The following is a 55,977-nucleotide window of genomic DNA, read 5'->3' as shown; positions in this document are numbered from 1 at the left end:
TGCGAAGGAACGGGCCCCGGCCGCTGTCCGAAAGATGCGCGCGCAGTGCCTCTTCCGTCTCTTCCGGCTTCCCCCAGTAACCCTGCGCCACGCCCGGTCCGGCCACCCAGATCTCACCGACCTCGTCGGGCCCGCACGGCCGCCGGGTCTCGGGGTTGACGATGATGACCTCCTGGCCACCCTGGGGCCGGCCGCAGCCGACCAACGTCAACGCGCTCGGCTCTTCCGTCGCGATCTCGACGACCCGCCGCTCGCCCAGCGCCGCGCGGTCTATGTGCAGAACCACCGGGACCGGGGAGTCCGACCCACCGGACACCAGCAGCGTCGCCTCCGCCAGCCCGTAGACCGGTTCGAACGCCTCCGGCCGAAAGCCCGCCGGGGCGAACGCCTCGGCGAAGCCCTGCATGGTCGACGGACGCACCGGCTCGGCGCCGCACATGGCCGTCGCCCAGTTGGACAGATCGAGCGCGGCACGCTCCTCAGGGGTACTGAGTTCGATGCACAGGTCGTAGGCGAAGTTCGGGGCGGCGGTGATCATGGCGCGGTGCCGGGATATCGCCTCGAGCCACCGCATCGGACGCTTGATGAACGCGTTCGGCGGCATGAGGATCGAGTTACCGCCGACATAAATGGTCTCCAGGACGCCGCCGATGAGACCCATGTCGTGGTAGGGCGGCAGCCAGAACACACCGCATGCGTCCCGGTCGAATCCCGACTTCCACGACTGGCGGATGGTCTCCAGGTTGTGAACGAGGTTGCCGTGAGACAGCACAACACCTTTCGGTGCGGCCGTGGAACCCGAGGTGTACTGGATCATCGCGATTGTGCCGCCGTCGATGTCGGGCGGAACCCACTGCGCCTCGTCGCCCCCCGTGTCGGTGACGAACCAGCGCAACGGCCGCCCCTTGACCAGACCGTCCACCGTCGCCTTGATTCGCGCTTGCATCTCTGAGTTCGACAGAGCGAAGCGCGGTTTGGCATCCGCGACGATGGAGGCGACGCGTGGGACCAGGTGCTCGCGCGCCGGCGGGTGCACCGGAACGGCGATCGCCCCCGCGTAGAGGCACCCGAACAAGCCGGCGATGAAATCCAGGCCCGGCGGGCAGAGGACCAGGACGCGCTCGCCCGCGGCGCCCTGGCGCTGCAGGTTGGCCGCGATCCGCTTTGCCCTGCTGTCCAGTTCGCGATAGGTCAGCTTGGTGACGTCGGTTTCCTCGCCGTCGCGAGAGTAGGTGAACGCAACCTTGTCCCCATAGCGTTCGGCCCGGTGCCGCAGTTGTCCGACCAGCGTCGGCGCCATGAGCGACGACACGTCATCCGGTGTTTCTGCGTGCTCGGCGTGGGGCCTGTCGGCGGTGCTCATCTCGTTCCCTCTGTCGGCCCCGGAGCGGCGACTTGTTCGCCGAACCGTGACATGTGCGTCACCCCATCGAGGAGTGAGTGGTTGTGGTTGGTATTTCCGTGTCCCGCGGTGCTTTTAGGTCGCGTCAGGATGCCTTCGGTGTAGCTCTCGAGCAGTACGCGGAATTGCTCGACGGTGTAGCCGGTGACGACCGCGTCGGTGCGTGCCCGTACCGTCGCCGAACGGGCCATCCGGAACAACGGCCCGAGCTCCCCGACGTACTCGCCGGGGGTGGCGACCTTGACCAGTTCCTTTGTCCCGTCGCCCGATTCGCGCACGACTTCCAGTTCGCCCTCGGCGACGACGTAGATGAGGTCACCCATGCTGCCCTGCTCGAACAACACCGAACCGCTTGCCAGGCGCAGCATTTCGGGCTCGGATTCGGTCGTGGGCCCATCCGGCATCAGCCTGACCACGCGGTCGGCGAACGGCAGGATCCGGGTGTCATGGGTGGCGACCACGACGATGCGCTCACCGCTGGCCAACTCCCTGAGCAGCCGCAGCACCCCTTCCGCGCGGGCATAGTCGAGGTGGGCCGTGGGTTCGTCGGCCAAGATCAGCGGGGGGTCCAACGCGATCGCGCGGGCCACCGCCACCCGTTCGCGCTCGCCGCCGCTGAGGTCAGCGGGCCGGTGCGTCATGCGGTCCTGCAGCCCGGCGCGGGCCAGCAATTCCTTGGCGCGTTTGCGCGCCGCCCGCCGTGACCAGCCCGCCGCCCAGAGTGGCACCGCAACGTTCTCCACCGCGGAAAGGCTTGCCACCAGGTTGAACGACTGGAAGACGATGCCCACGGTGCGGCGCCGGTAGGTGGTCAGCCTGCGGCGGTCCAGCGTGGTGACGTCGGTGTCGCCGACCTGGACGCGCCCGCTGGTCGGGCTGAGGATACCGCCAATGCACGACAGCAAGGTGGTCTTCCCGCATCCGCTGGGGCCCAACAGGATTACCAGTGATCCCGCCGCGACCTCCAGGTTCAGCCCGTCGATGACGCGGTTCGGCTCGCCGCCGTTGGAGTATTCGACGACGAGATCCTTGATGCGCAAGTCGCCCATGACTATCCGGCCCCGAACGCCATTACCGGGTCGATCGCGACCGCGCGCCGCAATCCCGCCAGGCTCGCCAGCAGGCCGACCCCCACCGCGGTCCCCACCAGCGACAGGAAGGCCGAGGGGGTCACCACCACGAGCATCGGAAACAGCGGGCCGAGCAGCACGGCCAGCAGTCCGCCCAGCATCGCCGCGACCACCGCTACGAGCACCGCCTGGAGCATGAGCCCGGCGAGCACCGACTGGGTGGCGACACCGAGGGCCTTGAACACCGCGAAGTCCCGGGTGCGTTCCAGCGCGGACAGGTAGATCAGCGATCCCACGATCGACGCGGCCACCGCCCACAGCAGGATCACCAGGTACGACATCGCCAGCCGGGCCATGTGCAGCGGGCGGATCATGTCATCGATCGCGGCGCCGCGATCCACGACGCGATAGCCGGCGGGCACCTGTGCGGGCACGCCGCGCAAGCCGATTGCCGAGATCACGTGCTGGGCGGAAAACATCAACCGCTGCGCCGTCGCGACGGTCACAAACGCATTGGGCTGGCCCGCGAGCGTGGTGGACTTGTTGACCAGCCCGACGATCCGCAGCACCTGCGATCCCACCTCGACGTTGTCGCCGATGGATCGCTTCAGCGTGGTCGACATGGCGACCTCGTCGGGGCTCGACGGTGCCCGCCCCGCCGCTATCGGTGGCATCTCCTGCTCGGGCAGGCCGTAGACGTTCAGGTTTTCCGGTAGGCGCCGGTCTTGCAGGATCGTGTTGCCGTAGACCACCGGGATCGCCGATTGGACGCCGGGAAGCTGGGCGACGTCTTCGGCTTCCGCCTGCGGGAACCTCGATGAACCGATGAAGGGTCCGACCGCGCCCGCCTTGATGAGGTAGTGGTCGATGCCGATCGAGTCGACCAGGCGCTCGGCCTCCACCCGGGTACCGATCATCAGCCCGGTGATGATGAGCGTCATCGCGAATACCATCCCGGTGCCGACGGCCGCGATGATGAACCGCCGCCGCCGCCATTGCACGTCGCGAATGGCGGTAATCAACATCGGCGTCCGCAGCCGCTCTTGCAAGCCATCAATAGCCCACACGGCTTGACCTCCGATCTACTTTTCCCAGCAAGCTTCGCCCGGGAGCCGGCGCACCGCGTAGAGCCGAAGGGCCTTGATCGGACGGACCTACGCCCCGCTTTTCCGGCAGGCCGGATTCGCCTTCGCCGCGCCGTTCCCGCAGGTCAGACGGTGCTTAGGCACCAATTCGGCACGGCGCGCGATCGGGGGAAATGCGGCTATAAGCGCAATGACCTAATACGGTGCGTGCAATTAGCCGCGCGCCTAATAAGGCACGGTGGGGACGCACAGATATCCACGACCTCATTGGCCGTCGGGAACCAGCCACTTCTCGAACGCGATCGGGACGAACGGCCCCCAGGACGGCAGCGGGTCGGCGGGCACCCGGGTGTACCCGGTCGCGTCGTACAGCGCCTCGGCCTCGGGTTGCCGGTTGCCGGTGATCAGGTAGAGCCTGCGGTACCCGCGCGCGGCCGTCTCCGCCTCCAGCGCCGCCAACAGCACCCGCGCGTACCCGCGGCGCCGATGGGCGCGGTCGGTCCAGATCCGCTTCAGCTCGGCGGTTTCGGCGTCATAGCGCCGGAATGCCCCGCCGGTGACGGGCACGCCGTCCAGCACGCCGATCAGCAATCCGCCGTCTGGCGGGGCCAACTCGGCCTCGGGCACGGGCAACCAGGACAGGTGAGTGCTGGGCGTGCCGCCGTAGCGCTGCGCGTACTCGTCGGCCAGCTCGGCCAGCAGTGGCCGCGCCAGCGGTTCGTCGTGGGTCGCCGACACGAACCGCAGCTGGTGACTCGCGGCCGGCGGGCTTGATTGGTACGCCACGTGATCATCCAACGCCTCTGACCGCGACACATTCCCTTCGGGCGTCCTCCCGCCGGCGGAGCCGTGCCAGCGATGCGGGCGCCCACCAGTTCAGGCCGCCGCAGACGTGCATGAAGGCCGGAACGAGCAGCACGCGCACCAACGTTGCGTCGACCAACACGGCGAGAGTCAGACCGACGCCGAACATCCGCATGAACGAAACCTCCGCGGAAGTGAGCGCGGCGAACGAGATCGACATCAACAGCGCTGCCGCCGTGATGATCCGGCCCGTTCGCGCGACGCCCAGCGCGATGCTCTCGTCGTTGTCGACTCGCGTGCGGTTCGACGCCAGCCAGTACTCGCGGATGCGGGACAGCAGGAACACCTCATAGTCCATGGACAATCCGAACGCGATGCAGAACATCAACACCGGGATGTTGGCCACCAGCGTGCCGGTTGGGGTGGTGCCCAACGCGCCCAGATGCCCGTCCTGGAAGATCCACACCAGCGCGCCGAATCCCGCCGTCAACGAAAGCACGTTGAGCAGCACCGCTTTGACGGGCAGCACCACGCTGCCGGTGAGCAGGAAAAGCAACACCAACATGACGCAAGCGACGAAACCGAACAGCAAGGGCAATCGCGACGTAATCGCTTCGACGGAGTCGCGATTCATCTGGGCCATCCCGGCCAGCTCGACTCGGCGGCCATCGGCCAATGGGACCGCATGCAGGCGATCCAGCTGCGCGGCGGAGGCCGGCGAATACAGCGGCGCGCTGCTGGCCACCGTCAAATAGGCGCTGCCGTCCGCCATTCCGGCGGGTGCCGACGGCGGCCCTGTGCGCTCACCGGCGAGAAAGGTTCCGGTCGGTGCCGACACCGCCGAGACGTCGGGCACGCGTGACAGCCCGGCGGCGTACTCGTCAAGCTCTCGCGTCGTCAGGCCGTCGGCGCGGGGGATGACGACCCGCACCCTGGTTTCCGACTCGGCACCGAAGTCATGCCGGACCCGGTCGCTCACGGCCCGCGCCGACGACGACGCCGGCAGCACCCGATCGTCGGGATAGCCCCATTTGATGCCGAGGAATGGCGCGCCCAACGCGAGCAGGAGGGCGATGATCGCCAGGCCGATCGGGACCGCGCGACGCATGGCCAGCTTGGCCGTTCGGTACCAAAAGGTGTGCTCGATGGTCGCCGGGGGTGCTTGCGGACGGCGAAAGATCTTGCGGCCCAAGTCCCAAACGTTGAGTGCGTCGAGCCGGTCGCCCAGTAAGACGATCACCGCGGGTGCGACCACCATCGCGGCCAGGGCCGCGAAAGCCACCACCGCGACGCCGGCGTAGGCGAATGACCTCAGGAAGTACATCGGGAATATCACCAGGGCGGCCAGTGCGAGGGCCACCGTCAGGGCGGAGAACAGCACGGTGCGTCCGGCCGTGGCCATGGTGCGCGGGAGGGCTTCGGCGGGGGGCAGCCCGTCGGCCAGTTCGTCGCGGTAACGGCTGATGATCAGCAGCGTGTAGTCGATGCCCAGCGCCAGCGCCAACGCCACCGCCACGTTCACCGCGAAGATGGACACGTCGGCGACCAGCGCGACCGCGCGCAGCACCGCGAGCGAACCCAGGATCGCGAAGCCGCCGACGAGGATCGGCAGCGCCGCGGCCAGCAAGCCACCGAACACCCACACCAGCGCGGCGAAACTCAACGGGATCGCAACGGATTCCATTCGCAGCAGGTCATTTTGGGTCTGCCGGTTGAGCTCTTCGTAGGTGATCGCCATGCCTCCGGCTTGCACGGTCACGCCGTCGCGATCGCGCACCAGCCGGTCCGCGAGCTCCCGGGCATGCCTGGGTGCGCTGCCTTCCCCACCGTTGAGGGCGGCGACAATCAGCGCGGACTTGCCGTCGCCGCTGACCAACCCCGGCTGGGGCGCATCCCACGGCGACGCCACCTGCGCGACGAACGGCGACTGGGCCAGTTGCCGGACGATGTCCACGCCGACCGTCCGGGCGAGTCCTTGGGTGACGCCGCTCTGCGAGCGGACCAGCAGTGTCATCTCCATGTCGCCCTGATGGAACTTCTCAGCCAGAACCGCTGTGGCACGAGCGGATTCGGCCGTCTGGTCGAGAAATCCGCCGCCGGGCAGGGTGGCTGCGGCCGGGATACCGAAGACGGCGGCAAGAACCGCCAGGAACATCGCGCTTGCGATCACGCGTCGCGGAGCGGCGATGGCGATCAGGGCCAGTCGCGATAGCATGCGCATCCTCCGGGATGATTAGCTGTCGATCCCCCCGATCGGTCTGGGTCAAATCCTCTTTCCCCCCTTATCGCGCTTCATAAAGCGGGTACGACGTCAGGGCGGATCGGGTTCAAGGATTCGGCCGACAAATTTAAGTTAATTAAACGTTAATGGATTTAAAAAACGCCCGAGCTGTGGTTATGCCCGCGTGGCGGTGAGGTATTCGGGCACGAACTCCGTGTCGCCGGGGCGATGGCGCCTCCTGACCGGCAGTCCCACCGCCCCGAGCAGCTCGGTGACGTTGCGCTGCACCGTCGTCCAACCGCGGGCGGTCAGATACTCCGGCACGTAATGGTATTGCCCCGGATGGGTCAGGCTGGCCAGGTCGACGTCCACCCCGTTCTGGCGCAAGCCATCCACAAACGACCGCTCCGCCTCCAGCTGCAACGGCGTCCAGATGGGCATGTGGTCGGCGGCGAACCGGCTGCCCGCGGCGCTCATCGCGGTGACGCCCTGCAGCACGTGGTCCTGCACGGCCGGAGTCAGATACCCGATCAGCAGCTGCTCGGCGATCCACGCCGCGGGCGCGGTGGCGTCGAAGCCGACCCGCCGCAGGGCGGCCGGCCAATCCTGGTGCAGGGCGACGCCAACGGCCCGCCGGCTCGCCGTCAGCTCGGCGCCCAGTTCGCGCAGCGCATCGGATTTGAAGTCGAGCACCTCGGGCCGGTCGATCTCGTAAACGGTTGTCCCCGGCGGCCACCACAGCCGGTACGGCCGGGTGTCCAGGCCCGACGCCAGGATCACCACCTGGCGAAGGCCCGCCCTGCCCGCGTCGGCGACGAACTCGTCGACGAACCGGGTGTGCGCCGCGCAGAAGTCCGGGAACCGCGGCCCGTCGGCGTCATCCGCGCCGAACCGGTCGTCGTCGATCATCCGCACGAAGTGGTCGACCCCGGCGGCCCGCACCAACGGTTCGGCGAACGGATCGTCCAGCGTCCCCTTGTTGGTGGCGATGGCCCGCGCGGCGGCCGCGAATGCCGCGGTCACCGCCACGCCCGTCGTCGCTGCCATGGGCGCTACACGCCGGACCGGCGCCGCAGGGCCAGGCCGGCGACCGCCCGCCAGCCGAGCAACAACAACGCGGTGACCGAGGCCGCCACCACCACGAAACTGGCCGCGACGCCGGCGGAACTGGCCTTGCGCAACACCATGCCGACGACGACGGTGCACAGCCAGACGACCACCCCGGTCGGCGCCACCTCGGTGGGGCGCCGCCAGGCGCGGGATGCCAGCCAACCCGCGACGGTTCCGGTGAGAAACGGCCACGCGGTCGCCGCGACGCCGGCGAGGTCGAGCCCTTCGTCGTGGCTGCGACGCCCGGCGGCGCAGAACACCAGCACACCGATGACATCCATGGCCAGCCACAGGAGCCGTCGCATGCAGCGAGAGTACCGGGCGCAACGCCGGGCTTGACCCTGCCGCCGGGCTGAACCTAGGTTCGTCGGCAATGAACGCACATTCACAAGGCCGCCTGGCCGTGGTGACCGGCGCCGGTTCGGGCATCGGCAAGGCGATCGCGCTGGCGTTCGCCGCACAGGGCGACCGGGTGATCGCCGCCGACCTCGACGAGGCCGCCGGCGCGGCCACCGCTCGGGAGCACCCCGGTCTGATCACCGCGCTGCCGGTGGACGTCGCCGACCCGGCCCAGGTCGATGCCCTGCGGGACGCGACGCACGGCGATGCCGGCGTGCCCGACATCGTCGTCAACGCCGCGGGATGGGATCGCACCGATCAATTCCTCAATGCCACACCGGAATTCGCCGCCAAGGTGGTGGCGATCAACTACCTGGGGCCGGTGCACATCTGCGCCGCGTTCCTGCCGGGAATGATCGAGACACACGCCGGCGGGCGCGTCGTCAACGTCGCCAGCGACGCGGGCCGGGTGGGAAGCGCCGGGGAATCCATCTACGCCGGCGCCAAGGGCGGGGTGATCGCGCTGACGAAGTCGCTGGCCCGGGAGATGGCCCGCCATCAGATCACGGTCAACTGCGTGTGCCCGGGCCCGACCGACACGCCGCTGTTCCACGCCCAGCCCGAGAAGCTGAAAGAAGCGCTGGTCAAAGCCATTCCGTTTCGCCGCCTGGCACGACCCGAGGAGGTCGCCGCGGCCGTGCAGTTCTTCGCGTCGCCCGCGGCGTCGTTCATCACCGGACAGGTGATCAGCGTCAGCGGTGGCCTGACGATGGCCGGTTAGTGGCAGGGTGGGTTCATGACTAACAAGAAGCCGCCGGCCTTCGACCGCGACGATCCGCTGGGCCTGGACGCCTCGCTGTCCGACGACGAGCTCGCGGTGCGCGCCACCGTCAGGGAGTTCTGTGCCGAGCACGTCCTGCCCTACGTCGCGGAGTGGTTCGAGATCGGCGACCTGCCGGTGCGCGAACTCGCCAAAGGATTCGGCCAGCTCGGCCTGCTGGGGATGCACCTGGAGGGGTACGGGTGCGGCGGGGCCTCCGCGGTGCACTACGGCCTGGCGTGCGTGGAGCTCGAGGCCGCCGACTCCGGACTGCGGTCGATGGTCTCCGTGCAGGGATCGCTGGCGATGTTCGCGATCTGGAACTTCGGGTCCGAGGAGCAAAAGCAGGAGTGGCTGCCCGGTATGGCGACCGGCGAACTGCTGGGGTGTTTCGGGCTGACCGAACCCGATGTGGGATCCGATCCCGCCGCGATGAAAACCCGTGCGCGACGCGACGGTTCCGATTGGGTCCTCAACGGCCGGAAGCTGTGGATCACCAACGGCTCGGTCGCCGACGTCGCGGTCGTGTGGGCCGCCACCGACGAGGGGATCCGCGGCTTCCTGGTGCCCACCAGGACACCGGGATTCACCGCCAACACCATCCACCACAAGCTGTCGCTGCGGGCCTCGATCACCAGCGAGCTGGTGCTCGACGACGTGCGGGTGCCCGCCGAGGCGATGCTGCCCGAGGCGAAGGGCCTGCGGGGGCCGCTGTCCTGTCTGTCCGAGGCGCGCTACGGAATCATCTGGGGTGCCATGGGCGCGGCGCGGTCGGCCTGGCAGGCCGCGCTCGACTACGCCACCCAGCGCACCCAGTTCGGGCGCCCGATCGCCGGATTCCAGTTGACCCAGGCAAAGCTTGTCGACATGGCGGTCGAGTTGCACAAGGGCCAGCTGCTCTCGCTGCAACTGGGCCGCCTCAAGGACAGCGTCGGGCTGCGTCCCGAGCAGGTCAGCTTCGGCAAGCTGAACAACACCCGGGAGGCCATCAAGATCTGCCGGACGGCTCGAACCATCCTGGGCGGCAACGGCATATCGCTCGAGTACCCGGTCATCCGGCACATGGTCAACCTGGAGTCGGTGCTCACCTACGAAGGCACCCCCGAGATGCATCAGCTCGTCCTGGGCCAGGCGTTCACCGGTAGCGACGCCTTCCGGTAACGGGGAAGACATGGCCGCACGGCTGGAGTACGCCGAAGAGCACCGGCAGTTCCGGGCGCTCGTCCGCGAGTTCGTGCAGCGGGTGGTGGTCCCGGCGCACGAGCGGGCCGAAACCCGCGGGCAGTGGGACCGCTCGCTGTTCCTCGAGGCGGGAAAGCTTGGGCTGCTCGGCTTTTCGGTGCCCGAGCAGCTCGGCGGCCCGGGGGTCAACGACTTTCGCTACAACGCGATCGTCATCGACGAACTGCAGCGGGCCGGCGCGGCGGCAGAGGCCATCGCGTTCACGCTGCAAAACGACGTGGTACTGCCCTATCTCACCGAGCTGACCACGCCCGAGCAACGACGGCGGTGGCTGCCCGGCGTGGTGACCGGCGAGACGGTGCTGGGCATCGCCATGACCGAACCCGGCACCGGCAGCGACCTCGCCGGGATCCGCACCGCGGCGGTCCGGGACGGCGACCACTACGTCGTCAACGGCGGCAAGACGTTCATCTCCAACGGCCAATGCGGCGACCTGTTCGTCGTCGCGGTGCGGACGTCACCCGATCGCCACAAAGGCCTGTCGCTGCTGGTGGTGGACGCCGACACCCCGGGCTTCTCCCGGGGCCGCAACCTGGACAAGATCGGCCTGCACGCCCAGGACACCAGCGAGCTGACGTTCACCGACATGCGGGTGCCGGTCGCCAATCTGCTCGGGGAAGAGGGCGCCGGCTTCTACCAACTGATGCAGAACCTGCCCCAGGAGCGCCTTGCGCTGGGGGTGGGGGCGGTGGCCGCCGCCGAGGCCATCCTGGGCGAGACGCTGGAGTACGTGCGCGGACGCCGGGCGTTCGGCACGCCGATCGCCGGCTTCCAGCACAGCCAATTCGTTCTCGCCGAGGTGGCGACCGAAATCGACGTCGCCCGAACCTATCTCGACGACTGCCTGGCCCAGCACCTCGCCGGCGAGCTGACCGCGGCGCGGGCCGCCCGGCTGAAATGGTGGACCACCGACCTGCAGGTGCGAACCGCCGACCGCTGCCTGCAGCTGCACGGCGGCTACGGCTACATGCGCGAGTACGCCGTGGCGCGCGCGTTCGTCGACGCCCGCATCCAGACGATCTACGGCGGGACCAACGAGATCATGAAGACGATCGTCGCCAAGGACCTGGGCATCTGATGGCCGTTGACTATGGCGCCCTGCCCGTCGAGGAGGCCGTCCGCGCGGCCCGGGCCAGCGCGCGGCGCCGCCAGGTGCTCGACGCCGCGGTCAAGGTGATGGGAAGGCACGGCTTCCACCAGATGTCCATGCAGGATCTGGCCGCCGAGGCCAAGGTCAGCGTCGGCCTAATCTACACCTACTTCGGCGGCAAGGAGGACCTGCTGCTGGCCACGATCGTGCGGATCCTCGACGTGTTCCGCGACCAGCTGGCGCCCGTGATGGCCGCCGCCGGCGACGACGTCGTCGACCAACTGGCCGCAGGCATCGGCCGCTACATCCAGATCGTGGACGAGAACCTCGACGGCGTGGTGCTGACCTATCGGGAGAGCCGGACACTGGCGCCGGCCGACCGGGCCAGGATCAAGGAACTCGAAATCGCTACCGCGGCACCCCTGCGCGCGGTCATCGAAGCCGGTATCGCCGCGGGCGTCTTCCGCGATGTCGACGTCGACGTCACCGTGTTCGACATCATGCTGCTCGCCCACGGCTGGGCGCTCAAGCACTGGCATTTCGGCCCGGCCTACACCCGCGACGAGTACATCCGGCTGCAGACCCGCCACCTGCTGCACGCATTGGTGCGCGACGACCGTCGCGCCGACTACGCACACGTGCTGGAATGAAGCCATGAGACTCACCGCGCTCCGTAACATGGCCGCCGCGTTCGCGCTGGGCGCCGTCGTCGTGGCGCCGGCCGCCGGTGCCGACCCCACCGTCGCTCTGCCCCCGATGACATCCAGCGGTGGTGGCCCGATCATCGGTGGCGGCACCAATGCCGGGATCGCGCAGCAGCTGTTCAGCTTCGGCACTCCCAACGTGCAGGAGGCCGACGGCTCGGACGCGGCGCAATTCATCACGGCCGCCGCCGCGAGCGCCAATCCCCAACTGGCCGCTCCCTTCTCGCTGATGCGCCGGGCGCTGGCATGCCAGACCAACAACGCTGGGTTCGGGGCGCGCGCCTACCGGCGCAGCGATGGGCAATGGGGTGGCGCGATGGTGGTCGCGGCCAAGAGCGCGACGCCCAACATGGACGGGCTGTCGGCCTGCGCCAAGACGAATTGGCGCAGGGCCACGGCCGGCGCGCAGAACTCGCTCTGCAACAGCGGCTGGAGCACGCCCAACACCTTCGAGAGCCGCCGCGGCGAGACGTATTACGTCCTGCTCGCCGGCACCTCCGACGACTTCTGCACAGCGGTCAACGGCAAGTTCAAGGACAACTCCAACGGGTGGCCGTTCTAGCCGCAACCCCGAAATGGGCTGCGCGAGTGGCTGTTCCGGATGTGGGCAGCGCCGAAGGGGTGCGCCTGCATCCATTGCGGCCGGCCGACCCCGGCCAGACTAAGGGTAGGATTACCATTCTCGAATATCTCCGCGGCCACCATTGATCCGCCGGAAACTTCCATCCGATTGAATTCAATACATGTCACGCGGACACGCAACTTCCGGCGATGAGTTCGGCGCGCCGGTTTTCGAAATCCACTGTGGCAACGGAAAAGACGCCGTAGACTCCCGCCATCGGGTAATCGGGCGATCGGGCAAACAAGGGAAATTTCCATCCATGAACGGGGTTGGTGTTATGTCACGATTGACCGGCAAGATCATTCTCGCAGCGATGCTCGGATTCACCGTCTGCGCGGCTTCGGCTTGTACAACGCCGATAACCATCGATTGCGGTCCGTCCCTGACCTGCCAGTAACAGCAGGCCATATCCGCGACTTCGGCAAGGGATCGTCCACCCCCCAGGGCGGGCGATCCCTTGCCGTACCGCTGCGTTCACCCGGATTGTCCTGTGCGACAGCCGGATCTGCGGGCGCCCGTGCCGATCTGCGCCTCGCCGTGACGCCCGAGGTGTCCTAGTCGTACGGTGGACATGCGTTGCAAACAGCATGCGACCAGAACGACGAGGCCAATAAGGGGTAAGCATGTCGCGTCATCGCGTCGTCATCATCGGAAGCGGATTCGGCGGTTTGAACGCGGCCAAGGCCCTGAAGCGGGCCGACGTGGACGTCACGTTGATCTCGAGGACGACCACCCACCTTTTCCAGCCGCTGCTGTACCAGGTGGCCACCGGCATCCTGTCCGAGGGCGACATCGCCCCGACCACCCGGCTGATCCTGCGCCGACAGAAAAACGTCCGGGTGCTGTGGGGCGAGGTCAGCGGCATCGACCTGACGGCGAAGACCGTGACATCACACCTGATGGGCATGCAGACGGTGACGCCCTTCGACAGCCTGATCGTGGCCGCCGGCGCGCAGCAGTCCTATTTCGGCCACGACGAGTACGCCGCATTCGCGCCCGGCATGAAGAGCGTCGACGACGCCCTCGAGCTGCGGGCCCGCATCCTCGGCGCGTTCGAGGCCGCCGAGGTCGCCACCGACCCGGACGAGCGGCAACGCCGCCTGACGTTCGTGGTGGTCGGCGCCGGGCCGACCGGGGTCGAGCTGGCCGGCGAGATCGTCCAGCTCGCCGAGCGCACCCTGGCCGGGGCCTTCCGGACGATCACCCCCAGCGAATGCCGGGTCATCCTGCTCGACGCGGCGCCCGCGGTATTGCCGCCGATGGGTGAGAAGCTGGGCCTCAAGGCGCAACGCCGGCTGCAGAAGATGGACGTCGAGATCCAGCTCAACGCGATGGTGACCGCGGTCGACTACATGGGCATCACCGTCAAAGACGCCGACGGCAGCGAGCGCCGCATCGAATGCGCGTGCAAGGTGTGGGCCGCGGGCGTGCAGGCCAGCGGTCTGGGCAAAATGGTCGCCGAACAGTCCGACGGCACCGAGACGGACCGCGCCGGACGGGTCATCGTCGAACCCGACCTCACCGTCAAGGGGCACCCGTACGTGTTCGTCATCGGCGACCTGATGTCGGTCCCCGGCGTACCGGGCATGGCCCAGGGCGCGATCCAGGGCGCGAAATACGTCACCAATCTGATCAAGCAGGCGGTGAAGGGCCACGACGATCCGGCCAACCGCAAGCCGTTCAAGTACTTCGACAAGGGCAGCATGGCCCTGATCTCCCGGTACAGCGCGGTCGCGAAGGTCGGCAAGCTCGAGTTCGGCGGCTTCATCGCCTGGCTGGCCTGGCTGCTGCTGCACCTGTTGTATCTGGTCGGCTTCCGCAACCGCATCGCCGCCATGTTCTCCTGGGGGATCTCCTTCCTGGGCCGCACCCGCGGCCAGATGGCCATCACCAGCCAGATGATGTACGCCCGGCCGGTGGTGGACTGGGTGGAGCGGCAGGCCCAAGAGGGGACGCTGGCGGCGGCCGAACGCATCGAGGCCGCCGAGAAACAGGCCGGCTAGCTCTTCGGCTAGCTCAGAGCCTGGTCGATGTCGGCGATCAGGTCGTCGGTGCCCTCCAGCCCGACCGAGATCCGGACCACGCCGTCGCCGAGGCCGATGGCGGCGCGGCCCTCCGGGCCCATCGCCCGGTGGGTGGTGGTGGCGGGGTGTGTGACAAGGGATTTGGCGTCGCCCAGGTTGTTGGAGATGTCGATCAGCCGCAACTTGTCCAGCACCTCGAAGGCCCGTTGCTTGGCCTTGTCGTCGGGGCAGTCGAGGGCGAAGGTGATCACCGTGCCGCCGCCGGACATCTGCCGCTTGGCCAGCTCGTATTGCGGGTGCGACGGCAGATACGGGTAGCGGACCCAGCTCACCGCGGGATGGGTCTCCAGGAATTCCGCGATCCGGTGCGCCGAGGAGTTGCTGTGCTCGACCCGGATCGCCAGCGTCTCAAGGCCTTTCACCAACACCCAGGCGTTGAACGCGCTCAGCGCCGGTCCGGTGTGCCGCATCAGCTTCTGCACCGGGCCGTCGATGTACTCCTTGTCGCCGAGGATGGCGCCGCCCAGCACCCGGCCCTGACCGTCGATGTGCTTGGTGCCCGAGTACACCACCACGTCGACCCCGAGGGGAATGCCCTGCTGCAGCAGCGGGGTGGCAAAGACGTTGTCCAACACCACCTTTGCGCCTGCGGCGTGGGCGAGCTCGACCACCGCGGCGATGTCCACCAGCGACTGCATCGGGTTCGACGGCGTCTCGAAGAACACCGCCGCGGTGGGCACGGACAGCGCCTCCTCCCACTGCGCGAGGTCGTCGCCGTCCACGAAGACGGTCTCGACGCCCCAGCGCGGCAGGATCTCGTTGCACACCACGAAGCACGACCCGAACAGGCTGCGCGCCGCGACCAGCCGGTCCCCGGCGGCCAGCAGCGCGCCCAGCGCGGTGAACACCGCCGCCATTCCGCTCGCGGTGGCGAACGCCGCGGGGGCGCCCTCGATCAGGCGCAACCGCTCCTCGAACATCGTCACGGTCGGGTTCCCGTACCGCGAGTACACGAAGTGGTCGAGCTCGCCGGTGAACGACTTCTCCGCGACGGCGGCCGAGGAGTAGACGTAGCCGGACGTCAGGAACATCGCCTCGGCCGTCTCGTCGAATCCCGAGCGCAGCAGCCCGCCGCGCACGCCGATCGTGGCCGGACTGACCCCGTCGGGCAGCGCCTTGGGGGTGCGGACGGACTCCCCCGAGGGGTCGGTCATAGCTGCTTCCAGGGCAATCCGATGGCGCGCCAACCCGATTCGCCCCGCAGCCCCCGCGCGTTCGGGTGACCCTCGAACCCGTCCAGCACGTTGTAGGCCGGGGTGATGCCGGTCCGGGTGGCAACCTGGGCGGCGCCGATGGAGCGGTTGCCCGAGCGGCACAGGAAGATGACCGGACGTTCGGCCTCGGTTTCGGGCACCCGGTCGCGCAGTTCGTCGGCGAAGTTTTCGTTGTACCTGCCGTCAGAGCTGTTCCACTCGATGAACACCACCTCGCGGCCCAGGCTGGTCAGGTCCGGCACCCCGACGAACCGCCATTCGTCATCGGTGCGCACGTCGACCAGCACAGCGTCGGGGTTGTCGTTGAGCAGTTCCCATGCCTGCTCTGGCGTGATGTCTCCGGCGTAGCCTGCGCGCTCTGTGCTCATGAACTCGGATCGTAACGAGGTCGTTGGGTCAACCGGTTCGCCACCTCGCGGGCGCGCTCGCGCGCCGCAGCCACGTCGGGCGCCGTCGCCAGTGCCTGGTATCCGCGCCCGACGGCGCGCAGGTCGCTCTCCGGCACCGCCAGCGCCCCGGCCAGGGCGGCGGCCGGCCCGTCGGCGCGCTGCACCCGGCGCGCCGCGCCCGGCGAAATCATCATGGTGTCCACCGGCAGGCCGAGGATGGTGCGGGCCTGCAGGTCGAACACCGAGAGCCGCTGGCTGCGCACCGTCACCCACGCGCTGTCGGCGGGGCGCGGCGTGACGTCGGCGAAGTACACCTCGTCGCCGTTGATCATCAATTCGACGCCGAAGACGCCGCGGCCGCCGAGCGCCTTGACGATCCGCGCGGCGATCGATTTGGCGGCGTCCGACGCCGCCGGGCTGAGCTGCTGCGGTTGCCAGGACTCCAGGCCCTCGCGATGGCCGATGGGCGTACAGAAGTCGATCACCGGCCCCTGGGGCCCGTCGCTGCGCACCGCCAGCAGGGTGACGTAGAACTCGACCTCCACCACGGTCTCGGCCAGCACCCGGTGCTGTTCCCCGTGCCCTCCGGTCGCGCGCTGCCAGGCCGCCGCGATGTCGTCGGGGCCCGAAGCCACCGACTGCCCCCGCCCGGCGGCGGCGAGCACCGGCTTCACCAGCAGCGGGTAGCCCGCGTGGGCGCCGACCGCCTCGAGTTCGCCGAGCGAGCCGACGAACCAGAACGGCGCGGTGGGCAGCCCCAACTCGTCGGCGGCCAGCCGGCGCAGGCCCTCCCGGTCTGCGGCGAGCCGGACCGCACGAGCGCCGGGCACCAGCTGCGCGCCCTCGAGGCCCTCGAGCGCTTGGGGCGAGACCGTGTCGGTGGTGGTGACCACAACGTCCGGCCGCACACCCCGGACCGCCCTGGTCAGCTCGTCGGCGTCGGTCAACGGCACTGTAAGCGACTGATCGGCGACCGCCTCCGCGGGGCGCTCGTCGACGGCGATCACCGAGGCGCCCAGTCGCCCCAGGGCGATCGCCAGTTCCCGGCTGAGGTCTCCGGAACCCAGCAACACGACGCGCGGCCTCGTGTCCGCTTCTTCCGTCGGCGCTTGCGATGGCACGGCGAGCACGATCGTCTTGTCGTCTTGTCCTTCGGTGAAGCCGTCAGTCACCGCTCAAGGATAGGTCGGTTCCGAGCGCCCTAGGGCTGCCCGGGAAGCAGCCGCACCATCAGCCCGTTGGCCTCGGCCAGCACCGCTTCGTCGCCGTCGAGCAGTTCGGCGGCCACGAACGCCTTGCGGCCCTCGGTGCTCGTGACCCGGCCGCGCACCGACAGCGGCGCATCGATCGGGGTGACCTTGCGGTAGTCGACGTGCAGGAAGGCCGTTCGGCTGATGGGACGCCCGGCGGCGTGCGACACCATGCCGAACATGTGGTCGAACAGCAGCGGGAGCACGCCGCCGTGCACGGCGTGGTTCCCGCCGACGTGAAACCGGCTGAAGTAGCCGGTCATCTCGACGCCGTCCGGAGCGTATTTCGTCAGCGTCCAGGGCGGCAGCAGCAGGCTGCCCATGCCCGGCAAGTCGGGCGTCCGCCCGGCCGGCGCCTTGCCCTCGTCGGCCTGGAACGGTCCCAGCAGCCGCACCAGGGCCTCGGCGCGGTCGGCCGCGTCGTCCCACAGGTCATCGCCGGGATCGGCGGACACGGACAGGTCCTGCAGCGCCCGCATGGCCGCGACGAACCGGCCGAATCCCGGGCCGGGGCTGGCCGGGCCGTATTCGGGAAAGCCGCCGTGGTGTTCGTATTCGGGGTCGAGTTCTTTGGGATCCGGCTCAGGTGACGGGTGGGTCACGGGCGGGCCGCCAGGACGTCGCGTCGCACGATCGTCTGTTCCCGCCCCGGGCCGACGCCGATGCACGAAACATGCGCTCCGGCAAGCTCTTCCAGCCGCAGCACGTAGTCACGCGCCTTGGCGGGCAGGTCGTCGAATTCACGGGCGTCCGAGATGTCCTCCCACCAGCCCGGCAACTCCTCGTAGATCGGCTCGGCGCGGGCGAGGTCGGTCTGGGTCATCGGCATGTCGGTGGTGCGCTCGCCGTCGATGCGATAGCCGACGCAGATCGGCACCGTTTCCAGGCTGGAGAGCACGTCGAGTTTGGTCAGGAAGAAATCGGTGATGCCGTTGACCCGCGTGGCGTAACGAGCGATCACGGCGTCGAACCAGCCGCAGCGACGCCGCCGCCCGGTGGTCACGCCGAACTCGCCGCCGGTCTTGGACAGGTATTCGCCGTTCTCGTCGAACAGCTCGGTGGGGAACGGCCCGGAGCCCACGCGGGTGGTGTAGGCCTTGAGGATCCCGAGCACGGTGGTGATGCGGGTGGGCCCGATGCCGGAGCCGACGGCGGCGCCGCCGGCGGTCGGATTCGACGACGTCACATAGGGATACGTGCCGTGGTCGACGTCGAGCAGGGTGCCCTGGGAACCCTCCAGCAGCACGGTTTCGCCGGTCTCGAGCGCGGCGTTGAGCAGCCGCCGGGTGTCGCGGATGCGGTGGCGGAACCCCTCCGCCTGTTCCAGCAGCGCGTCGACGACCTGGTGCGGGTCCAGCGCCTTGCGGTTGTAGATCTTGACCAGGATCTGGTTCTTCAGTTCCAGCGCCGCCTCAATCTTGTGGGTCAGCTGGCCGGGGTCGAGCACGTCGGCGACCCGGATCCCCTGGCGGGCGATCTTGTCCTGGTAGCAGGGCCCGATGCCGCGCCCGGTGGTGCCGATCTTCTTGTTGCCCATGTAGCGCTCGGTGACCTTGTCGATGGCCACGTGGTACGGCAACAGCAGGTGCGCGTCGGCGGAGATCAGCAGCTTGGTGGTGTCCACGCCGCGGTCCTCGAGGCCTTTGAGCTCGTCGAGCAGCACACCGGGGTCGACCACCACACCGTTGCCGATGACGTTGGTGACGCCGGGGGTCAGCACTCCCGACGGGATCAGGTGCAGCGCGAAGTTCTCGCCGCTGGGCAACACGACGGTGTGCCCGGCGTTGTTGCCACCCTGATAGCGCACCACCCACTGCACGCGTCCACCGAGCAGGTCAGTGGCTTTACCTTTGCCCTCGTCGCCCCATTGGGCGCCGATGAGGACGATTGCCGGCATGACTTGCTCCCGCCTGCTTACTGTGGCCCTGCTGGCAACGCGCCGTATCTTGCAGCGCCGCCACGGTTTTCGGCATCGCCCGTTGGCTCGAGCTGCCGACCTGCACCAGCGCCCCGGTTGACCACCACGGCACCGTGCGCGTAGCCGGACGCGTCTTTGCTTGGCGCGCTCACGTGGCGATCCTAAACGTCGGGTAGCGACGGGCTTGTGCCAAGGCCCCTGCTCATCCGGGCAGCCGCCCGCTGAGCGGCATTTCCGCCCGTGCGCCGGCGGCCGGAGCGCTTGCCGTCTCCGACGGTTTGGCCGCACACACGCCGCCTTGGGTCGGTGCGTCCAACATCAGGCACAAGCCCTTCCTGTCACGACCGGGCTTCTTGGCCGCCCACCCCGGCCACACGGGTTTCCCGTTCCAGCTGACCAGCGTCCAGCCATCGTGCGGATTGCCCTGGATCTCGACGATGCCGGCGTTTGGCAGCGGATCGAAGAGCAAGAGCAGCGGATCGGGGTTCTTGACACTCATCATCGTGCCGACGCCGATCGCAAACTCGCTGGAGACCGCCACTTCGGTGATCTTGCCGCCCACGGACCGAACCGGGTTGGCCAGGGCATTGCCGTACATCAATTGCAGGGAGTCGTTGAAGCGACTCGCGTTGGTCACCGCGTTGCCGTACATCGTCTGCAGCGCGCCGTTGAAGCGCCTGTCGAATTCGAACCCGTTGGTGTCGGTGGAGCCCGGAGCCAGCATCGGCACGATGCGCAGCCCCAGCAGCCACGCCACCGGGCCGAGCAGGTACACCAGCCCCGCAAGGCTGAACTGGGGTAGGCCGTTGAAAACGCCGGCGTCGATCTCGTTGAGGCCCGGCAACGCCTGAACGTTCATTCCCAGCATGGACGCCAACGGCGCCGCGGTCTGCTGCGTCCTGACCAACTGCGACGCGAAGATTCCGGCCACCGACCCCTTCGCGGCGAGCGCCGTGGCGATGCTCTGCGCCTGTTGCTGGCCGAGCGCAGTGAGTACTGCTCCGGGCACCGACGTGTCGATCACGCCCGCCGCGTTGGCCTCCGACTGGCCGTGCCGCACCAAGTCGATCACGATCGATTCGTCGGCCGAGGCGGTCGCCGGCCCGACGCAGAGCAGGACGGCCGAGAACGCTACGGCACCAGCACGGCGGAGTTGCTTCGTCAGCAATGGAGGCGCGTGGGGCCCGTAACAGGCCCGAACGGCGCGGTTCGCGCGGTTGAGAAGACGGCGATGAGTCGGCGAATGGCAGTTCTCCGTTCTCTTGGCCACCCATTCGTTGACCCCGTGGCAGGAGTAAAGTATCCGGTTGCTACCAGGCGGTGGCGCAACGATTTTCGCAGTCCGAAATCATGTTGTGACTGTGTCGTTATAGTGAGATCGTTTCGTGCACAGACGGTCTGGCCGCTGTTCGGACGAAAACTGTTGAACGACAAGGATATTGGGACTGCTGACGTGGACGGCACGTGACGCGAGAAGATCCCGCCGTGGCGGTGTTGCTGTTCGGCGATCGGCGCGTGCCACGCCCGCTGACCGGCATGCCGGTTCACTCGGCCGGCACCGATGCCGCGATCGGCCGCTACCGCCGGCTCGTCGTGGTAGGCGCCGACGCCGACCTGGCCGCCGTGCTGACCCGGCTGCTGCGCGCAGACCGGCTCGACATCGAGGTGGCCTACGTGCCGCGCCGCCGCACCCGCGCGACCCGGATCTACCGCCTGCCCGCCGGGCGGCGCGCGGCGCGGCGCGCCCGGCAGGGGCCCGCCCGGCGCGTGACCCTGGTCCGCGACGAGACCGGGTCGGTGGTCGTCGGGCGCGCCGGCTGGCTGCCCGGCGAGGACCGGCGCCTGCGCGGCGAGGCCGTCGTCGACGACACCGTGTTGTTCGACGGTGACGCCCCCGCCGTCGACGTCGAGCCGACGCTGACCGTCCCGGGCCTGCGCGCCCGCGTGCGAACGGGCCGGCGCCGCTGGGTCGCCGGCCGCGCGGTCCAGCTGGGCAGCACCGGCGTCACGGTGGTGCGCGACGGCGTGCCCGCGTCGCGCCCGGCGCGGCGGTCGACGTTCTACCGCAACGTCGAAGGCTGGCTGGCGGTCCGCTAGTTTCGACCGGTGAGCCTGCCCGCCCGGCGCGAATCGGTCCGACCCAGCCCCATCTTCCTGGCCCTGCTGGCCTTGACGGCGACGGGCGGCGTGCTGGCGTGGCTGGCCGGCAGTACCGTGCGGCCGCTGGCGTATTTCGGCGTGTTCACCTTCGTCATCGCCGGCTGGTTGGTGTCGCTGTGCCTGCACGAGTTCGGCCACGCCGTGACCGCCTGGCGATTCGGCGACCACGACGCCGCCGTGCGCGGATACCTGACGCTGGATCCGCGGCGCTATAGCCATCCCGCGCTGTCGCTCCTGCTGCCGATGGTGGTCATCGCGCTGGGCGGGATCGGCCTGCCGGGCGCCGCGGTGTACGTGCGGACGTGGTTCATGACCCCGAACCGGCGCAGCCTGGTCAGCCTGGCGGGCCCGGCCGCCAACCTGGTGCTTGCGGTGCTGCTGCTGGCGCTGACGCGGTTGTTCTACGACCCCTTCCACCAGGTGCTCTGGGCGGGCGTGGCGTTCCTGGGCTTCCTGCAGCTGACCGCGGTGGTGCTCAACCTGCTGCCCATCCCGGGCCTGGACGGCTACGACGCCCTCGAGCCGCACCTGAGTCCCGAGACGCAGCGCGCGGTGGCGCCGGCCAAGCAGTACGGCTTTTTCATTTTGCTGTTCCTGCTCCTGGCGGCCAGCCACTGGTTCTTTCAGATGGTGCTCTGGCTGTTCGAGTTCTCGGGTGTGCCGACGTGGCTGGTGTCCGCGGGCAACGTGCTGACCCGCTTCTGGAGCCGCTGGTTCTGACCCTTGCCATATATGCGCGGATCCGCATATATTGCACGGCATGGGCGCCGGCCACAATCACAGTCCCGCCGAGACCGACGGGTCCCGGCTGATTCCCCGCATGATCGCCGCCGCCGCAATCCTGGCGGCGTTTTTCGTCATCGAGCTGACCACCTCGTTGCTGATCAACTCGATCGCGCTGCTGGCCGACGCGGGCCACATGCTGACCGACGTCGTCGCCGTCTTCATGGGCCTGGCCGCCGTGACGCTGGCCCGCCGGGGCAGCTCGTCACCGTCGCGGACGTACGGCTGGCACCGGGCCGAGGTGTTCACGGCCGTCGCCAACGCGGGGCTGCTGATGGGCGTCGCGCTGTTCATCCTCTGGGAAGCCATCCAGCGGCTCAGGGAAACCCCGTCGATCCCCGGCGTGCCGATGATCGTGGTCGCGCTGGCCGGGCTGCTCGCCAACCTGGCGGTCGCGTTGCTGCTGCGGTCGCACTCCGGGGAGAGCCTTGCGGTCAAGGGCGCCTACATGGAGGTCGTCGCCGACAGCGTCGGCAGCCTGGGCGTGCTGATCGCCGGTGTGGTGACCGTGACGACGCGCTGGCCGTACGCCGACGTGGTGGTGGCCGTGCTGGTCGCGCTGTGGGTGCTGCCGCGCGCGATCTCGCTGGCCCGCGACGCGCTGCGGATCCTCTCCGAATCGTCGCCGACCCACATAGACGTGGAGGAGCTGCGCTCGGCGCTGGGCGCCGTCGACGGCGTGTCCGAGGTGCACGACCTGCACGTCTGGACGCTGTCGCCGGGCAAGGACATGTGCACCGCGCACCTGCGGAGCACCGGCGACTCCACCCGGGTGCTGCACGACGCGCGTGCGGTGCTGTCGGCCCGCGGGCTGCAGCACGCCACCGTCCAGATCGACACCCCGGGCGACGCGGGCTGTTCGGAAAACTTCTAGAGCCCCAGGGCCGGGCGCGCCTCGGGGTCGCAATCGTCGAGCAGGTCCAGGCAGCGCAGGTACTCGTCGGGCTCGCCGATCGTGTCGGCGGCCCGCGCCAGCGCCGCCACACACCGCAGGAACCCGCGGTTCGGCTCGTGCGCATAGGGAACCGGGCCGAAACCCTTCCAGCCGTTGCGCCGCAGCTGGTCCAGGCCGCGGTGATAGCCGGTGCGGGCGTACGCGTAGGCGGTGATGGCCTGGTCGTCGGCCAGCGCCTGCTCGGCCAGTGCGGCCCAGGCCACCGACGCCGACGGGTGCGCGGCGGCGACGATCCCGGGCTTCTCGCCGGCGAGCAGCTCCGCCTCGGCGTCGGGGTCGCCCGGCAGCAGTGTCGGATCAGGTCCCAGGAGGTCTCGCGGCGGCGTCATGGCTCCTATTCTGCAGCCGCCCCGTTTCGCCGGGGTGGCGGACCTCGACCATCACCCCATCGAGGGGGACGGGTCGCTAAGCTCTCCAACTACCCCACCCGATAGCGGAGGACAGCCGTACTCATGCCCCAGCCACCCGAGCCCGACCGCAGCGGCGCGCCGAATCCGCCCGGGCACGAATGGGCCGCGCAATCAGGCGAGGACGCGACCGAGAGCGTCCCGCTGGTACCGAGCGACTCCGAGACCGAGACCGTGGTGATCAGACCCGATTCCGGCGGCAACCCGGCGGATCCCCAGGAGGATGCGGACGGCCAGCAGCGCGAGCGCCGCTTCACCGCGCCCGGTTTCGACGCCAAAGAGACCACGGTGATCGCCACCACCCCGGAGCCCGCCACGGAGGTGTTCCACACACCGCCGGAAGGTCAGACCGCACAGTTCGGTCAGCCCGCCAAACCGGCTGTGCCGCAATCGATCCCGCCCCGGCTGGGAGGAAAGCTCCGCACGTCTCGGCAGTTCAACTGGGGCTGGGTGCTGGCGCTGGTCCTGATCGTGCTGGCGGTGGCCGCGATCGCGATCCTGGGTACGGTGCTGCTCACCCGCGGCAAACACACGAAGGTCTCGCAGGAAGACCAGGTTCGTACCACGATCCAGAGCTTCGACACCGCGATACAAAAGGGTGATCTGACCACGCTGCGCACCATCACGTGTGGCACCACCCGCGACGGATACGCGGACTACGACGAGCACTCGTGGGACGAGACCTACCGCCGGGTCTCGGCGGCCAAGCAGTATCCGGTGATCGCCAGCATCGACCAGGTGGTGGTCAACGGCCAGCACGCCGAGGCCAACGTCACCACGTTCATGGCGTACGACCCCTCGCTGCGGTCGACCCGCAGCCTGGACCTGCAGTACCGCGACGAGCAGTGGAAGATCTGCCAGTCCCCCAGCGGCTAGGCTCTAGCGCCCCTCAGCGCCGAACGTGCAACCAGGGCGAGTTTCGAGCCGGAATTTCGCCATGAGTGCACGCTCGGCGAAGCCGGGCTAGCGGCCCACGGACTTTCCGGCGCAATGCAGGTCGTCGCAGGCCTCCACCACGCGCTCGGTCATCGATGCCTCGCCCTTCTTCAGGTAGCTGCGCGGGTCATAGACCTTCTTGGCGCCCACCTCGCCGTCGACCTTCAGCACGCCGTCGTAGTTGGTGAACATGTGGCCGGCGATCGGGCGGGTGAACGCGTACTGGGTGTCGGTGTCGACGTTCATCTTCACCACGCCGTAGCGCAGCGACTCCTCGATCTCCGACTTCAGCGAGCCCGACCCGCCGTGGAACACGAAGTCGAACGGCTTGGATCCGTCGGGCAGACCCAGCTTGGCCGCGGCCACCTGCTGCCCCTGGGCCAAAATGTCGGGGCGCAGCTTGACGTTGCCGGGCTTGTACACGCCGTGCACGTTGCCGAACGTCGCGGCCAGCAGGTACTTGCCGTGCTCGCCGTGGCCCAGCGCATCGATGGTCTTCTCGAAGTCCTCCGGGGTGGTGTACAGCTTGTCGTTGATCTCGTGGGCGACGCCGTCTTCCTCGCCGCCCACCACACCGATCTCGATCTCCAGGACGATCTTGGCGGCCGCGGCCTCCTTGAGCAGCTCCTGCGCGATGATCAGGTTCTCGTCGATCGGCACGGCCGAGCCGTCCCACATGTGGGATCCGAACAGGGGATCGCCGCCCGCGGCCACGCGTTGCGCCGAGATCGCCAGCAGCGGCCGCACGTAGCTGTCCAGCTTGTCCTTGGGGCAGTGATCGGTGTGCAGGGCCACGTTGATCGGGTACTTGGCCGCGACCACGCGGGTGAACTCGGCCAGCGCCACGGCGCCGGTCACCATGTCCTTGACCCCCAGGCCGGAGGCGAATTCCGCACCGCCGGTGGAGAACTGGATGATGCCGTCGCTGCCGGCGTCGGCGAAGCCCTTGATCGCGGCGTTGACCGTCTCGGACGAGGTGCAGTTGATGGCCGGGAAGGCGTACGAGTTCTCTTTGGCGCGGCCCAGCATCTCGGCGTAGACCTCGGGGGTGGCGATGGGCATGGGCTCCTCCTGGCGACTGGGCCCGTCCAGTATCGCAACACCGGTATGTTGAAGCATCGTGAGCACCACCGTGACGGCCCTGCCGCACATCTTCGACCCGATGTATTGGTTGGGCGCCGACGGAGTCTTCGGATCCGCGGTGCTGCCGGGCATCCTGGTCATCGTCTTCATCGAGACCGGTCTGCTGTTTCCGCTGCTGCCCGGCGAATCGCTCTTGTTCACCGGTGGGCTGTTGGCCGCGGGTGCGAACCCGCCGGCCAGCATCTGGGTGCTGGCCCCCGCCGTCGCCCTCGTCGCGATCCTGGGCGATCAGACCGGGTATTTCATCGGCCGGCGGATCGGCCCGGCCCTGTTCAAGAAGGAAGACTCCCGGTTCTTCAAGAAGCACTACGTGACGGAGTCGCACGCGTTCTTCGAGAAATACGGACCGTGGGCGATCATCCTGGCGCGATTCGCGCCATTCGTGCGAACGTTCGTCCCGCCGGTCGCCGGGGTGTCGTACATGCGCTACCCGGTGTTCCTGGGCTTCGACATCGTCGGCGGCATCCTGTGGGGCGGCGGGGTGACGCTGGCGGGCTACTTCCTGGGCAACGTGCCGTTCGTGCACCACAACCTGCAGAAGATCCTGCTGGTGATCCTGGTCGTCTCCCTGACGCCGGCGCTCATCGCGGCCTGGCGAAGCTATCGGGCACGCCGGCGGGAGCCGGCCGCCGGGGAGCCCGACTCAGGACACTCGACTCCTGCGGTACGCAACGAAAGCTTCTAGCAGTTCCGGTCGGTCGATCGAACTCTGCTGCACGGCCTCGCCCGGCGCGGCGCCGAGCAGGATCCGCTTGATCGGGATTTCCAGCCGTTTGCCGGTCAACGTCCGCGGTATGCCGGGGACGGCGAGGATCTCGTCGGGCACGTGGCGCGGCGAGGCGTGCTGACGAATGGCGGCCACGATCCGCGACCGCAGCCCGTCGTCGAGTTCGGCGCCGTCGGCCAGGGTCACGAACAGCGGCATCCAGTAGCCGCCGTCGTCCTGCTCGACCCCGACCACCAGGCAGTCACCCACCTCGGGCATGCCCTCCACCGCCGTGTAGATCTCCGCGCTGCCCATCCGCACGCCCAGCCGATTCAGAGTGGCGTCCGAACGACCGTGCACCACAACGGATCCCCGATCGGTGATGGTGATCCAGTCGCCGTGGCACCACACCCCGGGATACTTTTCGAAGTAGGCGGCGCGGTACCGGCTGCCGTCTTCGTCGTTCCAGAAGAACACCGGCATCGAGGGCATCGGCTCGGTGATCACCAGCTCGCCCTCTTCCCCGATGACCGGATGGTTTGGCCCCACCCAGGATTCGATGGCCGCGCCCAGGCAGATGCACGACAGTTCGCCGGCCACCACCGGCAGGATGGCGCTCCCGCCGATGAAGGCGGTGCAAACGTCGGTGCCGCCGCTCATGGAGATCACCGGCACCGGCCGGCCGAGGCCCTCTTGGACCCAACGGAATCCGGACGCGGGCAGCGGCGAACCGGTGGAACCCACGGCGCGCAACCCGTCCAGCGGGTACGTCGCCCCCGGCTTGAGCTCCTTCTTCGCGCAGGCCAGCAGGTAGCCCGCCCCGGCGCCGAGCATGTTGACACCCGCCTCGGCGGCGACCCGCCAAAGGCCGTCGGTGCCCAAATGCGTTGGGCTGCCGTCGTAGAGGACGATGGTGGTGTCGGCCAGCAGCCCGGACAGTTGCAGGTTCCACATCATCCAGCTCGTCGACGAGTACCACAGGAAGCGCTCGCCGGCGTGCAGCTCCAGTTGCAGGCGCAGGTACTTCAGGTGCTCGAGCACGACGCCGCCGTGACCGTGCACGATGCCCTTCGGCTTGCCGGTGGTGCCGGACGAGAACATCACCCAGAGCGGATGCGCGAACGGCACCGGGGTCATGTCCAGCTCGGCATCCGATTCCACCGCCGTCGCCCACGCGACGCTGTCGGCGTCGGTCGCCAGCCCGAGCCGCGGCACCACCACGGTGGCCCGCAGGCTCGGCATCGCCGCCCGGATGGTGTCGAGCTCCGCGCGCCGGTCGATGCGCTTGCCGTCGTACACCGACCCGTCGGTGGCCACCAGCACCGCCGGCTCCACCTGGCCCAGCCGCGCTATCACGCCGTCGACGGCCACGTCCTGGTTGCATACCGCCCAGCTCGCGCCGACGCTGGCGGCGGCCAGGGCGGCGACGGCGGCTTCGGCGACGTTGGGCAGGTACCCGACGACGGCGTCCCCGGGCCGCACCCCGAGGCCGCGCAGGTAGGCCGCGAACGCGCCGGTCTCCCGCCGCAGCCGCGCCCACGACCACTCACAGGCGCCGTCCTCGCCGACGACGATCATGGCGGGCCGCTCGTCGGTGGCGTGCCGGAAGATCTCGGTGGCGTAGTTCAGGGTGGCGCCGGGGAACCACTCGGCACCGGGCATGGCACGGTTGCCGAGCACCGCGCGGGGTGGGCTGTCCGCCTGGATGCCGAAGTAGTGCCAGACGGCGTCCCAGAACCACTCGATGTCCTCGACGGATTTGCGCTGCAGCGCGTGGTAGTTGCCGTAGTGGCCGCGTCCCGTCTCGGCGAGCCACGCCATGAAGTGGGTGAGGTTTGCCTGCGCCAGCGTGGCCTCGTCGGGAATCCAGCTGCCGGGCTCGGTCACGTCGCACTCCCTGCGGTCACGGCGGTGACGTTACAGGCGGCCTCCATCAGCATCCAGCCCGACAGCTGCACCGACAGGTCCCGCTCGGCCACCGCGGAACTGTTCACCGCGCCGTCGACGAACTGCGCTTCCCCGGCGCTCTGGGTGGGCAGTTCCGCGTCGCGGTCCCAGAACGGGCCGAACAGCGGCAGCCCGTCCACCGTTTGGCGGTAGTCCCACGCCGATTTCGCGCTGGTGAGCACGATCCGCCGGGCGGTGTCGCGGGCCGCGGCGTCGTCGGCCGAATCACCCGGCAGGGTGGTGGCGACCAGCGCGAGGTAGCGCGCGGTGACCCCGGAGAACAGGCCGCCGTCCCCGCCGCCGGCGCCGGCCAGCACGCCCGTCGGCGCCATGTGTTCGGCGACCGCCGCGACCAGCCGGTGCACCCGGGGCGCGTGCCGATCGTCGTGGGTGCGTGCCGCGAGCTCCGTTTCCAGGCCGAGCACCACGCCCTGGCAATAGGTGTACTGGGCGCGGACCAGGGAGCCGGCCTTGATGCCGTCGAACACCAGGTGCGTGTCCGGGTCGATCAGGGTCTCGTCGATCCAGTCGGCCATCTGCTGGGCGCGCCGCATCCGGTCGGAGTAGCGGGCCAGGAAGATCCCCGCCGGGCCGTTGGCCGGCGCGTTGAAGAACTGGTCCTGCTTGCGCCACGGGATGCCGCCGCCGTCCTCGGGCACCCACGCGTCGAGGAATTGCTCGGCCAGCTTGGGCAGGGCGCGGTGGCGTTCGACACCGGCGATGCGCGCGGCGCGTTCCAGCGCGAGAGCCAGCCAGGCCATGTCGTCGTAGTAGTTGTTGGTCCAGCGAAAGTTGTTGCGCAGCCGGTGCGAGCGGACCTGCCGGTTGATCCTGGCGTGCCGGTCGGGTTGCGGGTCGCGCAGCTGCGCGTCGACCAGGCAATCCAGCAGGTGCGCCTGCCACCAGTAGTGCCAGGTGCCGAACATTCGGTCGCGCCGAGTCGCCGGCCACGCCACCACGCCCAGCTGGGTCCCTGGCAGCCCCCACAGCCGTTTCAGGTGTCGTTGCGCGACAGCGGCTTCGGAGCTGGCCGCGCGGTTGGCCCATAGCTGATCCATACCGCCGATCCTGCCTCATACTGAAATATGCGCTATCGGCAAACCATTTCGGGGACCACGCACACCTTCTCCGGCCTGGTCGACGTGATGGCGAAGGCGACGCCATTGCGCTCCGGCGACCAGCTCGCGGGTTGCGCGGCCGGCTCCGACGCCGAACGGGCGGCGGCCGCGTGGGTGCTGGCCGACGTACCGCTGGCGACGTTCCTCACCGAGGTGGTCGTGCCGTACGAGACCGACGAAGTCACCCGGCTCATCATCGACGGCCATGACTCCGGGGCCTTCGGCCCGATCGCGGACTTGACGGTGGGCGGATTCCGCGACTGGCTGCTGGACGCGGCGTCCCGCGACGACGGCGCGGCGCGGATCGCCGCGATCTCCCCGGGGTTGACGCCGGAAATGGTTGCCGCGGTATCGAAGATCATGCGCAACCAGGACCTGATCCTGGTTGCCGCCGCGGCGACGGCCACCGCGGCCTTCCGGACCACGATCGGATTGCCCGGCACGCTGGCGACCCGGTTGCAGCCGAACCATCCCACCGACGACCCCCGCGGGATCGCGGCGGCCGTGCTCGACGGGCTGCTGATGGGCTGCGGTGACGCGGTGATCGGCATCAACCCGGTGACCGACTCGCCGCACGCCGCCTCGGAGCTGTTGCACCTGCTCGACGACATTCGCCAGCGGTTCGCGATCCCCGTCCAATCCTGCGTGCTGTGCCACGTCACGACCACGATGGAGCTGATCGACCGGGGCGCGCCCGTCGACCTGGTCTTCCAGTCGATCGCGGGCACCGAGGGCGCCAACTCCTCGTTCGGGACCTCCATCGGCATGCTGATGGAGGCCAACGAGGCCGCCCGGTCGCTGCGCCGCGGCACCGTCGGCGACAACGTCATGTATCTGGAGACGGGGCAAGGTGCGGCCCTGTCGGCCGGTGCCCACCTCGGTGTGGGTGACCAGCCGGTCGATCAGCAGACGCTGGAGGCGCGGGCCTATGGGGTGGCCCGGGCGCTGCAGCCGCTGTTGATCGACACCGTGGTCGGATTCATCGGACCCGAGTACCTCTACGACGGCAAGCAGATCATCCGCGCCGGGCTCGAAGACAACTTCTGCGGGAAGATGCTGGGCCTGCCGATGGGCGTCGACGTCTGCTACACCAACCACGCCGAGGCCGACCAGGACGACATGGACACGCTGCTGACCCTGCTCGGCGCGGCGGGCACCGCGTTCGTCATCACGGTTCCCGGCGCCGACGACGTCATGCTCGGCTATCAGAGCCTGTCGTTTCACGACGCGCTGTACGTGCGAAAAGCGTTGGGGCTGCGGCCCGCACCCGAATTCGAAGCGTGGCTGGCCGGTCTGGGCATGGTCGACGCCGACGGCCGCATCCTGCCCGTCGACCTCGCCACGTCGCCGCTGCGGGCGCTGGCGGCCGGCTGATGGACGACATCTGGGCGCCCCTGCGCGCCACCACGCAGGCGCGCATCGGGCTCGGGCGTGCGGGCAACTCGCTGCCGACGCGGCGCGTCCTGGAATTTCAGGCCGCACACGCCGCGGCGCGCGACGCCGTCCACGAACCGCTCGACGTCGACGGCCTCGTCCGGCGGCTGCGCGGCTTGAACGTCGAAGGCGTCGACGAGCCGCTGCGGGTGTGCAGCCGGGCGGCCTCGCGCGCCGAGTACCTGCGCAGGCCCGATCTCGGCCGCAGCCCGGCCGACCTGTCGAATCTGCGAAAGACCAAGGCGGACATCGGTTTTGTCCTCGCCGACGGGCTATCGCCGCGCGCCCTGACCGATCATGCCGCGGGCATGGTCGAGGCGCTGGTCCGCGAATTCGACGGCCGCTACCGCATTGCGCCGCCGGTCATCGCGACCCAGGCGCGCGTCGCGCTCGGCGACCACATCGGTGAAGCCCTCGGCGTCGCAACGGTTCTCGTGCTCATCGGCGAGCGCCCGGGCCTCTCAGTCGCCGACAGCCTGGGCATCTACCTGACGCATCGGCCGAAGCCGGGGCTCACCGACGCCGACCGCAACTGCATCTCCAACATCCATCCGCCCGACGGCCTCGACTATCCGACGGCCGCGGCGGTCGCGGCGGCGCTGGTGGCCGGCGCCCGGCAACTCGGCCGCTCGGGGGTGGCCCTGAAGGACACGACGCGAGCGGCAATCGGCCAGTCGGCGGCTAAAACGGCTCTCTAACGCCGCCGGCCGAGGATCCAACCCAGCACCAGCCCGGCGAGCACGGCCAGCACCAGCGGCGCGTACTTCTTCAGCTGGTCGCCGCCGGCGAGTTCGAGCAGGTCGATCGGTTCGGGCTCCGCGGCGGGGGCCTCATGTCGCGGCTCGGGGACGGCTCCAACCTGCGGGGGGCCCTCCGGCGTGGCCGGCGCCGCCACACTCTGCGCGGCCAATTCGGCTTCGAGCGATTCCACGAACTGGCCCAGCAGCTTCTCCGACACCTGCTGCAGCATGCCACTGCCGAACTGGGCCAGCTTGCCCGCGATCTTGAGGTCGGTGTCGACGGTGACGCCGGTGCGCTCGCCGTCCTCGTGGAGCTGGGCGGTGACCGTGGCGGCCGCGTTGCCGGTCCCCCGCGTCTCCTTGCCCTTGGCGTCGATCACCGCGCGGTACTGGCCCCGGTCGTGCTCGACGAAACGCACCTTGCCGCTGAACTCGCTGGTGACCGGCCCGACCTTCACCTTGACCTTGCCCAGGTAGTCGTCGCCCTCGTGACCGGTCAGCGCCGCCCCGGGCATCAGCGGGATCACCTGCTCGAGGTCGTTCAGCACGTCCCAGGCCCGCTCGATGGGTGCGCTGACGGTGAACTGGTTGGCGATCTTCATGCCGGGGATCCTCTCGGGTGCGACGACGGCGTCGAGCCCCAGCCTACGGGCGGCACTACGGAAGTAGAGTCGGGTCCCCCGCGTCGTGGTGGATGCGCCCGGCGATCTGGGCCAGCGGGCGGCCGCCGCCGCCCCAGCGCTTGGCGATGATGTCGGCGGCGATCGAGACCGCGGTCTCCTCCGGGGTGCGCGCGCCGAGGTCCAGCCCGATGGGGCTGGACAGCCGGCCCAGCTCGGCGTCGGTCAGACCGGCGGCCTTGAGCCGGTTCAGGCGGTCGTCGTGGGTGCGCCGCGAACCCATCGCCCCGACGTAGCCGACCTGGGGCAGGCGCAGTGCCACCTCGAGCAGCGGCACGTCGAACTTCGGGTCGTGGGTGAGCACGCAGATCACCGTGTGGCGGTCGACGGCGCCCGCCTCGGCCTGCGCGGCGAGATAGCGGTGCGGCCAGTCGACGACGACCTCGTCGGCCGTCGGGAAGCGCGCCCGGGTGGCGAACACTGGGCGGGCATCGCACACGGTGACCCGGTAGCCGAGGAACGAGCCCTGGCGCGCCAGCGCCGCCGCGAAGTCGATCGCGCCGAACACCAGCATCCGCGGCGGCGGCGCATAGCTGGACACGAAGACCTCCATGCCGTCGCCGAGCCGCTGCCCGTCGGGCCCGTACTCGAGGACCTCGCTGCGGCCCAGCGCGAGCAGGCCGCGCGCATCGTCGGCGACCGCGGCGTCGGCACGCGCCGAACCCAGCGATCCCGCCGTGCCGTCGGGCCGGATGACGAGACGCCGGCCGACCCGGGCCGGGTCCGGATGTGCGATGACGGTCGCGGTCGCCACCGCGCGGCGCCCGGCGATGTCGTCGGCCACCGCACCGAGCTCGGGAAACGACGCGCGTGAAACCGGCTCGACGAAGACGTCGATGACGCCGCCGCACGTCAGGCCGACCGCGAAGGCGTCGTCGTCGCTGACGCCGTAGCGTTCCAGCCGCGGGGCACCGGTTTTCGTCGCCTCGGTGGCGAGGTCGTACACCGCGCCCTCCACGCAGCCACCCGACACCGACCCGGTGACCGAGCCGTCCGGCGCCACCACCATCGCGGCCCCCGGCGGCCGGGGCGCGGACCGGAAAGTGCGCACCACCGTCCCCAGCCCCGCGGTGTCGCCGGCGTGCCAGATCGACATCAGCTCGGCAAGCACGTCACGCACTCGTCCAACGTAGGCTGACGGCTGCGGCCCGGCTGGACTTCGGCCCATTTGCGGCTCACCCGTCACAGCAGCACCAGATTCGGGATGGCATGTGACCCGCCGATTTTGATATCGCATGCGATATCAAATGTGAAGGCGAGCATGTGGGTCGCGGACCCGTAGCGAGTGTGCGTGGAGGGCGGCGGCTACCAGGCCTGGGACAGGTCCGCGTGCTGTCGAATCCAGGCATGCATCGCGATTCCGGCGGCCACGCCGGCGTTGATGCTGCGGGTCGAGCCGAACTGGGCGATAGACACCGTCGTGGCCGCGCCCGCCCGGATGTCGTCGGTGATGCCCGGCCCCTCCTGACCGAACACCAGCAGGCACTCGCGCGGCAGCGCGGCCTCCTCGAGCCGGGCCGCCCCCGGAACGTTGTCCACCGCGACCACCGTCAACCCGGCCCGCACCGCGAAGTCCAGCAGGTCGGCGGTGGTGTCGTGGTGGCACAGCCGCTGATAGCGGTCGGTCACCATGGCGCCGCGGCGATTCCACCGCCGCCGACCCACGATGTGCACGGTGTGCACGGCGAAGGAGTTGGCGGTGCGCACCACCGAGCCGATGTTGGCGTCGTACCCGAAGTTCTCGATCGCCACGTGCAGCGGGTGCCGCCGCCGATCGATGTCGGCGATGATCGCCTCCCGCGTCCAGTACCGGTATGCGTCGACGACGTTGCGAGTGTCGCCCTCGCGCAACAGGACTGGGTCATACCGCGGGTCGTCGGGCAGCTCGCCCGCCCACGGCCCGACCCCCCCGGCAGATTCGCCCCACTCGGTCGGCCCGGGATCGGTCATCGCGGCGTCCACACACCCGCGTGGGTGCCGTCGACGGCCACCGTCGCGTAGAGCAATGCCTCGGTGATCTCGCCCTGGGTGCACAGCGACGCGCTGACGTGCACCGCGTCCAGCGAGGCGTCGGGCAGGATCAACACCGACGAGCCGTACGCCGCGCAGGCCGGGTTCAGTCCGGCGCCGGGCAGGGTCGGCGACGCGAGCAGCATCAGCGGCCCGCCGCGCTTGGCCGAGTCGTCGCGGTACCGGGCCGCCAGCCCGTCGGCCTCCAGGCCCAGCAGCATGTAGCCGTTCCCGTTGAACGCCGCGGGGTCGCCGAGCTGCGCCTTGGTCACCGGGGCGCCGTCGGCGCGCCAGGCCGACAGGCTGGTGGTCTTGACCGCCAGGCCGGTGTCATTGGCGTTGGTGGGCATCAGCCCCACCGGGAAGGCGGCCGGGTAAGCCGCCGAGGTGTTCGGGATCCGGTCGCGCGGCGAGTAGCCGTACACACCGCGGACCTGACTCCGATCCTTCAGCGGCCCAAGGCAAACCGTGCCGGTCAGCCGGTCGCCGGGCGCCGACAGCGGCGAGTGGACATCGGGCGCCTTGCCGGTCGGGCGGTCGCAACTGCCCAGACCGTTGGACTCCATCGGGTGCGACAGCGCGCCGTAGAGGCCGAACCGGATGTCCTCGGCCTTGGCGCGCGGCGCGTGCGGGTCCGCCGCGGAGGCGTCGACGTCGATGAGCACGTAGTCGCCGTCCCAGCGCAGGTTCGACACCGCCATGTTCCAGCCCAGCAGCGAAAGCGACTCCCCGAACCGCGCGCCCTGGGCGCCGTAGGGCCGGACCGGTTGGCTGGGCCCCGAGCAACCCGTCAGCGGGGCCAGCGCGCAGGCCGCTATCGCGAGGAGGTGCGCCCAGCGACGCAACCTAGGCCAGCCCCAGATCGGCAAGGCCCAGCACGCTGCGATACGGCAGGCCCTCGGCCTCGATGGCCTCGGCGGCGCCGGTGGACCGGTCCACGACCGTGGCCACGCCGACCACCTTTCCGCCCGCCTCTTGGACGGCGCGCACCGCGGTCAGCGCCGACCCGCCCGTGGTGCTGGTGTCCTCGACGACCAGCACCCGCTTACCGGCGACCTCCGACCCCTCGATAAGGCGTTGCAGCCCATGGGTTTTCGCGGACTTGCGCACCACGAACGCGTCGATCGGGCGGCCCGGCGCGTGCATGACGGCCGTGGCGACCGGGTCGGCGCCCAGCGTCAGCCCGCCGACCACGTCGTAGTCCCAGTCGCTGGTGAGGTCGCGCATCAGCGTGCCGATCAGGGCCGAGGCCCGGTGGTGCAGGGTGGCGCGGCGCAGGTCGACGTAGTAGTCGGCCTCCTTGCCCGACGACAGCGTGACCCGGCCGTGCACCACCGACAGCCGGCGCACCAGCTCGGCCAGCTCCTTACGCAATGACGAATCAGGTTCGGCCACGGCCACCCCCGATTCGCTTGGTCACGGCCCGCATCAGCGTCCGCGGGATCATCCGCTCGGCGGCGATGATCGCCTTGTATTGCAGGCCCGGAATGCTGATCACCTTGCCGCGCGCAATGTCGGCGAGGCTCTGGTTCACCACGTCGTCGACCTCGAGCCACATGAACGACGGCGACTTGGCCATGTCGATCCCGGCGCGGGCGTGAAACTCGGTGCGCACGTAGCCCGGACACACGGCGTGCACCCCCACCCCGGTCCCCTGCAGGCCCACGGACAGGCCCTCGCTGAAGGAGATCACCCACGCCTTGGAGGCCGAGTAGGTCGACCCGCGTCCCGGCACCAGGCCGGCGACGCTGGCGATGTTGATGACGGTGCCGGCGCCCGCGTCGAGCATGGCCGGCAGGGCCGCGCGGGTGAGGTGCATGACCGCGGTGACGTTGACGTCGAGCTGCGATTGCAGCAGCGCGGGATCGGTGGCCCAGAAATCGCCCGAGGTGCCGAAGCCCGCGTTGTTCACCAGGACGCGGACGCCCTGGGCGAGGCGTGCGCAAACCTTGTCGCGACCGGCGGTGTCGGCCAGGTCGGCGGGCAGCACCTCGACGTTGCCGGCCCGGCCCTCCAGCTCACGGGCCAGTTCGCGCAGCCGGTCGACGTCGCGGGCGACCAGGACCAGGTCGTAGCCGTCGCTCGCATAGCGTCGCGCGAAGCCGGCGCCGATCCCGGACGTGGGCCCGGTGATCAGGGCGACAGGACGAGGCATGAGCGACATCCTAATGACGGCGGCAGCGCCGCCCACCCGGCGCCCAGCGCGCCGTCAGTGCTGATAGTTGGTGGCCTGGTGGCCGTTGCGCCCGGTCGGCGGCGGGCGGCGAACGGCGTCCGAGCCGCGCTGCTCCCGGCGGATCGGCTCGGCCGGCCTGCGCCCGGGCGCGTCACCCAGCAGCCCCGTGACGTCCTGCTGCGCGCGCCGGGGCGGCAGCTCCGCGCGGCCGGCGGGGGCCAGCGGGCGGCTCGGCGCCGCGTTGCGCAGCCCCGCGGGCGCGCCACCCTCCTGCGGGGTTTCCTCCGGCAGCGGCGGCAGCACCCGCAGCAGGTCGTTGAACTGCCGCACGGTGCGCAGGCCCTCGTCCCACTGGGTGCGGGTGCTGGTGATGGGCATGGCGACCAGCGTCCAGTTCTGCTCGTTCCACATGATCTCGGCGCAGTCCGGTGCGGTGTGCGCGAAGGTGACCATGCGGCGGTCGCAGGCGCGCCGGGCGGCGTCCAGGTTGGTGGAGTACACCATCCGCGGGCCGATCGCACCCAGCAGCCAAATGTCGCTCTCCCGTGGCTCTTTCAGCCCCTTGAGCCGCAGGTCCACCACGACGTTGGTGCCCACCTTGCGGTGCAGCGCAATCACGGTGGCGACTTCCTCGAGGTCGAAGATGTAGACGGCCTCGCCGCGGATCTGGCCCAGCACCACGTTCTCGGCGGCGATGTCGCCGACCGTCGAGATCACACCGCGCTTCCAGCGCTTGAGGATGTCGGCCGATTCCCGCTCGTAGTCGAAGCCGTGCGACCGCGCCCACGACCTGCGGCGCCGGCTGCGACCGCGACGTCGATCGAGGTCGACGTACAGCAACACCCCCGCGCCGACGAAGCACAGCGCGGACAGCGTGAACCAAAGGGGGACCATCCCACACAGGGTATCCGCATTTCCGCCGGAATAAAGAAGTCCGGCTGGTCACAACCCAATTACATGGCGATCGCGAGCCCGGCGTAGCCGCGCTCGCGATCGCCGCCGACTCAGCCCAGGATCAGCGAGTCGCCGTCCGGGCTGACGTTCACCGGCACGGTGTCGCCGTCGTGCACGTCGCCGGCCAGCAGCTGCTTGGCCAGCTGGTCGCCGATGGCCTGCTGCACCAGCCGGCGCAGCGGCCGCGCGCCGTAGACCGGGTCGAACCCGCGCTGCGCGAGCCACTGCTTGGCCGGGAGCGACACCTCCAGCGTGAGGCGGCGCTGCGCCAGCCGCTTCTGCAGCTGGGCCAGCTGGATGTCGACGATCGACACCAGCTCGCCGGGCTCGAGGCCGTGGAAGATGATCACGTCGTCGAGCCGGTTGATGAACTCGGGCTTGAACGCCGAGCGCACCGCGGCCATCACCTGCTCCTCGCTGCCGCCCGACCCGAGGTTGGACGTCAGGATCAGGATGGTGTTGCGGAAGTCGACCGTGCGGCCCTGCCCGTCGGTGAGCCGGCCCTCGTCGAGGACCTGCAGCAGCACGTCGAACACGTCCGGGTGCGCCTTCTCGATCTCGTCGAAGAGGATCACCGTGTACGGCCGGCGGCGCACCGCCTCGGTCAGCTGGCCGCCCTGGTCGTAGCCGATGTAGCCCGGGGGCGCACCGACCAGCCGGGCGACGGAGTGCTTCTCGCCGTACTCGCTCATGTCGATGCGCACCATCGCGCGCTCGTCGTCGAACAGGAACTCCGCCAGCGCCTTGGCCAGCTCGGTCTTACCGACACCGGTCGGCCCGAGGAACATGAACGACCCGGTCGGCCGGTTGGGGTCGGCGACGCCGGCCCGGCTGCGCCGCACCGCGTCGGACACCGCCGTCACCGCCCGCTTCTGGCCGATGACGCGCTTGCCCAGCTCGTCCTCCATCCGCAGCAGCTTGGCGGTCTCGCCCTCGAGCATCCGCCCGGCGGGAATGCCGGTCCACGCGGACACCACCTCGGCGATGTCGTCGGGTCCGACCTCCTCCTTGAGCATCACGTTCTCGCGCGCCTCGGCGTGCGGCAGCGCCGCGTCGAGCTTCTTCTCGACCTCGGGGATGCGCCCGTAGCGCAGCTCGGCGGCCTTGGCCAGGTCACCGTCGCGCTCGGCGCGCTCGGACTCCCCGCGCAGCGCCTCGAGCTGCTCCTTGAGCTCGCGGACGACGTCGATCGCGCTCTTCTCGTTCTGCCAGCGGGTGGTCAGCTCGGCCAGCTTCTCCTTCTGGTCGGCCAGCTCGGAGCGCAGCTTTTCCAGCCGCTCCTTGGACGCCTCGTCCTCCTCCTTGGCCAGCGCCATCTCCTCGATCTCGAGGCGGCGCACCAGCCGCTCGACCTCGTCGATCTCGACGGGCCGCGAGTCGATCTCCATCTTCAGGCGCGAAGCGGCTTCGTCGACCAGGTCGATGGCCTTGTCCGGCAGGAAGCGGGCGGTGATGTAGCGATCGGACAGCGTGGCCGCGGCCACCAGGGCCGAGTCGGTGATGCGCACACCGTGGTGCACCTCGTAGCGGTCCTTCAGCCCGCGCAGGATGCCGACGGTGTCCTCCACCGACGGCTCTCCCACCAGCACCTGCTGGAAGCGCCGCTCCAGCGCGGCGTCCTTCTCGATGTACTTGCGGTACTCGTCGAGCGTGGTCGCGCCGACCAGGCGCAGCTCGCCGCGGGCCAGCATCGGCTTGATCATGTTGCCGGCGTCCATCGCGCCCTCGCCGGTCGCGCCGGCCCCGACGATCGTGTGCAGCTCGTCGATGAACGTGATGATCTGCCCGGCGGAGTTCTTGATGTCGTCGAGGACGGCCTTGAGCCGCTCCTCGAACTCGCCGCGGTACTTGGCGCCGGCCACCATCGAGCCGAGGTCCAGGCTGATGACGGTCTTGTCGCGCAGGCTCTCCGGCACGTCGCCGGCCACGATCCGCTGGGCCAGGCCCTCCACGATCGCGGTCTTGCCGACGCCGGGCTCGCCGATCAGCACCGGGTTGTTCTTGGTGCGGCGGCTCAAAACCTGCACGACGCGGCGGATCTCGTTGTCCCGCCCGATGACCGGGTCGAGCTTGCCTTCGCGCGCGCGGGCGGTCAGGTCGGTCGAGTACTTCTCCAGCGCCTGGTAGGTGGCCTCCGGCTCGGGGCTGGTGACGCGGGCGCTGCCGCGGACCTTGACGAAGCCGTCGCGCAACGCCTGCGGCGATGCGCCGTGGCCGGTCAGCAGCTTGGCGACGTCGGAATCACCGGTGGCCAGGCCGACCATCAGGTGTTCGGTCGAGACGTACTCGTCGTCCATCTCGGTGGCCAGTTGCTGGGCGGTGGTGATGGCGGCCAGCGATTCGCGCGACAGCTGCGGCTGCGAGCTGGCGCCGCTGGCCTGCGGCAACCGTTCCACCAGGTGCTCGGCCTCGGTGCGAATGGTCGCGGGCGGGACGCCGACAGCCTCCAGCAGCGGTCCCGCGATCCCGTCGGCCTGTGTGAGCAGGGCCATCAGCAGGTGCGCGGGGCGGATCTCCGGGTTACCGGCGGCCGAGGCCGCCTGGAGCGCCGAGGTCAGCGCCGCTTGCGTCTTGGTTGTCGGGTTGAAAGAGTCCACGACGCCTCCGTTCGCATAAGTAGGGAAAATGCTTGTCGCGTTGTTCAACGCCGTCAAGGTTGAGTGTGTTCCGCTCAACTCTAGCGAGTTTTGGGCAATATGGTGCACGGGGTACCCACCTGGCGATGACGCAGACCGAACCACACCGGAAGCAGGCCGACGCGCGCCGCGTGCGCGGCACCTTCAGGCTGGCCATCGTTGTCAGCGGGCTGGCGCTGGCGGGGCTCGCCGTAGCCGGGTTCCGCACCGACCTCGGCGGGGCCGGCCCGTCGGCGACCGTCCCGGACTCGGGCACGCTGCAGGTCAACGGGGCGGGCACCTCGAAGACCATCCGCTGCCAGGGTGGCTACCTGTCGGTCAGCGGCCAGACCAACACCGTCACCGTCACCGGGCACTGCACGAGCGTGAGCGTCTCCGGCCACGGCAACCGCGTCGCGGTCGACAGCGCGGACGCAGTGAGCACCTCCGGGACCGGCAACGCGGTCATATTCCACTGGGGCTCACCGAACGTCGTCAACGCCGGGACGACCAACACCGTCAAGCAGGGCTGAGCCGGGTCACGGGCGATAGCCGGCCGGCAGGCCGAGCTCGTCCGCGTCCGCGGTGAGGTAGCGCTGCACGCTGGGTGCGATCAGCCCGACCACCTCTTCGGTGCTGAGGTCGGCGAGCGGACCCACCTTCATCACGTAGCGGAACAACGCGGTGCCGACCAGGTTCGTGCCCGCGAGGTTGGCCCGCAGGATCGTGTCGGGCCCCTCGCCCAGGACGCCGGAGATGGCGGTCATCACGTAACCGCGCATGAAATCGCGAAAGGCCTCGTACGCGTCGGGGTTCAGCATCGCCGAGTGCAGCATCGCGACCATGGTCGGGCCGGTCTCCGGCTCCTCCCAGATCTGCAGGTAGGCCCGCACCAACCGGACGCCGACGTCGCCGGGCGGGCCGCCGGTCATCGCGGCGACCAGCACCTCACCGTCCACGACCAGCCGCATCGACTCACGGAACAGCTCGGCCTTGGAACCAAACAGATACAGCACCATCGCGGCGTCCACGTGGGCGTCGTCGGCGATCTGACGCAGCGTCGTCTTCTCGAAGCCCTGGGCGGCGAACCGCCGCTTGGCCGCGCGGAGCACCGCGTCCTTCGACACGGGCCCGCCCTGGCGGCGGCCCCTGCGCTTACGGGCGCCGGCCGGGGAAGTGACTGGTGACGGCATACGACGACGGTATCATTTCATTGTCTGTTGAAAATATCGAACGGCACGGATACGCTGCGGACGTCATATTTCATCTATCGATGAAAAAGGTGCCGCGCATGATCACTCAGTCGCTCCCCCAGCACGGCCGGCCCGTTCACCGCCGCCCGCCACAACCCTTGTTCCGCGCCACCGGCATCGTCGCGGCGATGACGGTCGCGGTGGCCATCATCTGCGTCGCCTTCGCGCTGCCGGCGGCGCGCTCCAAGCCGCACCACATACCGATTGGTCTGGTGGGCCCCGGTTTCGTGACCGGACTGATCAGCAGCCAGCTGGACACCGCCGCCCCGGGCGGCTTCGCCGTGACCACGTACCCGGACGAGGCCGCGCTGCGGTCGGCGATCCGCAACCGCGACGGCTACGGCGGCCTGGTGGTGACCCCCCACGGCCCCACCCTGCTGCTCGCGTCCGGGGCGAGCCCGGCCGTGGCCCAACTGCTGACCCAGATCGGCGACCGCGTCGCGCAACGCACCGGCGCGCCGTTGCGCACCGAAGACCTGGCCCCGCTGCCCGCCGACGATCCGCGCGGCGCCGGCCTGGCCGCCTCCGCGCTGCCGATCACCCTGGCCGGAATCCTGCCCGCCATCGTGCTGCTGCTGGCCTTCCCCCGCCGGCCGTGGCTGAATTGCGCCGTCGCAACGGCATTTTCGGCCAGCGCCGCGGTGACGATCGCCGTGCTGCTGCGTTATGTCCTCGGGTCGGTCGACCATAATTTCTGGGGCGTGACCGCCGGACTCACCCTGGGCACGCTGGCGATGGCGCTGCCGACGCTGGCGCTGGGCTCGCTGTTCGGCCGGGTTGGCCTGAGTGGCGCGGTGGCGGTGGCGATGCTGCTGGGCAACCCGCTGTCCGGCCTGATGAGCGCCCCGGAGATGCTGCCGTCGGGGTGGGGCACGCTGGGTCAACTGTTGCCGCAGGGGGCAAACGCCACACTGCTGCGTTCGACGGCGTACTTCTCCGGCGCCGGGGCGACGACCGCCAGCCTGGTCTTGTGCTGCTGGGTGGCCGTCGCGGCCGTGCTGATCGGGATTGCCGGCGCGCGGCGAGCCTAGAATCGGGCCCCGTGGGGCTCGAGGACACCGAAGCATTGCGGGTGCTGCGCGACGCCTTCGCGCAGGAGGAGTCGGGTCCCGGCAACGAACTGGTCCGCCGGTTCTACACCCACTGGTTCGGCCTCGACGTGTCGGTGCGCGACCTGTTCCCGCCCGAAATGGGCGGGCAGCGGGCCGCTTTCGCCCACGCGCTGCACTGGGTGTACGGCGAACTCGTCGCCCAGCGCGCCCAGGAACCGGTCGCCTTTCTGGCTCAGCTCGGCCGGGACCACCGCAAATACGGTGTGCTGCCGCAGCATTACGACACGCTGCGCCGCGCGTTGCTGTCGACGTTGCGGACCTACCTCGGCGACGCCTGGACCGACGCCGTCAACGAGGCGGCCGACCAGTCGCTCAACCTGATCATCGGGGTGATGCGCGGCGCCGCGGACGCCGAGGAGGGGCCCGCCTGGTGGGACGGCACGGTCATCGAGCACATGCGGGTCTCCCGCGACCTTGCGGTCGTCCGGCTGCAGCTCGACCGCCCGATGGACTATCACGCCGGCCAGTACGTCAACGTGCACGTCCCGCAGTGCCCGCGCCGCTGGCGGTACCTGTCGCCCGCCATCCCGGCGGACCCGGGCGGCGGCATCGAGTTCCACGTCCGGGTGGTGCCCGGCGGCCTGGTCAGCACCGCCATCGTCAACGAGACCCGGCCCGGCGACCGGTGGCGGATGTCCAGCCCGCACGGCGGCCTGCGGGTCGACCGGGACGGCGGCGACGTGCTGATGGTCGCCGGCAGCACCGGCCTGGCGCCGCTGCGGGCGCTGATCATGGACCTGTGCCGGTTCGCGGTGAACCCGCGGGTGCACCTCTTCTTCGGCGCCCGCTACCGCTGCGAGCTCTACGACCTGCCGACGCTGTGGCAGGTGGCGTCGCACAATCCGTGGCTGTCGGTCTCGCCGGTCTCGGAGTACAGCGCCGACCCGGCGTGGGCCGCCGACTATCCCGACTGCACCCCGCCGCGCGGCCTGCACGTGCGGCAGACCGGTCGGCTCCCCGACGTGGTCACCAAGTACGGCGGGTGGGGCGATCGGCAGATCCTGATCTGCGGCGGACCGGCGATGGTGCGGGCCACCAAGGCCGCCCTGATCGCCAAAGGCGCTCCGCCGGAACATATTCAGCACGACCCACTGTGGAGGTAAGCATGCGCGTCGTCACCCTGCGCGACCCGGCGTCGCCGGTGGCCGCGGAGTTCGTGCCCGAGGCGGGCATGATCGGCACCTCGCTGAGCGATGCCGGCGTGGAGCTGCTCGGGCAACGGCGCGGGCTGGACGCCTACGTGGCCGACGGCAAGACGATGGGGATCCCGATCCTGTATCCCTGGGCAAACCGGCTGGGGGCCAACAGCTATACCGCACAAGGCGTGACGGCGACGCTGACGCCCGGCGAACACCGTGTCCGTGCCGATCCCAACGGGCTGCCGATCCACGGCGTGCTGGCCGCCTACCCGGGCTGGCGGGTGACCGCCGAGTCGGCCGATGAATTGGTGGCCGAGTTGGACTTCGGCGCCGACCCGGAATTGCTGGCCAGCTTCCCGTATCCGCATATGCTGACGATGGCGGTGCGGCTGGCCGAGCGGACGCTGACGGTGCGCACCACGGTGACCGCCACCGGATCTCGCGCCGTCCCGCTGTGCTTCGGCTTTCACCCCTACCTGCAGCTGCCCGACGTGCCGAGGGCCGAGTGGGTGATCGAGACGCCCCCGCTGCGGCACCTGCGGCTCGACGAGGTCGGGCTGCCCACCGGCGAATCCGAGCCCCAGGGGGCGCTCGCGGAGCCTTTGGGAGACAAGGCATTCGACGACGCCTACGACGAGGTGCCCGACGGCGCGGTGTTCGCGGTCTCGGGCGGCGGGCGCCGCATCGAGGTGCACTTCGACCGCGGCTACCCCGCTACCCAGATCTTCGCGCCCACCGGCGACGATCCCGCGAAACGAATCGTCTGCTTCGAGCCGATGACCGCGCCGACCGACGCGCTGCGCCGCGGCGGCTACCGCTGCGCGCGGCCGGGCGAGCCGGCCGTAACTCAATTCTCTATTCACACATAGGGATTCGTCATGTCCGACCCGGCCCACCCGCAGATCGGGCGAATGATCGAGCAGTTCCAGGCGGTCATAGCGCTTCTCGACGAACAGGTCCGGCGGATGCAGCGGGTGGCGATCGTGGTCAGCGACCAGACCGGCACGGTCGAGGTGACCATGAACGGCCATCTGCGCCTGACCGGCCTGGTCATCGATCCCGGGATACTGGCCCTGGGCGCCCAGGAGGTGACCAGGCGAATCAACGAAGCAATAGGCGAGGCAACCGAATTCGCAGACGAGTGGGCGGACGAGGACATTGTCGACCTGGAGAGCCGAGTCGCCGACGCGCTGGCGAAGCTCAGGGACCTGCCGCCGCCGACGTAGCGCTCACGCGACCCAGACGCGGCGCTCCGCACGGTGAGCGGACGGCGACTCCAGCGCCAACCGGCCGTCCGCGTCCAGTGTGTAGGGGAAGATCATTCCGATCGCCACGCCCTCGCGGTGCTCGGCGGTGAGCTCGATGCCGTCCCGGTGCTGTTCGGTCAGCGTCACGTTCACAGCCACCACTGCGGTACGCAGCGAGTCCTTCACCTCGATGAGCGCGCGCCACTGGGCGGCGAGCTGCTCGGCCACCTGTAGATCCCGGCCGCGCGGGTAGTTCGGCTGGATGGCCTGGCGCTGACCGTGAACGGACACGGCCAGCGCGAACGGCAGGAACTCGCCCGCCTCAGCGATGCGCTCGGCCGCGAAGTTGACCGCGGCGTCGACCAGGCCGTCAAGGTCCGCCTGCGCCTGTTCCGTCACTGTGTCGCGCCAACCCATGCGCCGAGAGTAGCCTGCTCACCATGGGGGCCAACGAGTTGCGCGTCTACTGTGCCGAGCTGACCCGCGCATCCAAGGACACCACCGGCGCGGCTGACGAGATCGAAGGGCTGCGGCGCAAATTGGGGACGCAGATGGGCGACCTTCGCCGCACCTGGACGGGGCAGGCGGCCACGGCATACCTCAACGTCTGGTCGGAGATCGACGAAGAATGCGAAGCCATGCTCGCCGACCTGCGCTGGATCGGGGAATCGCTGTCGGCGGCCGCCAATGCCTACGCGCACATGGAAACCAACGGGGCCAACACCTTTCGAGCCCTCAAACCCCCGGGGGTGTGATCATGGCCCGACGCACCGTCAACGAGGCCGAGCTGGTGGACGCGGCCGACGCGATGCGCCAGTTCTGCCTGACGATGAAGGAGCGCCTGTCCGACGTGGCCAAGGATTTGCAGGGCCTACAGGGCACGTGGGAGGGCGTGGGGTTCGACGTCTTTCTCGAGCGGGTGCAGCACTGGCAGCGCTGGGCGGACGAGGCGAGCGAGTTGGTGTTCGACATGCACCTCAACGCGCACATCGCCCACCGCAACTACACCCACAACGCCGAGGTCAACACCGCGATGTGGGGCGGATAGCGGCCGGCGTATTGGTCGGGCTGTTCGGCGGCCCATATTCCGGCGGAATCTCGCCGACCCGAAGGCTTTTCGGGAACGGATCGGGCAACGCCGCGAGCTGGCCACGGTCCGTGGGCTCGTCGGTGGCGGCGAAATGCGCCCCCTCGTCGTAGAACGTGGTGCCCTCGGAAGGCAGATATTCGCGGACGATCGGCAGGTAGTCGGTGCCGAACCAGATCCACCAGATCGGGTGGGACGGTAGACCGAGTATCCCCTCTGCCCCGCGCAACAGGCCGCTGACGTCCTTGTTGACGTCGGTCGGCCCGGAGAGCTTGTGGTTGCGCAGCACCTCGCCGGTGGCCAGCACGCTGCCGCGCCGGCGGGCGAACTCGACGAAGAACCGGCGCACGGAGTTTCGCCAGCGCGGGTCGTCCAGCGGCTCGGCCACAATCCACAGAGTGTCGACGCAGACACCGCCCCACTGTTTCGGGAAGAGCCCGCCCTCGAGGCAGGGGAACGTCGCCTTGAACCGCGCCACATCGGAATAGACGTCCACGAACCGGGCGTCACCGTCGCGGTCTAGTCGGTAACGCAGCGGGTCCGATTCGCCGAAGCGGCGCGGAAGGGCCTCGGGGAGGAGCTTTCTCGCGAGTTCGAGCCAGAGCGTCGGGGCGTTGGGCGCCGACACCGGCGAGTACCAATCAAGCTTGAGGACTCGGATCAACTCGCTGTTGGGTCGGCTGACCTTGCGAGCCCCTCGGGCACCGAGGATGTCCTCGGTCTGTTCGTCGACCGCCACTCCCCCCGCGGCGACGGCCAACGCCTTGGCGAACCGCCGGGCCGGCCGGACCTCGGCCGGATCGCTGCCCTCCACGCTGATCTGCCAGCTGATGGCCGGCTCGAGAAGGTAGGGCACGACGTCGTCGGGCACATCCTCGGGCTCGATTTCGTGGGGCCCGAACACGGTGAATGCATAGGTGTCGTCTTTGCCGCCCACCACGGTGACCTCGCCGTCCCCGCTGTCCCCGATCGACAGCCCGGGGACGGATTCGACGATCGCCTCCAATTCCTCGTCGTCGACGTTGCCGGCCGCGTAGACCGTCAGGTCATACGACATGAGGTGGCCCCTTTCCGGGTGTAAACGCGAAATCCCAGGCTGCCATAGAATCGGTTCGCCGGTGGGAGAGCGGGGCGGGGAGTGACGGACGTCGATCCGGAATTGTTCTACGACGCGGCCGCTGCCTACAAGGAGAACAGCGACCACGCCGCCGCCGCGTTGCGCAAGCTTGCCGGGGTGCATGCGGCCAACGCCGCCGGCACCCACGGGGTGGGCCCGCAGTGGGCGACGGCCTTCGACGCCGCGGCCGACGAGGCCGGCCAGGTGGCCTTCCGGCTGGTCAACGTCTTCGACAACCTTGGCACCCTGCTGCGCCAGGACGGCATCAATCACGACGAGACCGAAGAGGCGTCCACCCTCAACCAGCGCGACGCCTTCGGCGCGCCGATCACCCCGCCGGGACAGTCCGCCGGTACCTACATCGACGCGGCGGTCGACGTCGGCTCCGTCGCCGGGGGCGGCGATCCGGAACCGCCGCACTGGGACCTGGTGCGCGGTCAGATCACCGACGGCTGGCCCGACGGGCACCCGGACCGGGTGCAGGCGGTCGGGTCGGCGTGGGAGACGTTCGGGCACGACCTGGTGCACATCGACGACGAGCCCGGGCCGGAGGAGCAGCGGCTCATCGTCGATGTCGAGGCGGCGGAGATCGCCTTCGTGGTCGACCGGCTCAACGAGGCGCGCGGCGTCAGCACCGACATCGCCGGCGCGTGCGGGGATCTGTCGCGCGCGGCCAAGGACTACGGGGACAAGCTCAAGTCGGTCAAGGACGACATGGCCTTCGTCGTGCGCCATCTCGACCTGATCGTCAAGATCCTCGACGGTTATCCGCCGCAACTGCACCTCATCACCGAGGCCATCAAGCGGACGTTCATCGCGACGGCGGTCACCCAGATCAACGGGCTCAACGCGGCGCTGAGGACCACGGCCACCGCCTCGATGACGGACCTGACGTCGGCCGCCACCGCCATGAACACCGCTTTGCCCGCGGTGAAGACGCTGCTCACTCTGGTGCCGCGACGGGTGGATCCGACTCCGGCGCAACGGGTCAACGACAACCGCCTCAAGGGGCGCCGCGCCGAACAGCTTGCCGGGATCGACCAAGACGCCAAGGTACCGATCCAGGTGACCGACCCGAAGACGGGTGCGCTCCGGACACGAATTCCGGATGAAATCGACCCGGTGAACCGGGTAGTGCGTGAGGTGAAGAATGTGCAGAAGCTGGACGCGACGCGGCAGATCCGGGACATGGCACAGTGGGCGCGGGACAACGGCTATACGTTGGTCATCGTGGTGGACAAGGGCCGCACCAATGTTGGCAGTGTGGAGGAGACTTTGCGAGGGGAATATCCGGGGCTGAGCATAGAGATCGACCGAAGCATAAACCTGTCATGAGCAAGTACGGCGACGACCCCGACACCTGGCCGGAATATTGGCGCGCGATGAAACAAGAGCTGGATGCGGCCGGCATACCGGAAGACACCGTCGTCGAATTGCTTAATTCGCCCAATGACTATCCGCAGGCGGTGCCCATCATGGTGGACTGGCTGCAACATCTGGACGAACGCATTCCGCCCGGTGACGAACGGCGTGGCTGGCGGGTCAGTCTGATCCGCAACCTAATCACCAAGCACGCCAAAGGCAATCGCGCCGCCATTGATGTTCTGTTTCACCAGTTCGCGATCGAACCGGCACTGTGCAACGAAGAGCTCGAAGCCGCCGGGTTCGCGCTGGCCAAAATCTGCGAGCGCTCCGACTTCCCGCGTATCGCCGCCCTGATTCGCTCCGAGCGGGACTTTCCCACCAAATCGGTGTTGGTGGAATGGCTAGGCCAAATCAAGACCGAGGAAGCCAAAAAGCTTGCGGTGAGCCAACTTCCCAACCCGGCAACCCGCATCCCGGCCATGAAGGCGCTGGTGCGCCAGCGCGCCACCGGTGTGCGCGACGCCGTCGCCGAATACCTCGACAACGAGCACGAGATCTTCCGCAAGGAAGCCCGCAAGACCCTCGACAAACTGCCCGAGGACTGAAGCCTAACGCCCCCTGCGCGGTTGCCACACCACCACGGCGGTGCTCTTGGGCACCACCGCCAGGTCGCGGCGCTGACCGGCGCGCACCTGCGCCAGTTCCTCGGTCAACTCCTTCACCCGCGCCTGCAGCGCCTCGACGTGATTGGTCAGTTCGATGATGCGCTTGATGCCGGCCAGGTTGACCCCCTCGTCCTGGGACAGCCGCTGCACTTCACGCAAGAGGTTGACGTCATGCTCCGAATAACGCCGTCCCCCACCGGAAGTGCGTTGCGGGCTGACCAGGCCGAGGCGATCGTAGGTACGCAGAGTCTGGGCGTGCATGCCGGCCAGCTCGGCGGCGACCGAGATCAGGAACGTCCGAGATTCGTCTCGTGAATTCTTGGCCATCAGCGATTACCTGCCCATCCCGCGCGCGGGTCAAACCCGCTGGCACGCTCGGCGGCCGCGTACGCCTCCAGCGCCTCAGCCGCGGCGCCCTCCAAGTTCGGCGGCACAGCGACCTTCACGGTGACGAGCAGATCCCCGTTGCCGCCGCTGCGCTTGGGGACACCGCGCCCGCGCACCCGCAGGATGCGGCCGTCGGAGGTCCCCTTCGGCACCCGGACGCCCACCTTGCCGTCCAGCGTGGGCACCGAAATGGTTGAGCCCAAGGCTAACTCGGCGAAGCTGACCGGAACGGTCACGGTGAGGTCGTCGCCGTCGCGGCCAAACACCTTGTCCGGCCGCACATGTACGGTCACGTACAGGTCGCCCGACGGCGCTCCGCGCAGCCCGGCCTCGCCCTGCCCGGGCAGCCGGATGCGTTGCCCGTCCTCGACGCCGGGCGGGATGCGCACGTTGATGGTGCGGGTGCGGGTGGTGACCCCGGTGCCCTTGCACTCGTCACAGGGGTGCTCGATGATCGAGCCGCTGCCCCGGCAATCGGTGCAGGGCTCGGAGAATCCGAACGCGCCCTGGTTGCGGTTGATCACGCCGGAACCGTTGCAGGTCGGGCACACCTTCGGGCTGGTGCCCGGCCGCGCCCCGCTGCCGTGGCAGTTGGTGCACGGCGCCGGGCTGGTCAGCCGCAGCGGCATTGCCACGCCCTTGGCGGCCTCGACGAAATCCAGCTGCGTCTCGGTCTCCAGGTCGTTGCCGCGCCGCGGCCGGCTGGGACGGGCGCCGGCGCCCCGCCCGAACAAGCCGCCGAACAGGTCACCGATGTTGGCGCCGCCGCTTCGGCCGGCGGCGTCGAACAGGTCGTTCAGGTTGAACTCGGCGCCGTCACCGCCAGCACCGAAGCCGCCGAAACCACCGGTGTCGAACCGGCGGCCGCCGAAGCCGCCGCCCGCGAACAGGCGGCGGGTTTCGTCGTACTCCTTACGCTTCGCCGGATCCGACAACACGTTGTGCGCTTCCGACACCGCCTTGAATCGCTCGCCGGCGGCGGGATTGTCGGGGTTGGCGTCCGGATGCAGGTCTCGGGCCAGCTTCCGGTAAGCGCGTTTGATCTCTTCGGGACTGGCGTCAGAGGAGACGCCCAGCTCCTTGTAGAAGTCCTTTTCGACCCATTCTCGCTGGGCCATGTCGCGTCACCCCCTCCACCTTTGGAGTTCTGTTGTTGTGCTGATTGTGTGGTCTATTCACCGGATGCGCCGGGGTTATCGTCCGATTCGGCCGGCGGGGCCGCCGCGGCGCCCTCGTCCGGCACCGTGTCGACAACGCCGACCAGGGCGTGCCGCAGCACCTGCTCGCCGAGCTTGTAGCCCTGCCGCATGACCGTGCCGATCACCGGCTTGGAGCCGTCGCCGCCGTCGCCCTCGTGCTGCACGGCTTCGTGCAACACCGGGTCGAAGTCCTCGCCTTCCTCGCCGAACGCCACCAGACCGAGTCCGGTCAGAGCGCCGTCCAGCTTGTCGGCCACCGACTTCAGCGGGCCCGACTCCAGGTCACCGTGCTTGCGCGCCCGCTCGAGATCGTCGAGCACGCCCAGCAATTGGCTGACGACGGCGGCCTTGGCACGGTCCGCCGCGGCCTGCTGGTCGCGCAGCGCGCGCTTGCGGTAGTTGGCGAAGTCGGCCTGAACCCGTTGCAGGTCGCCCAGCAATTCGGCGGCCTTGCCGGCCTCCTCGGGGCTTTCGCCCGAGAACTCACCACCGGACGTGTCCCCGCCCGGCTCTGGGCCGGGAGGGGCGTGGCGCACCTCACCCGTTTCGGGGTCGATCCGCCGCTTGTCGGTGACCGTCACCGGTTCCTGATTGCCGTCCGTCACTTGGACTCCCGGTCATCGTCGACCACCTCCGCGTCCACGACGTCGTCAGCCGAGCCCGACGCTCCGCCGGCTGCACCGGCCTCCGCGCCGCCCGCGGCCTGGGTGGCCTCGTAGATCGCCTGTCCGAGCGCCTGGGACTCCTGGCCCAGCTTCTCCATCGCCGCCTTGATCGCGCCGATGTCGGTGCCGCCCAGGGCCGTCTTGGCCTCGGCGATGGCGGCGTCGACCTTGGACAGCGTCTCCTCGGGAACCTTCGACCCGCCCTCGGCCTCGCGCTGATCCTTGACGAACTTCTCCGTCTGGTAGACCAGCGACTCGGCCTGGTTGCGGACGTCGGCCTCCTCGCGACGCTGGCGGTCCTCCTCGGCGTGCGCCTCGGCGTCCTTGATCATCCGGTCGATCTCCTCCTTGGACAGGCCGGAGCCCTCCTGGATTTTGATCGTGTTCTCCTTGCCGGTGCCCTTGTCCTTGGCCGTGACGTGCACGATGCCGTTGGCGTCGATGTCGAAGGTGACCTCGATCTGCGGGACGCCGCGCGGAGCCGGCGGGATGCCGGTCAGCTCGAAGGAGCCGAGCAGCTTGTTGTGCGAAGCGATTTCGCGCTCACCCTGATAGACCTGGATCTGCACCGACGGCTGGTTGTCGTCGGCCGTGGTGAAGGTCTCCGACCGCTTGGTGGGGATCGTGGTGTTGCGCTCGATGAGCTTGGTCATCACGCCACCCTTGGTCTCGATGCCCAGGCTCAGCGGCGTAACGTCAAGCAGCAGAACATCTTTCACCTCACCCTTCAAAACACCGGCCTGAAGAGCCGCTCCCACCGCGACAACTTCGTCGGGGTTGACGCCCTTGTTGGGCTCCTTGCCGCCGGTCATCTCCTTGACCAGGTCGGACACCGCGGGCATGCGGGTGGAACCACCCACCAGCACCACGTGGTCGATCTCGGACACCGAGATGCCGGCGTCCTTGATCACCGACTGGAAGGGCTGTCGGGTGCGGTCCAGCAGATCCTGGGTGATGCGCTGGAATTCGGCGCGGGTCAGCTGCTCGTCGAGGAACAGCGGGTTCTTGTCCGCGTCGACGGTGATGTAGGGCAGGTTGATCGAGGTGCTCTGCGAACTCGAGAGCTCGATCTTGGCCTTCTCGGCCGCCTCACGCAGCCGCTGCATCGCCATCTTGTCCTTGGTCAGGTCGATGCCGCTGGTGCCCTTGAACTTGTCGACGAGCCAGTTGACGATCCGGTCGTCCCAGTCGTCCCCACCGAGGTGGTTGTCACCACTGGTGGCGCGGACCTCGACCACGCCCTCACCGATCTCGAGCAACGAGACGTCGAACGTGCCGCCGCCGAGGTCGAAGACCAGGATGGTCTGTTCCTTCTCGCCCTTGTCCAAGCCGTAGGCCAACGCGGCCGCGGTGGGCTCGTTGACGATGCGCAGCACGTTCAGACCGGCGATCTGGCCGGCCTCCTTGGTCGCCTGGCGCTGGGCGTCGTTGAAGTACGCCGGCACGGTGATGACGGCGTCGGTGATGTCCTCACCGAGGTACGCCTCCGCGTCGCGCTTCAGCTTCATCAGCACACGCGCGCTGATCTCCTGCGCGGTGTACTTCTTGTCATCGATCTCGATGGACCAGTCGGTGCCCATGTGCCGCTTGACCGAACGGATGGTGCGGTCGACGTTCGTCACCGCCTGGTTCTTGGCGGGCTGGCCGACGAGCACTTCGCCGTTGCGCGCGAACGCGACGATGGACGGCGTCGTCCGTGAGCCCTCGGAGTTGGCGACGACGACGGGGTCACCGCCCTCGAGAACTGCGACGACGGAGTTGGTGGTCCCGAGGTCGATACCGACCGCACGAGCCATAGTGATTCCTCCTGATTGAGTAGAGCCTTCTTGGTGCCACTATGCTGAGTGAACCCCGCTCAAGACTGCTCTCGGCGGTACCGGGGTGTCAACCCAGCATTGAGTCTGGTTCGCTCAACTTGTCGATCATGCTAACGGCGCACGCCGCCGTCTTGTTCCCGGGGTCCCGCGCAGCGAGCCCGCCGGCCCGCCGATGGGTTAACCTGAGCTTCCCTGGAGCCACCCCGGCAGGAGCTTGATGGCACAGCTCGACAGCGCCGCCGCGCGGCTCACCCGCGAAGACGCGGGCTATCACAAGGGGCTCACCAACCGTCAGGTACAGATGATCGGCCTGGGCGGGGCCATCGGAACGGGCCTCTTCCTGGGCGCCGGCGGAAGGCTCGCGTCGGCGGGGCCGGGGCTGTTCCTGGTGTACGGAATCTGCGGCATCTTCGTGTTCCTCATCCTGCGCGCGCTCGGCGAGCTCGTGCTCTACCGCCCGTCGTCGGGATCCTTCGTCTCCTATGCCCGCGAATTCTTCGGCGAGAAGGCCGCATTCGCCGCGGGCTGGCTGTACTTCGTCAACTGGGCGATGACCGGGATCGTGGACACCACCGCGATCGCGCACTACTGCCACTACTGGACGACGTTCCAGGCCGTCCCGCAGTGGACGCTGGCGTTGATCGCGTTGGTCATGGTGCTGGCCATGAACCTGATCTCGGTCAAGCTGTTCGGCGAGCTCGAATTCTGGGCCTCACTGATCAAGGTGCTCGCGCTGGTGACGTTCCTGGTCATCGGCACCGTCTTCCTGATCGGCCGATTCAAGGTCGACGGTCACGACCCCGGCGTGGCGCTCTGGGACAGCCATGGCGGACTCCTGCCGGCCGGCCTGCTGCCCCTGGTGCTCGTCACCTCAGGGGTGGTGTTCGCCTACGCCGCCGTCGAACTCGTCGGCATCGCCGCCGGCGAGACCGCGAATCCGCACAAGATCATGCCGCGCGCGATCAACTCCGTGGTGTTTCGCATCGCCGTCTTCTATATCGGGTCGACGGTCCTGCTGGCGCTGCTGCTGCCCCACACCGCCTACCGGGACCACGTGAGCCCGTTCGTCACGTTCTTCTCCAAGGTGGGCTTCGGCGGGGCGGGCAGCGTGATGAACCTCGTCGTGCTCACCGCGGCGCTGTCCAGCCTGAACGCCGGGCTGTACTCCACCGGCCGCATCCTGCGGTCGATGGCGATGAACGGCAGCGGCCCTAAGTTCACCGCGCCGATGACGAAGAACGGCGTGCCGTACGGCGGGATCCTGCTCACCGCCGTCGTCGGCCTCCTGGGCATCGTGCTCAACGCCGTCAAACCGAGCCAGGCGTTCGAAATCGTGCTCCACATCGCCGCGGTGGGCGTCGTGGTGGCCTGGGGCACGATCGTGGCCAGTCAGCTGCGGTTCTACCGGCTGTCCCGCGCCGGCACGGTGCAACGGCCGCAGTTCCGGATGCCGCTGGCGCCCTATAGCGGCTACCTCACGCTGGCCTTCCTGGCCGGCGTACTGGTCCTGATGTTGTTGGACAAGGTCCAGGGCCCGTGGTTGCTCGGCGCGATGGCCGTCGGCATCCCGGGGCTGATCGGCGGCTGGTATCTGGTCCGCCATCGGGTGCGGGCCGCCGCCCAAGACGCCGCGCTGCCGGCCGCCGACCCAACCGCGGCGGCCTAGGGCTCGTCGATGTCCTGACCGCCGGCGAGGTCCGCGCAGTCGACGACCTCGACGTCGTCCCGGGTGCGCAGGTACGCCCCGGCGCCGCGGTCGCCGGAGATGCGGGCGAGGACGTCGGGCCAGTGCCGGCGCGCGATCACCACCGGATGGCCCGGGCGGCCACCGAACACCGCGCGCGCCAGGCCGGCGGGGGACGCGATGGCGCGGCCGAGCACCCGCGCCACCACGGCGGGACCGACGTCGGGGGTGTCGACGACGTGCAGCACGGCGTACTCCGCGCCCATGCGGCCGGCCTGCTCGAGGCCGGTGCGCACCGAGGCGCTCAAGCCGTCCTGCCACCGCGCCGCGGTGACCGCGACCGCCCCGGCCGGGGCGGGGACCCGCGCGGCGCCCAGCACGACGACGACGCCGGCGCAGCCCCCGGCGCGCAGCGCGTCGACCGCGGTGCCCAGCCAGCCCTCGACCAACACCTTCGGCTTGCCGTAGCGCCGCCCGGCGCCCGCGGCCAGCAGGACTCCGACGCTGTGTGGTGGACGGGTCGACTCCGGTAACCCCACTCTCCTATGATGACATTGCACTTCTCCCAAAGCGATAACTTCGCTATGCACCGGCATCGGATGGAGAGTCATGAGTCAGGACGTACAAGGGCACGCCGTCGCCCCGGCGCCCCGGTACGCCGGTACCCGCGTCCAGCGGGTGGAAGACGGCCGGCTGCTGACCGGCCGCGGCAGCTTCGTCGACGACATCTCGCGGCCGGGCATGTTGCACGCCTGCTTCGTGCGCAGCCCGTTCGCGCGGGCGCGCATCAACGGCATCGACGCCTCGGCCGCGCTGGCGCTGCCCGGCGTGCGCGCGGTGTTCACCGCCGACGACCTCAACCCGGACGTGAAAGAGGCTTGGCACGCGGTCGCCGGGAAGGACATGCCGGACACCCCGCGACCGCCGCTGGCCGAGGGCGAGGCCAAGTTCGTCGGCGACCCCGTCGCGCTCATCGTCGCCGAGAGCCGCTATGTCGCCGAGGACGCGCTGGAGCTCGTCGACGTGGACTACGAGCCGCTGCCCGCGGTCAGCGACTTCACCCGGGCCCAGGACTCCGACGTGCTGGTGCACGAGGCCTATCCGAACAACGT

At 69.3% G+C, this 55,977-nt stretch carries 56 protein-coding genes and 1 pseudogene (1 of these 57 only partly in view); 24 read left to right on the top strand and 33 right to left on the bottom strand.

Annotation, left to right across the window (positions count from 1 at the left end; translation table 11 throughout):
- From A5697_RS23390 to A5697_RS23360, 7 genes are all read right to left on the bottom strand, one after another.
- Positions 1-1,363: the beginning of a type I polyketide synthase gene (locus tag A5697_RS23390; protein WP_068012191.1), read on the bottom strand. Its footprint begins 5,483 nt before the window's first position; the window shows 1,363 of its 6,846 coding nt (coding positions 1-1,363); it begins with the start codon at positions 1,361-1,363; its stop codon lies off the left edge, out of view.
- Entirely contained in the window at positions 1,360-2,451 is a 1,092-nt protein-coding gene (locus A5697_RS23385; protein WP_082953555.1) for an ATP-binding cassette domain-containing protein, read from the bottom strand. The genes A5697_RS23390 and A5697_RS23385 overlap by 4 nt, the downstream gene beginning before the upstream one ends.
- Positions 2,452-2,453: 2 nt before the next feature.
- Complete coding sequence (locus tag A5697_RS23380; protein WP_067943898.1) at positions 2,454-3,497, bottom strand: FtsX-like permease family protein; 1,044 nt, start codon at positions 3,495-3,497, stop codon at positions 2,454-2,456.
- A 324-nt stretch (positions 3,498-3,821) separates the two neighbouring features.
- Positions 3,822-4,343 (bottom strand): GNAT family N-acetyltransferase, encoded by a 522-nt coding sequence (locus A5697_RS23375; protein WP_067943900.1) that lies wholly within the window; start codon positions 4,341-4,343, stop codon positions 3,822-3,824.
- 4 nt (positions 4,344-4,347) lie between these two features.
- Positions 4,348-6,576: an MMPL family transporter gene (locus tag A5697_RS23370; RefSeq protein WP_068012205.1), complete on the bottom strand. Its 2,229-nt coding sequence runs from the start codon at positions 6,574-6,576 to the stop codon at positions 4,348-4,350.
- Between the two features lie 180 nt (positions 6,577-6,756).
- The gene (locus A5697_RS23365) at positions 6,757-7,629 is read right to left on the bottom strand and encodes an SAM-dependent methyltransferase (protein WP_068012190.1); all 873 of its coding nucleotides are present in this window, start codon (positions 7,627-7,629) and stop codon (positions 6,757-6,759) included.
- A gap of 5 nt (positions 7,630-7,634) precedes the next feature.
- The gene (locus A5697_RS23360; RefSeq protein ID WP_197501093.1) at positions 7,635-7,997 is read right to left on the bottom strand and encodes a DUF3054 domain-containing protein; all 363 of its coding nucleotides are present in this window, start codon (positions 7,995-7,997) and stop codon (positions 7,635-7,637) included.
- Positions 7,998-8,065: 68 nt separating this feature from the next.
- Between A5697_RS23360 and A5697_RS23355 the strand changes: the two genes are divergently transcribed.
- The 6 genes from A5697_RS23355 to A5697_RS23330 all read left to right on the top strand — a co-directional run bounded on the left by A5697_RS23355 (position 8,066) and on the right by A5697_RS23330 (position 14,512).
- The gene (locus A5697_RS23355) at positions 8,066-8,812 is read left to right on the top strand and encodes an SDR family NAD(P)-dependent oxidoreductase (RefSeq protein WP_067944369.1); all 747 of its coding nucleotides are present in this window, start codon (positions 8,066-8,068) and stop codon (positions 8,810-8,812) included.
- A 15-nt stretch (positions 8,813-8,827) separates the two neighbouring features.
- Positions 8,828-10,012 (top strand): acyl-CoA dehydrogenase family protein, encoded by a 1,185-nt coding sequence (locus tag A5697_RS23350; protein WP_067944371.1) that lies wholly within the window; start codon positions 8,828-8,830, stop codon positions 10,010-10,012.
- 10 nt (positions 10,013-10,022) lie between these two features.
- Positions 10,023-11,171, top strand: a complete 1,149-nt coding sequence (locus A5697_RS23345; RefSeq protein ID WP_068012189.1) for an acyl-CoA dehydrogenase family protein — start codon at positions 10,023-10,025, stop codon at positions 11,169-11,171.
- Positions 11,171-11,833: a TetR/AcrR family transcriptional regulator gene (locus tag A5697_RS23340; protein ID WP_068012188.1), complete on the top strand. Its 663-nt coding sequence runs from the start codon at positions 11,171-11,173 to the stop codon at positions 11,831-11,833. Before A5697_RS23345 ends, A5697_RS23340 begins: the two co-directional genes overlap by 1 nt.
- Before the next feature lie 4 nt (positions 11,834-11,837).
- Positions 11,838-12,449, top strand: a complete 612-nt coding sequence (locus tag A5697_RS23335) for a hypothetical protein (RefSeq protein WP_067944379.1) — start codon at positions 11,838-11,840, stop codon at positions 12,447-12,449.
- 683 nt (positions 12,450-13,132) lie between these two features.
- A complete protein-coding gene (locus A5697_RS23330; protein WP_067944381.1) occupies positions 13,133-14,512 on the top strand; it encodes an NAD(P)/FAD-dependent oxidoreductase in 1,380 nt (459 codons plus the stop codon).
- A gap of 8 nt (positions 14,513-14,520) precedes the next feature.
- On the opposite strand, the gene A5697_RS23325 is transcribed toward A5697_RS23330, so the two are convergent.
- From A5697_RS23325 to A5697_RS23300, 6 genes are all read right to left on the bottom strand, one after another.
- Positions 14,521-15,747, bottom strand: a complete 1,227-nt coding sequence (locus A5697_RS23325) for an O-succinylhomoserine sulfhydrylase (protein WP_068012187.1) — start codon at positions 15,745-15,747, stop codon at positions 14,521-14,523.
- Complete coding sequence (locus A5697_RS23320; protein ID WP_067944210.1) at positions 15,744-16,175, bottom strand: rhodanese-like domain-containing protein; 432 nt, start codon at positions 16,173-16,175, stop codon at positions 15,744-15,746. The genes A5697_RS23325 and A5697_RS23320 overlap by 4 nt, the downstream gene beginning before the upstream one ends.
- Positions 16,172-17,368: a formate-dependent phosphoribosylglycinamide formyltransferase gene (gene purT, locus A5697_RS23315; RefSeq protein WP_068012186.1), complete on the bottom strand. Its 1,197-nt coding sequence runs from the start codon at positions 17,366-17,368 to the stop codon at positions 16,172-16,174. The genes A5697_RS23320 and purT overlap by 4 nt, the downstream gene beginning before the upstream one ends.
- A gap of 29 nt (positions 17,369-17,397) precedes the next feature.
- On the bottom strand, positions 17,398-18,048 hold the full coding sequence (locus A5697_RS23310; RefSeq protein WP_067944207.1) for a PaaI family thioesterase: 651 nt from the start codon (positions 18,046-18,048) through the stop codon (positions 17,398-17,400).
- Entirely contained in the window at positions 18,045-19,343 is a 1,299-nt protein-coding gene (locus A5697_RS23305; RefSeq protein WP_068012185.1) for an adenylosuccinate synthase, read from the bottom strand. Before A5697_RS23305 ends, A5697_RS23310 begins: the two co-directional genes overlap by 4 nt.
- Positions 19,344-19,566: 223 nt before the next feature.
- Positions 19,567-20,532, bottom strand: coding sequence for a histidine phosphatase family protein (locus A5697_RS23300; protein ID WP_067944203.1), 966 nt, complete (start codon positions 20,530-20,532; stop codon positions 19,567-19,569).
- Between the two features lie 296 nt (positions 20,533-20,828).
- Between A5697_RS23300 and A5697_RS23295 the strand changes: the two genes are divergently transcribed.
- From A5697_RS23295 to A5697_RS23285, 3 genes are read left to right on the top strand one after another with little or no spacing between them, the layout of a single operon-like run.
- Positions 20,829-21,461, top strand: coding sequence for a peptidase M50 (locus A5697_RS23295; protein WP_068012184.1), 633 nt, complete (start codon positions 20,829-20,831; stop codon positions 21,459-21,461).
- Between the two features lie 9 nt (positions 21,462-21,470).
- Complete coding sequence (locus A5697_RS23290) at positions 21,471-22,244, top strand: site-2 protease family protein (protein WP_068012183.1); 774 nt, start codon at positions 21,471-21,473, stop codon at positions 22,242-22,244.
- Between the two features lie 40 nt (positions 22,245-22,284).
- Positions 22,285-23,181 carry a cation diffusion facilitator family transporter gene (locus A5697_RS23285; protein ID WP_067944199.1) on the top strand — a complete coding sequence of 299 codons (897 nt, stop codon included), beginning with the start codon at positions 22,285-22,287 and terminating at the stop codon, positions 23,179-23,181.
- Here A5697_RS23285 and A5697_RS23280 read toward each other — a convergent pair.
- Positions 23,178-23,591: a DUF3151 domain-containing protein gene (locus tag A5697_RS23280; protein ID WP_067944198.1), complete on the bottom strand. Its 414-nt coding sequence runs from the start codon at positions 23,589-23,591 to the stop codon at positions 23,178-23,180. The two genes, A5697_RS23285 and A5697_RS23280, sit on opposite strands and share 4 nt — an antisense overlap.
- Before the next feature lie 123 nt (positions 23,592-23,714).
- Between A5697_RS23280 and A5697_RS23275 the strand changes: the two genes are divergently transcribed.
- The gene (locus tag A5697_RS23275; protein ID WP_067944197.1) at positions 23,715-24,545 is read left to right on the top strand and encodes a hypothetical protein; all 831 of its coding nucleotides are present in this window, start codon (positions 23,715-23,717) and stop codon (positions 24,543-24,545) included.
- 87 nt (positions 24,546-24,632) lie between these two features.
- Here A5697_RS23275 and fbaA read toward each other — a convergent pair whose 3' ends face one another.
- Positions 24,633-25,667 (bottom strand): class II fructose-bisphosphate aldolase, encoded by a 1,035-nt coding sequence (gene fbaA, locus A5697_RS23270; RefSeq protein ID WP_067944212.1) that lies wholly within the window; start codon positions 25,665-25,667, stop codon positions 24,633-24,635.
- Between the two features lie 58 nt (positions 25,668-25,725).
- Here fbaA and A5697_RS23265 point away from each other — a divergent pair, with 58 nt between their 5' ends.
- Entirely contained in the window at positions 25,726-26,433 is a 708-nt protein-coding gene (locus tag A5697_RS23265; protein ID WP_068012182.1) for a DedA family protein, read from the top strand.
- On the opposite strand, the gene A5697_RS23260 is transcribed toward A5697_RS23265, so the two are convergent.
- Positions 26,392-28,341, bottom strand: coding sequence for an acetoacetate--CoA ligase (locus tag A5697_RS23260; protein ID WP_068012181.1), 1,950 nt, complete (start codon positions 28,339-28,341; stop codon positions 26,392-26,394). The genes A5697_RS23265 and A5697_RS23260 overlap by 42 nt on opposite strands.
- The gene (locus A5697_RS23255; protein WP_068012180.1) at positions 28,338-29,459 is read right to left on the bottom strand and encodes a glycoside hydrolase family 76 protein; all 1,122 of its coding nucleotides are present in this window, start codon (positions 29,457-29,459) and stop codon (positions 28,338-28,340) included. Before A5697_RS23255 ends, A5697_RS23260 begins: the two co-directional genes overlap by 4 nt.
- Before the next feature lie 27 nt (positions 29,460-29,486).
- On the opposite strand from A5697_RS23255, the gene A5697_RS23250 reads away from it, so the two are divergent.
- Both A5697_RS23250 and eutC read left to right on the top strand, forming a co-directional pair.
- On the top strand, positions 29,487-30,893 hold the full coding sequence (locus tag A5697_RS23250; protein ID WP_068012179.1) for an ethanolamine ammonia-lyase subunit EutB: 1,407 nt from the start codon (positions 29,487-29,489) through the stop codon (positions 30,891-30,893).
- Complete coding sequence (eutC, locus tag A5697_RS23245) at positions 30,893-31,651, top strand: ethanolamine ammonia-lyase subunit EutC (RefSeq protein WP_068012178.1); 759 nt, start codon at positions 30,893-30,895, stop codon at positions 31,649-31,651. Before A5697_RS23250 ends, eutC begins: the two co-directional genes overlap by 1 nt.
- On the opposite strand, the gene A5697_RS23240 is transcribed toward eutC, so the two are convergent.
- The 8 genes from A5697_RS23240 to clpB form a co-directional block, all read right to left on the bottom strand.
- Complete coding sequence (locus A5697_RS23240; RefSeq protein ID WP_068012177.1) at positions 31,648-32,295, bottom strand: SRPBCC family protein; 648 nt, start codon at positions 32,293-32,295, stop codon at positions 31,648-31,650. The two genes, eutC and A5697_RS23240, sit on opposite strands and share 4 nt — an antisense overlap.
- A 55-nt stretch (positions 32,296-32,350) precedes the next feature.
- Positions 32,351-33,493: an XdhC family protein gene (locus A5697_RS23235; RefSeq protein WP_197501092.1), complete on the bottom strand. Its 1,143-nt coding sequence runs from the start codon at positions 33,491-33,493 to the stop codon at positions 32,351-32,353.
- 185 nt (positions 33,494-33,678) lie between these two features.
- Complete coding sequence (locus tag A5697_RS23230; protein ID WP_068012203.1) at positions 33,679-34,323, bottom strand: RNA methyltransferase; 645 nt, start codon at positions 34,321-34,323, stop codon at positions 33,679-33,681.
- The gene (locus tag A5697_RS23225; protein WP_068012176.1) at positions 34,320-35,228 is read right to left on the bottom strand and encodes a hypothetical protein; all 909 of its coding nucleotides are present in this window, start codon (positions 35,226-35,228) and stop codon (positions 34,320-34,322) included. Before A5697_RS23225 ends, A5697_RS23230 begins: the two co-directional genes overlap by 4 nt.
- A gap of 1 nt (position 35,229) precedes the next feature.
- Positions 35,230-35,778, bottom strand: coding sequence for an orotate phosphoribosyltransferase (pyrE, locus tag A5697_RS23220; RefSeq protein ID WP_068012202.1), 549 nt, complete (start codon positions 35,776-35,778; stop codon positions 35,230-35,232).
- A complete protein-coding gene (locus A5697_RS23215; protein ID WP_068012175.1) occupies positions 35,765-36,538 on the bottom strand; it encodes an SDR family oxidoreductase in 774 nt (257 codons plus the stop codon). The genes pyrE and A5697_RS23215 overlap by 14 nt, the downstream gene beginning before the upstream one ends.
- Before the next feature lie 54 nt (positions 36,539-36,592).
- Positions 36,593-37,453: a trehalose monomycolate transport factor TtfA gene (gene ttfA / locus A5697_RS23210; protein ID WP_067950311.1), complete on the bottom strand. Its 861-nt coding sequence runs from the start codon at positions 37,451-37,453 to the stop codon at positions 36,593-36,595.
- A 110-nt stretch (positions 37,454-37,563) separates the two neighbouring features.
- Positions 37,564-40,110, bottom strand: coding sequence for an ATP-dependent chaperone ClpB (clpB, locus tag A5697_RS23205; protein ID WP_067950309.1), 2,547 nt, complete (start codon positions 40,108-40,110; stop codon positions 37,564-37,566).
- 125 nt (positions 40,111-40,235) lie between these two features.
- On the opposite strand from clpB, the gene A5697_RS23200 reads away from it, so the two are divergent.
- On the top strand, positions 40,236-40,661 hold the full coding sequence (locus tag A5697_RS23200) for a DUF3060 domain-containing protein (protein ID WP_068012174.1): 426 nt from the start codon (positions 40,236-40,238) through the stop codon (positions 40,659-40,661).
- A gap of 6 nt (positions 40,662-40,667) precedes the next feature.
- Here A5697_RS23200 and A5697_RS23195 read toward each other — a convergent pair whose 3' ends face one another.
- Positions 40,668-41,321 (bottom strand): TetR family transcriptional regulator, encoded by a 654-nt coding sequence (locus A5697_RS23195; protein WP_082953554.1) that lies wholly within the window; start codon positions 41,319-41,321, stop codon positions 40,668-40,670.
- Between the two features lie 98 nt (positions 41,322-41,419).
- Here A5697_RS23195 and A5697_RS23190 point away from each other — a divergent pair, with 98 nt between their 5' ends.
- The 4 genes from A5697_RS23190 to A5697_RS23175 are packed head-to-tail and all read left to right on the top strand — an operon-like array spanning position 41,420 to position 44,858.
- Positions 41,420-42,412: an ABC transporter permease gene (locus tag A5697_RS23190; protein WP_068012172.1), complete on the top strand. Its 993-nt coding sequence runs from the start codon at positions 41,420-41,422 to the stop codon at positions 42,410-42,412.
- An 11-nt stretch (positions 42,413-42,423) separates the two neighbouring features.
- Positions 42,424-43,596: an FAD-binding oxidoreductase gene (locus A5697_RS23185; RefSeq protein WP_068012171.1), complete on the top strand. Its 1,173-nt coding sequence runs from the start codon at positions 42,424-42,426 to the stop codon at positions 43,594-43,596.
- A 2-nt stretch (positions 43,597-43,598) separates the two neighbouring features.
- On the top strand, positions 43,599-44,501 hold the full coding sequence (locus A5697_RS23180) for an aldose 1-epimerase (RefSeq protein ID WP_068012170.1): 903 nt from the start codon (positions 43,599-43,601) through the stop codon (positions 44,499-44,501).
- Between the two features lie 9 nt (positions 44,502-44,510).
- Positions 44,511-44,858, top strand: a complete 348-nt coding sequence (locus tag A5697_RS23175) for a YbaB/EbfC family nucleoid-associated protein (RefSeq protein WP_067950297.1) — start codon at positions 44,511-44,513, stop codon at positions 44,856-44,858.
- Positions 44,859-44,861: 3 nt separating this feature from the next.
- On the opposite strand, the gene A5697_RS23170 is transcribed toward A5697_RS23175, so the two are convergent.
- A complete protein-coding gene (locus A5697_RS23170) occupies positions 44,862-45,296 on the bottom strand; it encodes a hypothetical protein (protein WP_068012169.1) in 435 nt (144 codons plus the stop codon).
- Between the two features lie 23 nt (positions 45,297-45,319).
- On the opposite strand from A5697_RS23170, the gene A5697_RS23165 reads away from it, so the two are divergent.
- Complete coding sequence (locus A5697_RS23165) at positions 45,320-45,634, top strand: WXG100 family type VII secretion target (protein ID WP_068012168.1); 315 nt, start codon at positions 45,320-45,322, stop codon at positions 45,632-45,634.
- A 2-nt stretch (positions 45,635-45,636) separates the two neighbouring features.
- Positions 45,637-45,927 carry a WXG100 family type VII secretion target gene (locus A5697_RS23160; protein ID WP_156673420.1) on the top strand — a complete coding sequence of 97 codons (291 nt, stop codon included), beginning with the start codon at positions 45,637-45,639 and terminating at the stop codon, positions 45,925-45,927.
- Here A5697_RS23160 and A5697_RS23155 read toward each other — a convergent pair.
- Positions 45,902-47,023, bottom strand: a complete 1,122-nt coding sequence (locus A5697_RS23155) for a hypothetical protein (protein WP_068012166.1) — start codon at positions 47,021-47,023, stop codon at positions 45,902-45,904. The two genes, A5697_RS23160 and A5697_RS23155, sit on opposite strands and share 26 nt — an antisense overlap.
- Positions 47,024-47,104: 81 nt before the next feature.
- Here A5697_RS23155 and A5697_RS23150 point away from each other — a divergent pair, with 81 nt between their 5' ends.
- Positions 47,105-48,418: a putative toxin gene (locus tag A5697_RS23150; protein ID WP_068012165.1), complete on the top strand. Its 1,314-nt coding sequence runs from the start codon at positions 47,105-47,107 to the stop codon at positions 48,416-48,418.
- Complete coding sequence (locus tag A5697_RS23145) at positions 48,415-49,053, top strand: HEAT repeat domain-containing protein (protein ID WP_067950285.1); 639 nt, start codon at positions 48,415-48,417, stop codon at positions 49,051-49,053. Before A5697_RS23150 ends, A5697_RS23145 begins: the two co-directional genes overlap by 4 nt.
- A gap of 3 nt (positions 49,054-49,056) precedes the next feature.
- On the opposite strand, the gene A5697_RS23140 is transcribed toward A5697_RS23145, so the two are convergent.
- The 4 genes from A5697_RS23140 to dnaK are packed head-to-tail and all read right to left on the bottom strand — an operon-like array spanning position 49,057 to position 53,160.
- A complete protein-coding gene (locus tag A5697_RS23140; RefSeq protein WP_067950284.1) occupies positions 49,057-49,440 on the bottom strand; it encodes a heat shock protein transcriptional repressor HspR in 384 nt (127 codons plus the stop codon).
- On the bottom strand, positions 49,440-50,618 hold the full coding sequence (gene dnaJ, locus A5697_RS23135; protein ID WP_067950282.1) for a molecular chaperone DnaJ: 1,179 nt from the start codon (positions 50,616-50,618) through the stop codon (positions 49,440-49,442). Before dnaJ ends, A5697_RS23140 begins: the two co-directional genes overlap by 1 nt.
- Before the next feature lie 53 nt (positions 50,619-50,671).
- The gene (gene grpE, locus A5697_RS23130; RefSeq protein WP_068012164.1) at positions 50,672-51,304 is read right to left on the bottom strand and encodes a nucleotide exchange factor GrpE; all 633 of its coding nucleotides are present in this window, start codon (positions 51,302-51,304) and stop codon (positions 50,672-50,674) included.
- Positions 51,301-53,160: a molecular chaperone DnaK gene (gene dnaK / locus A5697_RS23125; RefSeq protein ID WP_067950279.1), complete on the bottom strand. Its 1,860-nt coding sequence runs from the start codon at positions 53,158-53,160 to the stop codon at positions 51,301-51,303. Before dnaK ends, grpE begins: the two co-directional genes overlap by 4 nt.
- 238 nt (positions 53,161-53,398) lie before the next feature.
- Here dnaK and A5697_RS23120 point away from each other — a divergent pair, with 238 nt between their 5' ends.
- Positions 53,399-54,847: an amino acid permease gene (locus A5697_RS23120; protein WP_067950324.1), complete on the top strand. Its 1,449-nt coding sequence runs from the start codon at positions 53,399-53,401 to the stop codon at positions 54,845-54,847.
- On the opposite strand, the gene A5697_RS23115 is transcribed toward A5697_RS23120, so the two are convergent.
- The gene (locus A5697_RS23115) at positions 54,844-55,404 is read right to left on the bottom strand and encodes an NTP transferase domain-containing protein (RefSeq protein WP_068012163.1); all 561 of its coding nucleotides are present in this window, start codon (positions 55,402-55,404) and stop codon (positions 54,844-54,846) included. The two genes, A5697_RS23120 and A5697_RS23115, sit on opposite strands and share 4 nt — an antisense overlap.
- Positions 55,405-55,474: 70 nt before the next feature.
- On the opposite strand from A5697_RS23115, the pseudogene A5697_RS23110 reads away from it, so the two are divergent.
- A pseudogene (locus A5697_RS23110) lies at positions 55,475-55,977 on the top strand (xanthine dehydrogenase family protein molybdopterin-binding subunit); the annotation flags it as partial.

This window comes from Mycobacterium sp. E3251 (genome assembly GCF_001666835.1).
GTDB lineage: Bacteria > Actinomycetota > Actinomycetes > Mycobacteriales > Mycobacteriaceae > Mycobacterium.
The sequence above is the reverse complement of the archived record's forward strand: the minus strand, read 5'-3'. Positions and strand labels throughout refer to the sequence as shown.

Excerpts from the sequence above, each read along its gene's own strand:
- A5697_RS23385 (WP_082953555.1), bottom strand. The coding sequence starts at position 2,451 with ATGGGCGACTTGCGCATCAAGGATCTCGTCGTCGAATACTCCAACGGC.
- A5697_RS23380 (WP_067943898.1), bottom strand. The coding sequence starts at position 3,497 with ATGTTGATTACCGCCATTCGCGACGTGCAATGGCGGCGGCGGCGGTTC.
- A5697_RS23370 (WP_068012205.1), bottom strand. The coding sequence starts at position 6,576 with ATGCTATCGCGACTGGCCCTGATCGCCATCGCCGCTCCGCGACGCGTG.
- A5697_RS23365 (WP_068012190.1), bottom strand. The coding sequence starts at position 7,629 with ATGGCAGCGACGACGGGCGTGGCGGTGACCGCGGCATTCGCGGCCGCC.
- A5697_RS23360 (WP_197501093.1), bottom strand. The coding sequence starts at position 7,997 with ATGCGACGGCTCCTGTGGCTGGCCATGGATGTCATCGGTGTGCTGGTG.
- A5697_RS23355 (WP_067944369.1), top strand. The coding sequence starts at position 8,066 with ATGAACGCACATTCACAAGGCCGCCTGGCCGTGGTGACCGGCGCCGGT.
- A5697_RS23350 (WP_067944371.1), top strand. The coding sequence starts at position 8,828 with ATGACTAACAAGAAGCCGCCGGCCTTCGACCGCGACGATCCGCTGGGC.
- A5697_RS23345 (WP_068012189.1), top strand. The coding sequence starts at position 10,023 with ATGGCCGCACGGCTGGAGTACGCCGAAGAGCACCGGCAGTTCCGGGCG.
- A5697_RS23340 (WP_068012188.1), top strand. The coding sequence starts at position 11,171 with ATGGCCGTTGACTATGGCGCCCTGCCCGTCGAGGAGGCCGTCCGCGCG.
- A5697_RS23335 (WP_067944379.1), top strand. The coding sequence starts at position 11,838 with ATGAGACTCACCGCGCTCCGTAACATGGCCGCCGCGTTCGCGCTGGGC.
- A5697_RS23330 (WP_067944381.1), top strand. The coding sequence starts at position 13,133 with ATGTCGCGTCATCGCGTCGTCATCATCGGAAGCGGATTCGGCGGTTTG.
- A5697_RS23325 (WP_068012187.1), bottom strand. The coding sequence starts at position 15,747 with ATGACCGACCCCTCGGGGGAGTCCGTCCGCACCCCCAAGGCGCTGCCC.
- A5697_RS23320 (WP_067944210.1), bottom strand. The coding sequence starts at position 16,175 with ATGAGCACAGAGCGCGCAGGCTACGCCGGAGACATCACGCCAGAGCAG.
- A5697_RS23305 (WP_068012185.1), bottom strand. The coding sequence starts at position 19,343 with ATGCCGGCAATCGTCCTCATCGGCGCCCAATGGGGCGACGAGGGCAAA.
- A5697_RS23285 (WP_067944199.1), top strand. The coding sequence starts at position 22,285 with ATGGGCGCCGGCCACAATCACAGTCCCGCCGAGACCGACGGGTCCCGG.
- A5697_RS23280 (WP_067944198.1), bottom strand. The coding sequence starts at position 23,591 with ATGACGCCGCCGCGAGACCTCCTGGGACCTGATCCGACACTGCTGCCG.
- A5697_RS23275 (WP_067944197.1), top strand. The coding sequence starts at position 23,715 with ATGCCCCAGCCACCCGAGCCCGACCGCAGCGGCGCGCCGAATCCGCCC.
- fbaA (WP_067944212.1), bottom strand. The coding sequence starts at position 25,667 with ATGCCCATCGCCACCCCCGAGGTCTACGCCGAGATGCTGGGCCGCGCC.
- A5697_RS23255 (WP_068012180.1), bottom strand. The coding sequence starts at position 29,459 with ATGGATCAGCTATGGGCCAACCGCGCGGCCAGCTCCGAAGCCGCTGTC.
- A5697_RS23250 (WP_068012179.1), top strand. The coding sequence starts at position 29,487 with ATGCGCTATCGGCAAACCATTTCGGGGACCACGCACACCTTCTCCGGC.
- eutC (WP_068012178.1), top strand. The coding sequence starts at position 30,893 with ATGGACGACATCTGGGCGCCCCTGCGCGCCACCACGCAGGCGCGCATC.
- A5697_RS23240 (WP_068012177.1), bottom strand. The coding sequence starts at position 32,295 with ATGAAGATCGCCAACCAGTTCACCGTCAGCGCACCCATCGAGCGGGCC.
- A5697_RS23230 (WP_068012203.1), bottom strand. The coding sequence starts at position 34,323 with ATGACCGATCCCGGGCCGACCGAGTGGGGCGAATCTGCCGGGGGGGTC.
- A5697_RS23215 (WP_068012175.1), bottom strand. The coding sequence starts at position 36,538 with ATGCCTCGTCCTGTCGCCCTGATCACCGGGCCCACGTCCGGGATCGGC.
- ttfA (WP_067950311.1), bottom strand. The coding sequence starts at position 37,453 with ATGGTCCCCCTTTGGTTCACGCTGTCCGCGCTGTGCTTCGTCGGCGCG.
- A5697_RS23200 (WP_068012174.1), top strand. The coding sequence starts at position 40,236 with ATGACGCAGACCGAACCACACCGGAAGCAGGCCGACGCGCGCCGCGTG.
- A5697_RS23195 (WP_082953554.1), bottom strand. The coding sequence starts at position 41,321 with ATGCCGTCACCAGTCACTTCCCCGGCCGGCGCCCGTAAGCGCAGGGGC.
- A5697_RS23190 (WP_068012172.1), top strand. The coding sequence starts at position 41,420 with ATGATCACTCAGTCGCTCCCCCAGCACGGCCGGCCCGTTCACCGCCGC.
- A5697_RS23180 (WP_068012170.1), top strand. The coding sequence starts at position 43,599 with ATGCGCGTCGTCACCCTGCGCGACCCGGCGTCGCCGGTGGCCGCGGAG.
- A5697_RS23175 (WP_067950297.1), top strand. The coding sequence starts at position 44,511 with ATGTCCGACCCGGCCCACCCGCAGATCGGGCGAATGATCGAGCAGTTC.
- A5697_RS23170 (WP_068012169.1), bottom strand. The coding sequence starts at position 45,296 with ATGGGTTGGCGCGACACAGTGACGGAACAGGCGCAGGCGGACCTTGAC.
- A5697_RS23165 (WP_068012168.1), top strand. The coding sequence starts at position 45,320 with ATGGGGGCCAACGAGTTGCGCGTCTACTGTGCCGAGCTGACCCGCGCA.
- A5697_RS23160 (WP_156673420.1), top strand. The coding sequence starts at position 45,637 with ATGGCCCGACGCACCGTCAACGAGGCCGAGCTGGTGGACGCGGCCGAC.
- A5697_RS23155 (WP_068012166.1), bottom strand. The coding sequence starts at position 47,023 with ATGTCGTATGACCTGACGGTCTACGCGGCCGGCAACGTCGACGACGAG.
- A5697_RS23145 (WP_067950285.1), top strand. The coding sequence starts at position 48,415 with ATGAGCAAGTACGGCGACGACCCCGACACCTGGCCGGAATATTGGCGC.
- A5697_RS23140 (WP_067950284.1), bottom strand. The coding sequence starts at position 49,440 with ATGGCCAAGAATTCACGAGACGAATCTCGGACGTTCCTGATCTCGGTC.
- dnaJ (WP_067950282.1), bottom strand. The coding sequence starts at position 50,618 with ATGGCCCAGCGAGAATGGGTCGAAAAGGACTTCTACAAGGAGCTGGGC.
- dnaK (WP_067950279.1), bottom strand. The coding sequence starts at position 53,160 with ATGGCTCGTGCGGTCGGTATCGACCTCGGGACCACCAACTCCGTCGTC.
- A5697_RS23120 (WP_067950324.1), top strand. The coding sequence starts at position 53,399 with ATGGCACAGCTCGACAGCGCCGCCGCGCGGCTCACCCGCGAAGACGCG.